Annotated in this window: 47 protein-coding genes; 29 read left to right on the top strand and 18 right to left on the bottom strand. The window is 51.3% G+C overall.

The window, feature by feature from the left end:
• Positions 1-67: 67 nt before the first annotated feature.
• The 9 genes from A8O25_RS01715 to A8O25_RS01670 form a co-directional block, all read right to left on the bottom strand.
• Positions 68-1666: an Ig-like domain-containing domain gene (locus tag A8O25_RS01715; protein ID WP_066829898.1), complete on the bottom strand. Its 1599-nt coding sequence runs from the start codon at positions 1664-1666 to the stop codon at positions 68-70.
• Between the two features lie 70 nt (positions 1667-1736).
• Positions 1737-2624 carry a class I SAM-dependent methyltransferase gene (locus A8O25_RS01710; protein WP_066829895.1) on the bottom strand — a complete coding sequence of 296 codons (888 nt, stop codon included), beginning with the start codon at positions 2622-2624 and terminating at the stop codon, positions 1737-1739.
• A gap of 1 nt (position 2625) precedes the next feature.
• Entirely contained in the window at positions 2626-4488 is a 1863-nt protein-coding gene (mnmG, locus tag A8O25_RS01705; RefSeq protein ID WP_066829893.1) for a tRNA uridine-5-carboxymethylaminomethyl(34) synthesis enzyme MnmG, read from the bottom strand.
• Between the two features lie 70 nt (positions 4489-4558).
• Positions 4559-4990 carry an rRNA maturation RNase YbeY gene (gene ybeY / locus A8O25_RS01700; RefSeq protein ID WP_066829890.1) on the bottom strand — a complete coding sequence of 144 codons (432 nt, stop codon included), beginning with the start codon at positions 4988-4990 and terminating at the stop codon, positions 4559-4561.
• Positions 4983-5390, bottom strand: coding sequence for an ATP-binding protein (locus tag A8O25_RS01695; RefSeq protein ID WP_066829887.1), 408 nt, complete (start codon positions 5388-5390; stop codon positions 4983-4985). Before A8O25_RS01695 ends, ybeY begins: the two co-directional genes overlap by 8 nt.
• A gap of 33 nt (positions 5391-5423) precedes the next feature.
• Complete coding sequence (locus tag A8O25_RS01690) at positions 5424-8741, bottom strand: DUF4175 family protein (RefSeq protein WP_066829884.1); 3318 nt, start codon at positions 8739-8741, stop codon at positions 5424-5426.
• A 923-nt stretch (positions 8742-9664) separates the two neighbouring features.
• A complete protein-coding gene (locus A8O25_RS01680) occupies positions 9665-10438 on the bottom strand; it encodes an exodeoxyribonuclease III (protein WP_066829879.1) in 774 nt (257 codons plus the stop codon).
• The gene (locus tag A8O25_RS01675) at positions 10435-10779 is read right to left on the bottom strand and encodes a hypothetical protein (RefSeq protein WP_066829942.1); all 345 of its coding nucleotides are present in this window, start codon (positions 10777-10779) and stop codon (positions 10435-10437) included. Before A8O25_RS01675 ends, A8O25_RS01680 begins: the two co-directional genes overlap by 4 nt.
• Before the next feature lie 284 nt (positions 10780-11063).
• Positions 11064-11411 (bottom strand): carboxymuconolactone decarboxylase family protein, encoded by a 348-nt coding sequence (locus A8O25_RS01670; RefSeq protein WP_066829877.1) that lies wholly within the window; start codon positions 11409-11411, stop codon positions 11064-11066.
• A gap of 78 nt (positions 11412-11489) precedes the next feature.
• Between A8O25_RS01670 and A8O25_RS01665 the strand changes: the two genes are divergently transcribed.
• Complete coding sequence (locus A8O25_RS01665) at positions 11490-12194, top strand: ComF family protein (protein WP_241498907.1); 705 nt, start codon at positions 11490-11492, stop codon at positions 12192-12194.
• Between the two features lie 86 nt (positions 12195-12280).
• On the opposite strand, the gene gldJ is transcribed toward A8O25_RS01665, so the two are convergent.
• Together gldJ and A8O25_RS01655 are read right to left on the bottom strand one after the other, a co-directional pair.
• Complete coding sequence (gene gldJ / locus A8O25_RS01660; protein WP_066829871.1) at positions 12281-13468, bottom strand: gliding motility lipoprotein GldJ; 1188 nt, start codon at positions 13466-13468, stop codon at positions 12281-12283.
• 75 nt (positions 13469-13543) lie between these two features.
• Complete coding sequence (locus A8O25_RS01655) at positions 13544-14611, bottom strand: PorP/SprF family type IX secretion system membrane protein (RefSeq protein WP_074987923.1); 1068 nt, start codon at positions 14609-14611, stop codon at positions 13544-13546.
• Positions 14612-14654: 43 nt separating this feature from the next.
• On the opposite strand from A8O25_RS01655, the gene A8O25_RS01650 reads away from it, so the two are divergent.
• Together A8O25_RS01650 and A8O25_RS01645 are read left to right on the top strand one after the other, a co-directional pair.
• Positions 14655-17675 carry an AsmA-like C-terminal region-containing protein gene (locus A8O25_RS01650; RefSeq protein ID WP_066829865.1) on the top strand — a complete coding sequence of 1007 codons (3021 nt, stop codon included), beginning with the start codon at positions 14655-14657 and terminating at the stop codon, positions 17673-17675.
• Positions 17676-17894: 219 nt separating this feature from the next.
• The gene (locus A8O25_RS01645) at positions 17895-18686 is read left to right on the top strand and encodes a DUF4382 domain-containing protein (RefSeq protein ID WP_066829862.1); all 792 of its coding nucleotides are present in this window, start codon (positions 17895-17897) and stop codon (positions 18684-18686) included.
• Positions 18687-19105: 419 nt separating this feature from the next.
• Here the strand turns inward: A8O25_RS01645 and A8O25_RS01640 are convergent, their stop codons facing one another.
• From A8O25_RS01640 to A8O25_RS01630, 3 genes are all read right to left on the bottom strand, one after another.
• Entirely contained in the window at positions 19106-19591 is a 486-nt protein-coding gene (locus A8O25_RS01640; RefSeq protein WP_066829859.1) for a DinB family protein, read from the bottom strand.
• Positions 19592-19690: 99 nt separating this feature from the next.
• On the bottom strand, positions 19691-22228 hold the full coding sequence (locus A8O25_RS01635; RefSeq protein ID WP_338152720.1) for an ABC transporter permease: 2538 nt from the start codon (positions 22226-22228) through the stop codon (positions 19691-19693).
• Between the two features lie 183 nt (positions 22229-22411).
• Entirely contained in the window at positions 22412-23098 is a 687-nt protein-coding gene (locus tag A8O25_RS01630; protein ID WP_066829856.1) for an ABC transporter ATP-binding protein, read from the bottom strand.
• A gap of 286 nt (positions 23099-23384) precedes the next feature.
• Here A8O25_RS01630 and A8O25_RS01625 point away from each other — a divergent pair, with 286 nt between their 5' ends.
• The 7 genes from A8O25_RS01625 to coaD all read left to right on the top strand — a co-directional run bounded on the left by A8O25_RS01625 (position 23385) and on the right by coaD (position 31184).
• Positions 23385-23933: a GDSL-type esterase/lipase family protein gene (locus A8O25_RS01625; RefSeq protein WP_082893382.1), complete on the top strand. Its 549-nt coding sequence runs from the start codon at positions 23385-23387 to the stop codon at positions 23931-23933.
• 198 nt (positions 23934-24131) lie between these two features.
• A complete protein-coding gene (locus A8O25_RS01620; RefSeq protein WP_066829854.1) occupies positions 24132-24713 on the top strand; it encodes a hypothetical protein in 582 nt (193 codons plus the stop codon).
• Between the two features lie 315 nt (positions 24714-25028).
• Complete coding sequence (locus A8O25_RS01615; protein ID WP_066829938.1) at positions 25029-26114, top strand: serine hydrolase domain-containing protein; 1086 nt, start codon at positions 25029-25031, stop codon at positions 26112-26114.
• Between the two features lie 350 nt (positions 26115-26464).
• A complete protein-coding gene (locus A8O25_RS01610; protein WP_066829851.1) occupies positions 26465-27361 on the top strand; it encodes a prephenate dehydratase in 897 nt (298 codons plus the stop codon).
• Positions 27358-28542, top strand: coding sequence for a pyridoxal phosphate-dependent aminotransferase (locus A8O25_RS01605; RefSeq protein WP_066829848.1), 1185 nt, complete (start codon positions 27358-27360; stop codon positions 28540-28542). The genes A8O25_RS01610 and A8O25_RS01605 overlap by 4 nt, the downstream gene beginning before the upstream one ends.
• Before the next feature lie 2 nt (positions 28543-28544).
• Positions 28545-29654: a chorismate mutase gene (locus tag A8O25_RS01600; RefSeq protein ID WP_066829844.1), complete on the top strand. Its 1110-nt coding sequence runs from the start codon at positions 28545-28547 to the stop codon at positions 29652-29654.
• 1053 nt (positions 29655-30707) lie between these two features.
• A complete protein-coding gene (coaD, locus tag A8O25_RS01595) occupies positions 30708-31184 on the top strand; it encodes a pantetheine-phosphate adenylyltransferase (protein WP_066829841.1) in 477 nt (158 codons plus the stop codon).
• On the opposite strand, the gene A8O25_RS01590 is transcribed toward coaD, so the two are convergent.
• Entirely contained in the window at positions 31141-31824 is a 684-nt protein-coding gene (locus A8O25_RS01590; protein ID WP_066829838.1) for an NUDIX hydrolase, read from the bottom strand. The genes coaD and A8O25_RS01590 overlap by 44 nt on opposite strands.
• 113 nt (positions 31825-31937) lie before the next feature.
• Between A8O25_RS01590 and pyrE the strand changes: the two genes are divergently transcribed.
• The 17 genes from pyrE to A8O25_RS01505 all read left to right on the top strand — a co-directional run bounded on the left by pyrE (position 31938) and on the right by A8O25_RS01505 (position 52475).
• Positions 31938-32576 (top strand): orotate phosphoribosyltransferase, encoded by a 639-nt coding sequence (gene pyrE / locus A8O25_RS01585; RefSeq protein WP_066829835.1) that lies wholly within the window; start codon positions 31938-31940, stop codon positions 32574-32576.
• Positions 32577-32912: 336 nt separating this feature from the next.
• The gene (locus A8O25_RS01580; RefSeq protein WP_066829832.1) at positions 32913-33410 is read left to right on the top strand and encodes a metallophosphoesterase family protein; all 498 of its coding nucleotides are present in this window, start codon (positions 32913-32915) and stop codon (positions 33408-33410) included.
• A 355-nt stretch (positions 33411-33765) separates the two neighbouring features.
• Positions 33766-34791: a low-specificity L-threonine aldolase gene (gene ltaE / locus A8O25_RS01575; protein ID WP_066829829.1), complete on the top strand. Its 1026-nt coding sequence runs from the start codon at positions 33766-33768 to the stop codon at positions 34789-34791.
• 305 nt (positions 34792-35096) lie between these two features.
• Complete coding sequence (gene asnB, locus A8O25_RS01570; RefSeq protein ID WP_066829827.1) at positions 35097-36791, top strand: asparagine synthase B; 1695 nt, start codon at positions 35097-35099, stop codon at positions 36789-36791.
• A 316-nt stretch (positions 36792-37107) separates the two neighbouring features.
• Positions 37108-38049, top strand: coding sequence for an aspartyl protease family protein (locus tag A8O25_RS01565; protein ID WP_153042546.1), 942 nt, complete (start codon positions 37108-37110; stop codon positions 38047-38049).
• Positions 38046-39512, top strand: coding sequence for a glycogen-binding domain-containing protein (locus A8O25_RS01560; RefSeq protein ID WP_066829823.1), 1467 nt, complete (start codon positions 38046-38048; stop codon positions 39510-39512). Before A8O25_RS01565 ends, A8O25_RS01560 begins: the two co-directional genes overlap by 4 nt.
• 308 nt (positions 39513-39820) lie before the next feature.
• The gene (locus tag A8O25_RS01555) at positions 39821-41443 is read left to right on the top strand and encodes a CTP synthase (RefSeq protein WP_066829819.1); all 1623 of its coding nucleotides are present in this window, start codon (positions 39821-39823) and stop codon (positions 41441-41443) included.
• A 16-nt stretch (positions 41444-41459) separates the two neighbouring features.
• Positions 41460-43295 carry a membrane protein insertase YidC gene (yidC, locus tag A8O25_RS01550; protein WP_066829816.1) on the top strand — a complete coding sequence of 612 codons (1836 nt, stop codon included), beginning with the start codon at positions 41460-41462 and terminating at the stop codon, positions 43293-43295.
• A 790-nt stretch (positions 43296-44085) separates the two neighbouring features.
• Positions 44086-44766, top strand: a complete 681-nt coding sequence (locus A8O25_RS01545; protein WP_066829807.1) for a metal-dependent hydrolase — start codon at positions 44086-44088, stop codon at positions 44764-44766.
• A gap of 8 nt (positions 44767-44774) precedes the next feature.
• On the top strand, positions 44775-45554 hold the full coding sequence (locus A8O25_RS01540) for a ParA family protein (protein WP_066829804.1): 780 nt from the start codon (positions 44775-44777) through the stop codon (positions 45552-45554).
• A gap of 20 nt (positions 45555-45574) precedes the next feature.
• A complete protein-coding gene (locus A8O25_RS01535) occupies positions 45575-46486 on the top strand; it encodes a ParB/RepB/Spo0J family partition protein (RefSeq protein ID WP_066829801.1) in 912 nt (303 codons plus the stop codon).
• Positions 46487-47134, top strand: coding sequence for a DUF5683 domain-containing protein (locus A8O25_RS01530; protein ID WP_066829798.1), 648 nt, complete (start codon positions 46487-46489; stop codon positions 47132-47134).
• A 1-nt stretch (position 47135) separates the two neighbouring features.
• Complete coding sequence (gene dapB, locus A8O25_RS01525; protein ID WP_066829795.1) at positions 47136-47852, top strand: 4-hydroxy-tetrahydrodipicolinate reductase; 717 nt, start codon at positions 47136-47138, stop codon at positions 47850-47852.
• A 10-nt stretch (positions 47853-47862) separates the two neighbouring features.
• The gene (gene lepB, locus A8O25_RS01520; protein ID WP_066829792.1) at positions 47863-48957 is read left to right on the top strand and encodes a signal peptidase I; all 1095 of its coding nucleotides are present in this window, start codon (positions 47863-47865) and stop codon (positions 48955-48957) included.
• 159 nt (positions 48958-49116) lie between these two features.
• Complete coding sequence (locus A8O25_RS01515; protein ID WP_066829789.1) at positions 49117-50946, top strand: glycoside hydrolase family 9 protein; 1830 nt, start codon at positions 49117-49119, stop codon at positions 50944-50946.
• A gap of 17 nt (positions 50947-50963) precedes the next feature.
• The gene (locus A8O25_RS23465) at positions 50964-51644 is read left to right on the top strand and encodes a polysaccharide deacetylase family protein (protein ID WP_206598637.1); all 681 of its coding nucleotides are present in this window, start codon (positions 50964-50966) and stop codon (positions 51642-51644) included.
• Between the two features lie 108 nt (positions 51645-51752).
• On the top strand, positions 51753-52475 hold the full coding sequence (locus A8O25_RS01505; protein WP_066829786.1) for a class I SAM-dependent methyltransferase: 723 nt from the start codon (positions 51753-51755) through the stop codon (positions 52473-52475).
• Positions 52476-52529: 54 nt separating this feature from the next.
• Here the strand turns inward: A8O25_RS01505 and ung are convergent, their stop codons facing one another.
• Positions 52530-53192 (bottom strand): uracil-DNA glycosylase, encoded by a 663-nt coding sequence (gene ung, locus A8O25_RS01500; protein ID WP_066829783.1) that lies wholly within the window; start codon positions 53190-53192, stop codon positions 52530-52532.
• A 108-nt stretch (positions 53193-53300) separates the two neighbouring features.
• On the opposite strand from ung, the gene apaG reads away from it, so the two are divergent.
• Positions 53301-53687: a Co2+/Mg2+ efflux protein ApaG gene (apaG, locus tag A8O25_RS01495; protein ID WP_066829780.1), complete on the top strand. Its 387-nt coding sequence runs from the start codon at positions 53301-53303 to the stop codon at positions 53685-53687.
• 27 nt (positions 53688-53714) lie between these two features.
• On the top strand, positions 53715-54101 hold the full coding sequence (locus tag A8O25_RS01490; RefSeq protein ID WP_066829777.1) for a hypothetical protein: 387 nt from the start codon (positions 53715-53717) through the stop codon (positions 54099-54101).
• Positions 54102-54583: 482 nt separating this feature from the next.
• On the opposite strand, the gene pth is transcribed toward A8O25_RS01490, so the two are convergent.
• Together pth and A8O25_RS01475 are read right to left on the bottom strand one after the other, a co-directional pair.
• Positions 54584-55144 carry an aminoacyl-tRNA hydrolase gene (gene pth / locus A8O25_RS01480; RefSeq protein WP_066829932.1) on the bottom strand — a complete coding sequence of 187 codons (561 nt, stop codon included), beginning with the start codon at positions 55142-55144 and terminating at the stop codon, positions 54584-54586.
• Between the two features lie 590 nt (positions 55145-55734).
• Positions 55735-56862 carry a trans-sulfuration enzyme family protein gene (locus A8O25_RS01475; RefSeq protein ID WP_066829772.1) on the bottom strand — a complete coding sequence of 376 codons (1128 nt, stop codon included), beginning with the start codon at positions 56860-56862 and terminating at the stop codon, positions 55735-55737.
• Positions 56863-57380 lie beyond the last annotated feature (518 nt).

Here is a 57380-nt window from a genome sequence, read left to right as displayed (position 1 = left end):
GGCTGTTTTTAGAAAAACAGCCCGAAAACAGGAATGTCAGAAAATGAAAGTTATTGGAAGGGTTGGGTTAAAACGTAAGCGGAGGGCTCATTTCAATTTCCCAATCTGCCCTGATCTCATAGATTTCCGGGTGAAGGATGACTGGTTCGGGTTGCCTTCTTTGGCTTAATAAGCCGTTATCCCATTTTCCGTTGCCATTGGTGTCAACCAGTACCCGTACCTGGTATTTAGCTGGCACCAGGTTTTCCCATAAAACAGTTTTTACGTTTCTGGCCTCCCTGACCACCTTGTTCTCCCGGAGCAGCTGAATGGTGTAGTTTTTTTCAGTGGTGCTGGTGACTACTTTTAAGCTACCGGTATTGGTCTTTTTGATCACTTGTAGCTTAGTGGTGGCACTGGCATACGGTGCCCCAATGAACGGTACTATTTTGGTGGTGTCAATGCTGAGGCTGATTTCACGGGTTGCCTGCAAGGGCAGTAGTAGAGTGGCCTCTGTCTGGTTTTTGTTCCACCTTAATTGTTTTGCGTCTGTAGTGGTTACTGTGGTGGTGGTGTCAAAGACGAGTGTTACGGCTCCCGCCGGATTAATAACTTTGGTAGGAAGCTCAAATCTCAGTTTTAACGTGTCTGTGGCCTTTACTGCGGTTCCGTTCAGCACTTCAAAGCTTTTGATGGTTCTGGGTGCTGCTTTCCCAGACAAACGGGTGGTGACTGTATCTGTTCTTTGAATAGAGGCGCTGTCTGTGGCCAGGAACAGCCATTTCTGCTCTTCTGCCACTACCGGGTAGACCCTCACGGTCTTCCCGTTTTCAGTCAAAGTCCATCTTGCCTCACTGGGGGTTGGCTCAATGCTGGTTATTTGTACGTAGGTGAGGCCTTCTGCATACTCTACTTCATACACATTGGTAAAACTTCTTTTGGTGATTACCCGGGGCGGTGTGATGTCTTGGGTATGCAAGATCATGTTGAGCTCATCTACGGCCGGTTGTACCACAATGGAGTCTGAGGCATATGCTATCAGTTCACTTTCATTGTCATACCTGAGGTTATTGTTGGTTTCTGACAGCGCATAGATGTAATAGTTGCCAACTTTTATGTTCCTGAAGCTGAAGGTACCTGTAGAATCTGCTGTGGTCACATACAGAGGCCGCCCGTTTCTGATCTGAGCGGTGTCCCTGGTTGGGTACAGCAGTACGTTCACGTCTTTTGGGACAGTGGCGCTATACAAGGCTTTTACCGTGCCGCTTACTCTCCCTGAATCTAGCTGGCTACCGGTACTAAAGGTAATGACCACGCTTTTTGCTAAATTTTTCTCTGTGACATCTGCTATGCTGTTTCTGAAGTTAAGGCTGTAGGTGGTGTTTTCCTCCCAGGGTTGCGTGAACTCCAGCTCCAGGGTGCCGTCTTTTATCTTCTCTTTGAAGGTGGCCTCTGTATAAGGGGCCACAATGAGCTGGCGGTAAAGATCAATGGTTTGTATGGCTTCATTGAAAGTTAAGACAATGGTTTTAGGCTTTACGTTGGTTTGGCCGTCTTTTGGGTTGGTGCTGAGTAATTTTGGAGCCGTGACATCTTTGGGTCCACCAGAGGGACTCCCAATGTTGGCGCACCCGGTTATCATGAGGAGTGAAACCCAATACACTGCGTTTTTGAGCTGTTTTTTCATTTTTGGCGGTAAAATGGAAATGACCTTATAGTAGCGCTATAAGGTCATTTTTATTTTGTGTGATCGTCTTTTATTTTTTCTGGGCAATAAAGATCTGGCTTGAATAGGAGTTTCCGTTTTTGGCCCCGTGCAGGTTAGACCTGAAACCGGTGAAGAAAGAATCCAGCATCTTGGTTTGCCCGTGCTTGTACTTCTCACTCAGGATGCTCACGTAGTAAGAATCCCACTTCATGGGGAGAACTTCCTTTAGATCCAGCTTGTGCTTTTTCAGAAGCTTCTGCATGCTGGCTTTGTTGAAGTGGTACAAATGCCGGGGAACATCATACGCTGCCCAATCTGCTCCATACTTTTTGGCGTCATATGAATCTGCATTAGGTACGGCAATGACTAAATGTCCCCCTTTTTTGGTTGCCCGCACCAATTCTTTGAGCGTTTCATTTAATGTGTGTACGTGCTCCAACACATGCCAAAGCGTAATCACCTCAAAAGTTTCCTCAGCCAGATTCTGCAGCGGGCCTTGAACCAAGGGTTTCCCAATTTTTTCTTCTGTCTGTTTTCTGGCCTGTTCATTTGGCTCTATGCCTTCTACCTCCCAACCCTGTTTTTGGCACGCCTGCAGGAAATACCCCACCCCGCAACCGTAGTCCAGGATTTTGCCTTTGTTGCCCAAACGGTTTACCAGATCTACTTTGGTTTTTACTGCCATGGACCTGACCAGTCGGTAGGTTTTGTTCAGTAGACCTTTGCTGGTATCTGAGTGTGAAATATAGGCTTCAGAGGCATAGTATGGACCAATGCTTCCTTCTTCTGGCCGCGGATTTGTGAACTTGAGCTGGCAGTTGGTACACTGCACAATGACAAAGCTCTCCTGGCTCACACTCTTGTCTTGTACTACTAGAAAATTCTTAAAATCTGTTTTTGAACAAATGGGGCAATGGTCTAGCCGTTCGTAGCTCATTCTATTTTCCTAAGTATACCATCAGGATGGAGATATCTGCGGGAGACACGCCACTGATGCGCGATGCTTGTCCTAAGGTTTCTGGCTGTACTTTCAGCAGTTTCTCACGGGCTTCGTTTGAAAGCGCGGTGATAGCTTTGTAGTCCAGCCGGTCTTTAATGCGGTAATTTTCCAGCTCCTCCATCTTAGAGGCCATCTGATTTTCTTTGTCAATATAGCTCGCATATTTCAAAAGAATAACCGCCTGCTCTAAACTTTCTGGCAAATACTTGCTCAGGTACAGGTTCAGGCTTTCTGAAGATTGCAGCAGATGCTCCAGATCAACGTTTGGCCGCTTTAACAGATTACCGGCTTTGGCTCTTTCACTTATGGGGGCAGAGTTCAGCGAAAGGAGCATGGCGTTCACTTCTTCTGGCTCTATTCCCTTTTGCTGCAGATACGTCAGTACTTCCTGGGTTTCCTGTTTCTTGCGGTTTACCTTTTGCAGCCGCTCCTCAGAGGCCAAGCCCAATTGGAAGCCTTTTTCTGTTAGCCTAAGGTCAGCGTTGTCCTGGCGTAACAAGATGCGGTGCTCTGCCCGTGAGGTAAACATGCGGTAAGGCTCATTAGTGCCTTTGTTTACTAGGTCATCAATCAAAACACCAATGTATGCCTCTGATCTTTTCAGAACAAACGGTTCTGCGTTATGCACCTTGTTATGGGCGTTAATTCCCGCCATAAGGCCTTGGCACGCCGCTTCTTCATAACCTGTAGTACCATTAATCTGCCCCGCAAAATAGAGGTTTTCCACCAGCTTTGTTTCCAGAGTCAGGTTTAACTGGGTGGGCGGGAAGAAGTCATATTCAATGGCGTAACCAGGTCTGAACATTTTAGCATTCTCAAACCCCTGGATTTCTCTCAGTGCTTTGAACTGCACATCTTCTGGCAAGGAGCTGGAGAAGCCATTCACATACACTTCAACTGTGTTCCATCCCTCTGGTTCTACAAAAATTTGGTGACGGTCGCGTTCCGCGAAGCGGTTGATCTTGTCTTCAATGGATGGGCAGTACCGCGGACCCAACCCCTGGATTCTACCCTGGAACATGGGTGATTGCTCAAAACCCGTTTTGAGAATCTCATGCACCTTTGTATTGGTATAGGTAATGTAGCAGCTTCTCTGGTTGCCCAGTGCCGGAGTATCTGTATAGGAGAATTTTGATGGGTTTTCATCTCCCTTCTGTTCTTCCATAACCTCATAGTTCAGGCTACGGCCGTCTACCCTGGGGGGAGTACCGGTTTTCATACGGCCTGCCTCAAACCCTAGCTGCACCAGTTGCTCAGTAATTCCTTTGGCTGCTTTTTCAGCGGCTCTACCGCCACCTAATTGCTTTTCACCAATATGGATAATGCCGTTCAAGAAGGTTCCGTTCGTTAACACAACGGCTTTGGCCCGTATCTCCAGACCCAAACTTGTCTTCACCCCTACTGCCCTGCCACCTTCTACTATTATCTCTGACACCATTTCCTGCCAGAAATCTACGTTAGGTGTCTGTTCCAGCGCCAGTCTCCATTCCTCTGCAAACCGCATGCGGTCACTTTGGGCCCGGGGGCTCCACATGGCGGGACCTTTAGACATATTAAGCATTCTGAACTGGATCATAGTCTTGTCTGTAATGATCCCGCTCATTCCACCCAAGGCATCTACTTCTCTTACAATTTGCCCTTTGGCTACGCCCCCCATAGCTGGGTTGCATGACATTTGGGCAATGGTGTTCATGTTCATGGTTACGAGTAATACTTTCGATCCCATGGTGGCGGCCGCATGTGCAGCTTCACATCCGGCATGTCCCGCCCCTACTACTATTACATCATAACTTGTGAACATGGTGTGGATTACTTTGATGTTTCACGTGAAACATTGTTGATAAGTGAGGTAAAACTATACAGTCTGGTGTTTACAACCTGCGTAGTTGTAAACACGCATCTTCTTTAGAACGCATTATAATTTGGTTTTCTTCGCCTTTATCTTCAAATCCAAGCAGATGAAGAAGGCCGTGGACCATAACCCGGTGAAGTTCTTCTTCTGGTGAAATGTGGAAAGAGGCAGCGTTGTCAACAATGCGGTCTATACTAATGAAAACATCACCTTCAATAACTCCCTCTACATCGGAATTATCAAAGGTGATGACATCAGTGAGTGTATCATGATCTAAGTATTCTACATTCATCTGATGAAGATATTCGTCAGAACAAAAAATGTAGTTCAAAGATTCTAACTCGAAGGAATAATTTTCTATTATTTCAAAAAGCCACTCTTTAACTCTTTGCTCGTTCTTTACCTCAAACTCTACGTCTTCAGCAAAAAACTCAATGGGCAACTCAGGCATTGGCAATATTGAAGGTTAACGATACGGTGCGGCCGTCATTGCTGAAAGAAACATCATCACAGAGGTTACGCATTAAGAAGATGCCTCTCCCGCCTGGGTTCTCCAGATTTTCTGGGGCGGTTGGATCAGACAATGATTCAGGGTCAAACCCGTTTCCTTCATCTTCTACTTCAAACCGCAGTTGGTTGGGCTCTACAAAAAGAGAAAGATAAACGTTTTTATCCTTATCAAACTTGTTACCATGTCTAATGGCGTTGTTGACAGATTCCGTAACAGCAACCATAATGTTGCCATAGATGTCGTCTTCAATCTGGAATTTCTCACGCGAGTTGTCAATGAAGCTCTCCACGATCCTGATATTCTCAATGATGGACGGAATCTGAATTTTTACTTGATTCATAATATGTTTACTATATCTGAAATGTCTGCAAATCTAATAACCTAATTGCTTAAAATAAGCATCTACTTGCTTTTTATAATAAGGAGTTAAAGCCGGTAGGTTCTGACGGAGCGATTCTGTCTGCTGTTTCTGCCGTTCCTGGTACTTCTGCAATGAAGGTGGAATGCGGGCAGGCAACTCCTTAGCCGTATTCGCTTCCCTTTTTTCATCCAGGTCCCGTTCATTGGCGGCTTTTTCAGCCTGCAGCAATCTAGTCAAAATCTCTTTCTGCCGCATCATTGTCTGCTCCGTGAGACGTTTATTAACGAGATCAGTTTCGGTTTGTTCCATGAGCTTGCCCAAATTGCTGAGATTCTCCCCTGCTTCTTTGCTGCCCGGCGCCGTAGAGGGCGGCGCCAGCTCTTTCATGGCATTGCGCAGCATTTCCTGCTGCGCCGCCAATTTGGCCAGCTGCTCAGACAGCGCTTTGCCGCTTTGCCCGCTTTTTTGCAACTGCTGTATCTGCTCATTCAGTTGCTGCTGCATCTGCCCCATCATACTTTGGCCTTTGCCGTTTTTGCCTTTGCCTTTCTTTTTGCCGGGTCCGCTCTGCTGCGCCGCCATCATAGCCTGTTGCATCTGCTTTTGCACATCACTGAGCATGAGGGCGAGGTTGTTCATAGACGTCATGGCTAACTGCTGGTGGGTTCCCGTTTTACCCAGATTACGGTCTTTGATGGACTCAGAGCTTTTGCGCATCTCCTCCTCCATGGCACCCACTTCTCTGGTCACAAAAGACTGTATCTGCATTACGCGTTTGGCCAGGGAAAGTAAACTGTCTTCAATGATTTTGGCATCATCAGACAGTTTAAGCTGCTGTTGCGCCATAGAAATGAAACGGGGGTCGCTCTGCTGCACGTTTCTAAAGTCTTTCATCAGCTTCTCCTGACCGAAGGATAGAGTTACCAGGTTCTCCAGAATGTCCCGCAGGTGGTCTAAGTTCTGTTGCATCTGCTGCATGTCTGCGCTGGCTTCTTGGCTCTGCATCTGCTGTGACATTTTCTGCATTTTCTGGGCGGCAGATTTCTGCTGTTGGCTGGCTTTCTGGTTCTGCCCTTTCTGCAGTGATTCCTGCGCCCCTTCCTGCTCCTGTTCTATCTGCTCTTGCAGCTGCTCAGTCTCTGGCATGTCTTCAGGGTGCTCCAACTGCTCGTTCAGTTTTTCAGCCTCTTTGAGGTCTTCCTGCATTTGCTTAAACTGCTCCTGTAGGTTCTTCTGCTCCTGTTGCAGGTTTTGGTCAGCCTTGTTTTTCTGGTCAGCCGTTTTCATGGCCAGGTCTTCCTGTTTCTTGGCCAGATCTTCTAGCTTCTGCATGGCGTTGTCCAGCTTCTGTTCTACCTGCAGCTGCTTGAACATTTCCAGCAGCCGGTCCAGCTCTTTCTGCAGGTTTTCCTCTTTGTTGTTGAGTTTGTCCAGCAACGGCTGAATTTGCGCGGGGTCTGGCTGTTTCTGCTGCAGGAGCTTCTCCAGTTCCTGGTACAGTTTTTTGGTTTCCTCATCCAGCAGCTGGTCCATCATCTTCTGGAGCTGGTCGCGTTTCTCGGCTAGTTTTTCGTTTTTAGGCGAAAACTGGTCCTGCTGCTGGTTCAGCTGCTCATTCATTTTCTTGAGCGCCTCCAGGTCTTCCTGCAGGGCTTTCTTCTTCTCAGCCAGTTCCTGCAGCGCCTTTTTGTCCTGGTAAGAAAGCTCCCGCTTGAGCTTGGTCTTCTCTTCGTTCTGTTCCAGTGATTTCTTGAGTTCCTCTGCCTTGTTGAGCGAAGACTTCATCTGTGACTGCACCTGCTGAGACGTCTGCTCAATTGATTTCTGCAGTTCAGCCGGGTCTGGGTATTTAAAGGTGAACGTAGACGTGCGGGCGCTCTTAGGTTGCGGCACCTGGTCATTGTCAGCCACCTGCACAAAATATTCAAGCTTGTCACCGGGTTGCAGGTTGAACTGCTTCAGGTTGAGCTGGTGGAAATAAGACTGGGTGGGCAGGGAGCCATTAAATGGAATTGAAACCGTTTTGTAGCCTGTGCTACCGTTATTGCCTTTGAGCACTCGGTAATGCAGCGCCAGACGGCTAAAACCGTAATCATCTGAAATGGTTCCCCCTACCACCAGGTAGGAATACATCACTGAATCCCGGAACTGCTCTAAGGTTATCTCAGGGGCCCGGTCTGGGATCACCATGATCTGGTAAGAGATCTGTTCTTTGTTGCTGGAGTACCGGTTGCGCAGGTGCATGCTGTAACGCTGGCTTTGCATGAACGTCTTGTTCACTACATATTCCTCGTCTTGCAATTGCGCTTTCACCTTTTGGGCGGGAGCCTCAAACTGTAACCAAAGCGAGTCTGCGTTCTCTGCCGCCAGATGCCATGTCACCTGGGTGCCTTCAGGCACGGTAAAATCGCCGGTGTTGGTCACGGTCTCTGCGGGTTTGCGCAGGTAAGCGGGGTATTTAAGCTCTGCCCGCAACTGCCGTAACGCCGGACGTGCCACCACCCGCAAATGGTTGGTTTTAGAATAAAAACCCGCTCCGGTTAACTGAAAGTCTACTGACTCCTGCACCTTCTGGAACTCATGCACATACGTGTTGCCCTTCTCCCTCTTCAGCGGGATTTCCCTCCCGTCAAGAACCAACGCTACTTCTTCGGGCACTGAATTGCCTTCAATAGATACTTTCAGTTGAAAATCCTCTCCTTTAAAAGCCTGCAGCAACTCATTTTGAATTTGAAACTTAAACGGTGCCTCTGGGGAGTAATGGGTCTTAAAGTTGATAATGCGTTCGGTGCCCTGCACAAACAGCGTGGGGTAAATGAACGCCAGCACCAGCACCAGGACCAAGGGCAGCAGCAGGTACTTGAAGTAAGATTTGTTCTGGGTAAGCTTTATCCTTTCAGGGAACTGGTAGGTGGCCAGTTCTTCTGAGCGCTGCTCTACGCTGGCCGCCACCAGCTCATTGGTCAGGGCCACGTTCTTAAGCTGGAGCAGGTTCAGGAGCCGGTCCTGGATCTCGGGGAAATATTGGGCCACCTGCCGGGCCGCCTGCTCATCTGAGAGCAGCTTTTTCAGGTTGGCCAACGCCAGTAGCGGTGTCCAGAGCCATCTTACCACCGCAAACGCGCTAATGGCCAGAAACGAAAACAAGAGAAATGCCCGCACCTCTGGCTGGAAATAAAAATAATACTCCAGCAGCGTGATAAGCAGGAAAGAAGACAGCACCAGCCCCGTTGCCAATAATGCTCCCTTTACCAGCAGGTTCAGATAAAACTTGCGCTTGAACGCCTGAAGCTGCTCTAATACAGTCTGTAATGATCCGGCAGCCCGCATACTTTGTAATTGATTAAAGAAAAGTAGCCCCTACAGCCTCTCAGATAAGATTCTGGAGCACTGTTTCACTATACCCATACGTATTTGATCTGTAGAGTATTAACTCTTAGGCTTACTAATTTATTGTTAATTCTCTGATTTGACCAAAGTGCCACCTGTTTTTGGCCTGTTTTCAGGAAAATAAGCCAAAAAACAGAAACAGAGAGGGAAAATAAGATTAGAAAAGAAGGCCCCGCAGCTACTCCCTCCCGTGCACCTGAAAGGATTTGATAGTTGAACAGGTAAAAGAAGAAAGCAAAGAGAAGTAAGGCGCCTTTCCTGCCACTGCTGTTCTTTGATTGGTACACTGGCTATAGCTTTTCTTGTCTCTGGCGCAAGTACCTGCCTTTGCGGATAGAAGATGTGTATAAGATAGATTCAAACTGCAGGTTCAAGTCTTGCACATGCAGACGCTGGCGCCAGACAGATAAATTCTTCTCAACAGGTTTGAAGCTAAGCGCAGAGACAGTAACCTTTAAAGTCTTCTTCAATAGTACTGATAACGCTTTATATCGAGCAGGAGTAGAGACCAGTAATTATTTATCTAACTTCTCCACAAGATTCTTCAGCCGTACAGGCATGTAGATATAAAGACAAAGAGTACATAGTTTGTCTTGCTGAAAAGAATCTTAGTAATGAACGGGAATAGTGTCCAATAAATTTGTTTCTAAAGTTTTCCACCTAAATTCTTATAAACTATCAGAGAAAATAAATTTTAAAGTAGTAGTAGACAAATGTTTATGTTCTGAAGTAAGTGTAGAATGGCTCAATTATAATTTGAACATCTGTTGATAGTAAAGTGAGGTATGAACAACAAAAAGCCGTGTTTTCAGCCTGTTTTTGAGAAAACAGGCCGAAAACACGGCTTTGGAAAATAAGATATCTTAGGCCTCTACCGGGTGCATCTCCAGCAGCACCGGGCAATGGTCAGAATGCTTGGCTTCGGGTAGAATAGCGGCCCGTTTCATGAGCGGCTTCAGGTGCTCAGAAACCAGCAGGTAATCAATGCGCCAGCCCAAGTTCTTCTCCCGTACATTAAAACGGTAGCTCCACCAGGTGTAATGATGAGGTTCTGGGTTGAAGTGCCGGAAGGAATCAATGTACCCGTCTTGCAAAAAGCCGCTGAACCAGTTGCGTTCCTCCGGCAGGAAACCAGAACTGTTGGCATTGGCCTTGGGGTTGTGGATATCTATGGCCTGGTGGCAGATGTTATAGTCACCGCAAATCACTAAACCTTCTACAGAGTTCTTCAATTCCCGAATGTACTGTTGAAAATCGCGCAGCCATTCCATCTTGAACGCCTGCCGATGCTCGCCACTGGAGCCAGAGGGCATGTACACGTTCAGCACAGAATACCCGTTGTAGTCGGCTCTGATTACCCTTCCCTCCTGGTCATACTGGTCAATGCCACAGCCAATGCAGACATTCTTAGGCTCTACCTTTGAAAGGATGGCCACGCCGCTGTAGCCTTTCTTGATGGCGGGGTGCAGGTACACGTGGTAGCCAAGTTCCTCAAAGGGGGCTTTGTCAAACTTGGTTACGTCTGCTTTGATTTCCTGCAGGCACAGCACGTCTGGGTTGGCAGCCCTTACCCAGTCAACAAACCCTTTTGTGACGGCCGCTCTTATGCCGTTAACATTATAACTGATGATTTTCATTTGTTCATTTGATCAAAATACTCCAGCGCGTGCCACTTGAGCATTCGCTCCTGCTCTTTTAAATTACAGGCCGGCAGCGGTTTCACAGACTTCCAGTGAGGCCATCCCTCCTGATCAAGTCCTTCCAGTTCATAATAGCCAGACAGGCTGAGCAATTTGCAGGTGGCAATGTGCATGAGATCCTGTTTCTGTTCTTTGGTGAACTCCTGCACCCCCTGCCCTAGCTCCTGCACGCCAATCAGAAATAAAATGGCATTCAAATCTGGCTTCTTCCCAAAAATGCTCTTTATCTCCTGCCGCAGCGCCGCCCACCGGACATCAAAATCTTCTTCGTTCTCCATGGGGGAAATGAATGTGTGGCTGTTAACATGACCAAAAGCAGTGAACTGCAACAGTTTGCTCTATATAGTGCCGGGTAACAGCCAGATAATCAATAGTTTAATTTGTTCTTCTGAATCAGGGAAAGATGATCTGCCTGAAAGCTCAGAAAGAGGTAAGACCTAAACCGTGGGTAAGATCCTCTTCTTTACAAAGCCGTTGCCTATTTCCCTTTCCTGATACTTCCGTTTTCGGGCTGTTTTGATAAAAACAGGCCTAAAACGGAAGTAAAGTGAGAACAACAGAGTTAGGCATTTTCGTTCTTTAACTCTTCCCAATATTCCACGGCTCTCCTGAAATGGGGGATCACAATAGAACCGCCAATCAGGTTGGCGATGGAGAAAATCTCATATACCTCTTCATCAGTGAGGCCGCACTCAAAGCATTTGCCCAAATGGTATTTGATGCAGTCATCGCAACGGAGCACCATGGAGCAGGCCAGGCCCAGCATTTCCTTGGTCTTCACATCTAAGGCGCCTTCAGCGTAGGCGTTGGTGTCCAGGTTGAAAAAGCGCTTGATTACTTTATTATCCGCGGCCATGATTTTTTCATTCATGCGGGTGCGGTAGTCGTTGAATTCTTTTACTAGGCTCATTGTTGTCACAAATTAGATAGGGCGATGTCTGCCTACTGTAAAGTTACACCAAAATCTGCACTTGTTTTTATGCAGCTGTTGACTTCAAGCTTTCGCACGTTATACCAGGATTTTCTGGCGTTGCTTTTCCCGGAGGAATGCCAGGCGTGTGCCGGCGAGCTGGCTATGGGCGAAGAAGTGATCTGTAGCCACTGCCGGATCAAGCTGCCGTACACCAATTTCCACCTCTGCCCTACTGACAATGCCGTGCACCAGGTTTTCTGGGGAAGGGTGCCTGTCCAACTGGCGGTGGCGTACCTGAAATTTCAGGAGAAAAGCCGGGTGCAGCGGCTATTGCACCAGCTCAAGTACCGTGGGCAGGAAGAAGTGGGGGAAGTTTTGGGAAGGTGGTTAGGAAAGAACATGCAGGAGCACGGGGCTTTCCAGCGCATTGAGGTGGTGGTTCCTATCCCGTTGCACAAGCAGAAACTGCAGCAGCGGGGCTATAACCAGGTGGCGGCCTTTGCCAAAGAAATTGCGCAGGCGCTAGAGGTGCCGGTAGCAGAGCAGGCTTTGCAAAAGAAAAGGAGCACCGGCACGCAAACCAAGAAAAACCGGTTATCCCGTTGGGAAGCCATGCGGGAGTTGTATGCCCTCCTGAACCCTGCTGCCATCAAGGGGAAACATGTATTGCTTGTAGATGATGTCATCACCACCGGAGCCACGCTTGAGGCTTGTGCCAATGTCTTGTTAAGCGGTGGGGCAAGTACGGTAAGTGTGGCGGCTATTGCGTATACTTTGTAGGTGTCCCTGTGATATCTGGGAACCTTAATAAATAAAAAAGGAGCCGTTTAACGGCTCCTTTTTCTATAACTAGTTGAAACTGTTCTTTATTTGTTTGAGCCGGTGTTGATCATGGCACAACGGAAACCAATGGTTGAAGTGGCAGAATCCTGTTCCATGAATCTACGCGTTCCGGGTGATAACCAGTAGGCTACGTCTTTCCAGGAACCGCCTTTGTACACGCGCACGGTGTTGGTGATCAATGACTGGAAGCCGGCCACGTCATAGTTAGAAGAATCATCCATTACCCCGTTGCGGCGTACCGGGTTCAAGTCTTCTACATCCTGGAAGGAAAGCGGGCGGTAAACATCTTGTACCCACTCGTTTACGTTACCAGCCATGTTGTATAGACCGAAATCATTGGGTGGGTATGCGTATACATACTCAGTGATCATGGCGCCATCATTCAAAGAACCGGCAATACCGGCGTAGTCACCACGGCCCCGTTTGAAGTTAGCCAGGAACTGACCCTGGTTTTTGCCATACGGGTTACGCACCTGGTGCCCATCCCATGGGTAGATACGCTTGTTCAACTGGTTTTCTTCTTCGTCTAGCTGAACACCAATCAACGCCTGGGCGGCATATTCCCATTCTGCTTCTGTTGGGAGGCGGTAGTTGGGCAGAACAGCACCAGACTCAATGGGAGGCGTAGCACCTTCAGCAAGGTCCCCGTCAAAATTAGCAGCCAGGCCTTTGTTCACCATGGCGGTACGCCAGATACAGTAGTCCTGGGCTTGCTGCCAGCTCACCCCTACCACCGGGTAAAACCGGAAGCCTGGGTAACGCAGGTAATAATTCACGTAAGGGTCATTGAATGACAACTCACGCTCCCAAACCGTTGTGTCTGGCAAAGCTCTGGTATATACCTCCTCAGAAGAGTCTTTACGTACATAGTGCAGGTATTCCAGCCAGTGAATATTGGCTACTTCAGCTTCATCCATGTAGAAAGAAGCCACGGTTACGGTACGCTCTATGTTATCACGGGTCATGGCTATATCTTCCTCAGAAGAGCCAAGGGTGGTTCTACCGCCTTCAATGAATACAAGACCTGGTCCTTCAGGAATATCACTGTAATCTGCTACGGCAAAGCCACCTTCTTCATCATCATACTCAATGCCGGTAGCAGTACTGGTTTTACCAGGTTTCCGGCTGGTAGGCCTGCTATCCTTAGAACAGGAGCTGAAAACAAGCGCCCCTGCTGCCATCACGTAAATTAGTTGTTTAGACAGTCTCATAAATGTTGGTAAGTACCAGGTAAAATTGTATTCTCTAAACTAGTTATGTCTATTAACACGCAATAATATAGAATTTTAGAAAGCCGGGCAAGCAATCCGATTGTAATTTTTGTCGGTGCCTGATCTTTTAAAGATTTTGAGATAATCTACCTTCTCAAAAGAAAGAGAAATCTCGTGCGTTGGACCTAAAGCAACAGGACTGGCAGACAGCGGGTGCCGGTAACTATACCCTATTTTGAATCCTTTATGCGAAACGCCCGCCAAACCAGAAATAGTACTGGCGGCGGGCAGATTTTTTTCACCAGGTAACATGCTATATCCCAAACCAATAGTAACGGGGGTGACAATACCATAAAATGTGGCATCAGCGCGTTTAAAGGCACGCTGTTGCGTATACGAGAAAGTAGGAATAAAGCTGACTTCTTTGAAAAAATTTCGTACAAAATACTGTTTAACATAAAACCTGTAGCCGGTGTGAGCCTGAAACACCGGGGGAATGGTATTATCAGAAGATTCGCCAAGAGCGGGGGAGTTTAAATGCTGGGCTGAGGCGCCCACCCAGAACTGTCTGGTGAACAGCAGGAAACCAGCGGCCACGGTACCGTAAGATGCCCGTTCAAACGAATTCCTTTCGGCGGTAGGTGAAGTTATAGAGCCGTCAGGGGCTAACTGGTCTTCAAAGACCAGTCGGGAGCTGGGGCTAAGGCTGCCATACGCCGCCTGCAGGCCCACACTCAGATCCAGGTGTTGCCTCAATTTGGTATGGTAGGCGTAAAGAGCGCCCGCCTGTAGCTTGGTGAACCCGCCCGCCGGGCTCCGGTCAGAGGCAAAAGTGAGGCCAACGGCATTCCGGTTCTCAGAAAAACGGTACTCCCCGCTCAGCACCTGGGTGCTGTACCCGCTGTTGGTCCCGGTCCATTGAGAGCTGTGGCCGGCAGTAACGCTGTAATCAGACAATAAACCGGTAAACGCGGGGTTTAGAAATAGACGGTGGGCATAAGGCTGGGACAGGGGCGTCTCCTGGGCCAGAGCAACGGAACTCTGGATGGCCAGAAAACAACCTATCTTTGCCGCTTGCAGTACTGTCTTTGCCTTTAGAGCACGGCACGTAAATTGCAGAAGCTTAAAAAAGCCTATATTCATTTTAAAATCAGTAAACTTACCTGCTCAGTAGACAGCAACAGATATGAAGAAAGTAGTCATTGGCATAGCCGTCTTTTTTGTAGTGCTCATTGCCGCCGCCGCGTTGGTTCCCATTCTTTTCAAAGATAAGATCAAAGATAGGCTGGATAAAGAAATAGCCAAGAACATCAACGCTCAGGTTCTATACGAAACTGATAACGTAAGTCTATCGCTTTTCCGCACATTTCCTGATCTGGGCCTTTCTATCAAAGAGCTGACCATTGTGGGCAAAGACTCCTTTCAGCGCGACACATTGGCGTACCTGCCTGATTTTGCCCTGGGTCTGGACCTCATGAGTGTGATCACCGGTGATGAGATGGTCATCAAATCAATTGAGATGCAGGACCCCCGCCTTAAACTGCTGGTGCTTAAAAGCGGAATGGCCAACTGGGATATTTTCATTCCAGACACGGCGGCCGCGGCCCAGACAGACACGGCAGATTTCAAGATGGGCATTGAGAAGTGGACCATTAACAACGGCCAGATCATTTACCAGGACCTGAGCATTCCGTTTGGCGTGGCGGCATACAACGTGCAGCACACCGGCAGCGGCGATCTGGCCAAAGACGTGTTTGACATGGAAACCCACACCCAGGCAGACCGCTTCACCATGACCTATGGCAATGTCAACTACATTGAAAACAAGAAACTGAACGCAGAGGTGACCCTGGCCATGGACATGGCCAACAGCGTGTATACCTTCAAAGACAACAATTTTAGACTGAATGATTTCGCCCTGGGCTTGGACGGCTCTATTGCCATGCCTACAGATGACATTAAGTTTGACTTAACCTTTAAAGCCTTGGAGACAGATTTTAAAAACCTGTTCTCCCTGGTGCCCGGTGTCTTCACAGACAAGTTCAAAGATGTTCAGACCGATGGAAAAGTTGCTTTCAACGGGTACGTGAAAGGTACTTTCAATGAAACCACCCTGCCCGGCTTTGGGGTGGATCTTACGGTGAACAACGGAACCTTCAAATACCCTGATTTACCGCAGGCGGCTAAGAATATAAACGTGGCCATGAGTGTGAAAAACGCAGACGGCAACCTGGACCATACCGTTGTCAACATCAAAAAGCTGCACCTTGAACTGGGGAAAAACCCCATTGACGGGCAAGTGCTGATTGACGGGCTGTCACCTATGAAAGTAGACGGAAACCTGCAGGCCAGGCTGGATCTTGCTGAAATGACCAAGGTTTTCCCCCTGGAAGGCACTACCCTGCGCGGTCTGCTGGATGTAGATGCCAAAGCCAATGGGGTCTACTTTGAGAACCACATGCCTGTCATGAGCGCCAAGCTGAACCTGACCAACGGCTACGTGAAGTCTTCCTCCTTCCCTGCCCCGCTGGAGCAAGTGACCGTGGCATCTACCGTCACCAACACCACTGGCAACGCCATGGACACTGATATTCAGGTCTCCCGCTTTAAGATGCTGCTGGACAAGGAGCCTTTAGAAGGTAGAGTTTCTATCAAGAACCTGAGCCAGCCCCAGTTTGATGCGGCCGTAACCGGGGTGCTTGATTTGACCAAGCTGACCAAGATATTCCCTATTGAAGGCACCACCCTGAGCGGCCGTATGGCCGGCAACGTGCAGGCCAAGGGCAAGATGACAGACGTAGAGGCAGGGCGCTACGGCAACGTTCAGTCCAGCGGGACCGTCACCATCAACCAGCTAGCCTACAAGAGCACAGATCTGCCGCAGGGCATGCGCATTAACAGCGCCACCGCTACCTTTAACAATGAGCAGGTGCGGCTGCAGCAGCTAAACGGGTTTCTGGGTAAAAGTGATGTGCAGATGAACGGTACGGTGTCTAACTACATGGGCTACCTCTTCTCAGAAAACCAGCCGCTGCGCGGAAACTTTACCTTGCAGTCCAGCAACTTCAATGTGAATGAATGGATGGTAGACGAACACACCGGCCAGGCAGTTCCCGCCTCCACTACCCAGGAGGCGCAGGGGGTTGTGCAGGTACCGGCTAATCTGGATATGTTGTTAAATGCCCAGATAGGGACGGTGGTGTATAACAACCTTAAACTGCAGAACCTCAACGGCAAGGTTAGTTTGAAAGATCAGATTGCCAAACTCGAAGATGTGTCTTTCAATACCCTGGGAGGCCAGTTTTCCACAACGGGCACGTATGATTCCAGGGATTTAATCCACCCTAAATTCGCTTTCGGGTTGAATATCAAGAACCTGGATTTTCAGCGTTCCTTCCAGGCCTTTAACACCATTCAGCAGGTGGCGCCCATAGCCAACCTCCTGAAAGGGCAGTTTTCCACCAACTTTAACCTGAGTGGTGAACTGGGCAGTGACATGATGCCGGTGATGAGCACCCTTTCTGGCAAAGGTCTGGTAGAAGTGGTAGAGGCGGTAGTGACCAACGTGAAGGCACTCTCCAAAATCAGCAGCCTCACCAATTTGTCTGAGGTGCAGAACTTCACCATCAAGAACAAAGGCTTTGCGGCTGAGATAGTGGCAGGTAACCTGGTAATGAAGCCGTTTGAGTTTGAAGTGAAAGACATTAAAATGACCGTGGGCGGTACCAGCAACCTGGGCGGGAAGCTTGACTATGTAGTAGCCATGGACGTACCCTCTGGCAAGGTGGGAAATGCCCTGGCGAGCAAGCTGACCAGCCTGTCTGGGGTGCAGAACCTGCAGGGGCTGGAGCGGGTGACACTGCAGTTAGGCGTTACGGGTCCATACAAAGACCCATCAGTGGCGCTGAAGGGCAGCAGCCTCAAAGCCGAAGCCTCTAATATTGTGAAGCAGGTAGTGACAAACAAGCTGGAGAACGTGCTGAAAGATAAACTGCCAGTAAAGAATGCCACCAACACAGACAGCCTGAAAGCCGAACTGGCCAGACAGCAGGAAGCCGCCAAACTCAAAGCCCAGCAGGAACTGGAGAAGAAGCGGCAGGAGGCTGAGGCAAAAGTGAAAAGCGAAGCGCAGAACCAGTTGAACAAACTCTTTAACCGGACAAAGAAACCAGCTGCGGCCACTCCGGCAGACACTACCAAAAAGTAAGAGGTATCCACCCTGTGCGCCTCCTGTTTCGGGGCTGTTTTTTGAAAAACAGCCCCAAAACAGGAGGCTTCTTTTTGGCAAGGATACGCCCTCATCCCTTTGGGGTGGGTCTGTGGAAAGCAATGGCCAGACCGGTTTCAACAGGTTTTAAACATTTTCTCCTGCATACGTATAAACCGTGCTGCGCCTGCAGTGATGTAATTAACCTATTTCAGAAGTATGAGAAAATTCTTTTTGTTTGGGATGCTGCTGTTCACCAGCCTTGGGTTCAGCTCCTGTTCAGAGGAAGATGAGGCCACGGGTGCCGCCCGTATGGAGGTAAGATTGACAGATGCCCCCGGCGACTATGAAGAAGTAAACGTAGACATCCGGTCTGTGCAGATTCACCGCGAAGCCAATGATGACGGCTCTGGCTGGACCACCTTAGACAACATCAAACCCGGCGTGTACAACCTCTTAGATTTTGCAAACGGCAAAGACACCCTGTTGGCGAGTGCCACCCTTCCGGCTGGCCGCATCTCCCAGATACGGCTGGTCCTGGGGAACAACAACACCTTGAAACTGAAAGGTGCGAACGCCCGCATTCCCCTCACCACCCCCAGCGGACAAACCTCTGGCGTTAAACTGCAGATCAACGCTGACCTGGAGGCTGATGTCACCTATGTGGTACTCTTAGACTTTGACGCCGCCAAATCTGTGGTGAAACGCGGCAACAGCGGTAACTACAACCTGAAACCTGTGATCAGAACCCTTACCCAGGCAGTGGCTGGCGGTATTAGAGGAACCGTAACCCCGGCAGCGGCCAGACCGGGTATTCTGGTGATCTCGGCGGCCAATGACACCATTGGCGGCTTCACAGATGAGACAGGCCGTTTCCTGATTAAAGGTGTGCCAGCAGGTACGTATAAAGTACAGTTCACCGCCACTGAGCCTTACCAGAACAAAGAAATACCAGACGTTACCGTTACCAATACCCAGATCACTGAACTCCCTCCGGTTGATTTGAACTAAGTACTTGGGCAGAAATTTTCCTGTCTGTCATCCTGAAGAGACCTAGGTGGCGAACTAGATAAGCGCTTATTGGCTGCTACGGCCGTTCGCTGCCTAGAGCCTTTCACGGCGACAAAATGTATGCCTTAAATTTGTCTGATAGGTGAACGGGCACTGTAAAAGTTATTGTTTATCTCCAGAAGGTCCTTGTCACAGAACAAGGGAAGCTGTCTCAGGTTAGCGCTTCAGATTTTGCAGGAGATATAAGAACTGTAAGAGCTCATCTCTGACTTTTTTGCAAAGTCAGAGATGAGCTCTACGTTTTAACAACAGTCTTTCTATAAAAAGAAAGGGAACCTCTGCAGAGGCTCCCTTTCTTTTTATAGAAGTTTGCGTTTTTGACCTGTTTTTCTGAAAACAGACCAAAAACGCTATGGAGTTTACAGTTCCATGTCCTGGCCGTACTGAATGCGCACGTAGGTCACATAGTCAGAGTTGACAGGCTCATGCCCTGCCAATCTCAGGCCACGGGCCACCTGGCCGCGGTGGTAGGTGGCGTGGTTGATGGCGTGGGTCAGAATGTCACGTACTTTGGTAGAATAGGCCTTGCCCTGCGTGTTGGTGTACTCAATGGTGCGGTTCAGTTCAGTCTCATCTGCATTGGAGTACAGTTCCACCAGCTTGGGTGATGTCTGCTCATGCAGTTTGTGCAATTCTTCCAGTGAGTGTACCTGCAATACGGTTACCGGGCTTTTAGTGCCGGTGATGCGGGCAATCCAGATAGCCTGGGCGTTCAGCAGGTGGCTGAACATGAGTTGTGAATATTCAGGCAGTTCACCTTCTACGCGGTCAAAGCTTTTCAGCACGCGCCAGTTGGCCCATACATTGTATTCGGCTAGGTTTTTAAGTACGTCGTTACCAGTCATGGTTATGGGTTTGGTATTATACATCATCGGCCTTGGCCGAACAAATTGGGCAAAAGTAGTAAACAGGCCGAAAACGCAACGTAGTTCCTAAAGGCATTCTTACGCCTCTGCCCGCAGAACCTCCAGCGGCGACCGGTTCACTACTCCCCGGCTGTTAAACAGGCCAATCACCACCGTTAACGTAGAGATGAGCCCAAAAAGCACCAGCACCGGCAACAGCTGCGGCGAGAATTCGGTTTCAAAGCTGAATCTGGCCAAGGCCCAACTCCCGGCCAGCGACAGGACAATGCCCGTACCGGCGGCCAGGGCCCCTAAGAAAAAGTACTCTAACGCGGTAATGGCGTAAATCTGTTTCCGGCTGGCACCCATGGTGCGCAGTAACACGCTTTCGCGCATGCGCTGGTATTTGCTGATGAGCACTGAGGAAATGAGCACCACCACGCCGGTCATAATACTGAACGCCCCCATAAACCGGATCACAAAACCTATTTTCTCCAACAGCTCGTCTATGACACTTAAAATCAGCTCCAGGTCAATGATGGAAATGTTGGGGAACTGCCGCACCACCTTCTGCTGAAACGCCGCCGAGGCCTGGGCCGTGGGCACTCTGGTGATCAAGACATGGAACTGCGGCGCCTCTTCCAGCACCCCGGTGGGGAAAACCACCAGAAAGTTGGTCTGGATGCGGTTCCAGTCTACCTTGCGCAGGCTGCCCACCACGGTGGGAATCAGGGCCCCCTGCACGTTGAAGATGATGGTATCCCCCACCTCAACTTTCAGGCGCTCTGCATAACTCTGGTCCAGTGACACAAAAACGGTATCATCAGGGGCGGCTACTTTCCCGCGCCAGGTGCCCTGGGTGATTTTTTCTGAGCTGGTGAGGCTGTCTCTGAACGTGACCCGCATCTCCCGCTGAAAGGCTCTGATGGAGACCTCTAACGTAGTGTCTGCTAACACTTTTTCGGCCGTAAGGCCATTGATTTCCTCAACCCGCATGGTCACAATGGGTACCTGCTGGATCACAGGCAGCCCCTGCGCCCTGGTAAGCCGGGTCACCGCTTCGCGCTGAGCCGGCTGAATGTCAAACAGCACCATGTTGGGCTGGTTCTCACTGGCAGACAAGGTGATGCGGTTCAGGAGAATGGACTGCACAAAATAAAGCGTGCAGATAAAGGCCGTGCCCAGGCCAATGGAGATGATCAGGATCAGGGTCTGGTTGTTAGGCCGGAATAGGTTGGACAGCCCCTGCCGCCAGAGGTAGCTCCAGGAGGTGGGGAAAAACCGGCGCACCAGCCACATCAACGCCCACGCAATACCCACCAGCACCAGAAACGCCACCAGCACACCCAGGGTGAAGTAGAAAGAGTCTTTCAGCTGCCGCGTCTGCAGGTAGGTAAACCCAAAGATGAACAGCAGAATAAGGGCGTACACCAGCCACTTGAGCGGGTCTTTGAGCAGACTGGTGTTTTCATAGGAGAGCCGGAGCGTGTTGAGCGGCGATATGTTTCTGATACTCACCAGCGGCAACAGAGCAAACAGCAGGGAAATGACCAGCCCAATGAGCACGCCCTGCCCTACCGCCAGCCAGGAGACCCCCACCGTCACCTCTACCGGCAGCAGGTCTTGCAGCACCTGCGGCAACAGCAACTGCACGGCCGTGCCGAGCGCAGCCCCCAGCACAGACCCCACCAAGCCTATGCCCAGGATCTGGATCACGTAGATCAGGAACGCCTGCCGCCCGCTCACGCCCATGCACCGCAAAATGGCAATAGAGGGCAACTTTTCCCGCATGTACACATGAATGGCGCTGGCCACGCCAATGCTCCCCAGTAACAGGGCTATAAACCCCACCAGGGCCAGAAAGCTGGTGAGGTCTTCAAACGAGCGGCCCAGGTTTTCGCGCTCAGAGTCGGCGGTCTCCAGGTTGACCAGCTCCTTCTCCAGGCGGGGCTCCAGTTTGTTGGCCAGGGCTTTTAAATCTACCTCCCGGTTGTATTTATAGTAGTACCGGTAATTGATGCGGCTCCCTTTCTGGTCCAGGCCGGTCTGGGCCAGAAACCGCAGCGGCACATACACGGCCGGGGCCACGGTGGCTGAAATCCCGGTCTGCCCAGGGGCTTTGTTCAAGATCCCGGCAATCTCGAATGACAGATTCCCCACCCGGAGGGAGTCTCCCACCTTGGCCCCGAACTGGAGCATAACCGTCTTGTCTACCAGCGCCTGCTGGCCATTTTGAAAGGAGGTGCCTGCCTCAGCGGGAGTGGTTTCCAGCTTTCCGTAATACGGATAGCCGCCTTGCAGCGCCCTTACCTGCACCAGGCGGGTGCCCTGGCTTCTGGGGAAGAATACCATAGAGGCGAAACTTCGCTCCTCTGACCGCAGATCACCCAGTGAGTCAAGCAACGGCTGCAGTTCAGGGCTTACCGGACGGTTGCTGGAAATGGTGACGTCTGCCCCAATCAGGCTCATGGCCTGCTGGTCAATGTCGCGCCGCAGGTTATGGCCAAAGGAAAAGATGGCCACCAGCGCAGCTATGCCCAGAATGATGCTGGAAATGAACAGGAAAAGCCGGGAACGGTTTCGGCGGCTGTCGCGCCAGGCCATTTTCACCAGCCACGGTAGGTTCAGGTTGTTCAAAATGGTTTTGGTTGAGGGTTGGAGGGTACAAGTCTCTTTGGTGATTTCTTTCTGTTTGCTGTTTTTCAGAAAACAGCCCCAAAACAGAAAGAGGAAGCAGGAAGGTGGTGGCTCCCATAGTGCTGGCTACTGCCTTGCCGGTGTTCCTACAGAGTCTATAGAAAACTGGCAGGCGGAACATTGCTACACGCCTGTGCGCTCATCTGACACCAGCTTTCCGCCTTTCACCCGCAGTATACGCTGGGTTTTAGAGGCCAGCTCCAGGTCATGGGTCACCAGCACCAGGGTGGTTCCGGCGTCCTGGTTCAGGCGGAACAGGAGGTTCACCACTTTCTCACTAGTTTCGGCATCCAGATTGCCCGTGGGTTCATCTGCGAACAGGATCTTAGGTTTGTTGGAGAAAGCCCGCGCCAGCGATACCCGCTGCTGCTCCCCCCCTGACAGCTGCGCCGGATAATGGTGCGCCCGGCTGGCCAGGCCTACTTTGTCCAACAGTTCCAGCGCCTGCGGCTGCACGTTCTTCTCACCCCGCAGTTCTAACGGTACCATCACATTTTCCAGGGCCGTGAGCGTGGGCAGCAGCTGGAAGTTCTGGAAGATAAACCCCACGTGCTGGTTGCGCACCTGGGCGCGCGCATCTTCGCTCAGCTCGTCCAGCCGGATGCCGTTCAACGCCACCGCCCCTGCGCTGGAGCGGTCAAGGCCGGCGCAGAGCCCCAGCAGGGTGGTCTTGCCGCTGCCAGACGGCCCCACAATGGCCACCGTTGAGCCCGCGTCAATGGAAAAGTTGATGTTCTCTAATACCGTAAGGGTGCGCTCTGCACTTTGGTAGGTCTTGCTCAGGTTTTGGATCTGCAGAATGGTGTTCACGCGTTCTTGGTTGGAAATGAAACCTCTGGCTCTTTGACGGGCAGAGGAAAGTGCCGTAAAATACGAAACAATGGCGGTACCGCCAGTTAAACCTTAAACGTACCAATTAAGTTATTAAGTACTTTCTTTGTAACCCAACCCTACCCATGATCTCTATGTATAACCGTTGTTTGTTCCTCTTTTGGCTGGTGGTCCCCTTTTTGTACGGCTGCTCTGACAAGGGCGCCTCTGACAGGAGCTCCACCCGGCAACGCAAACCGCCCAGAAACCCACTGCTCCGCAAAAGATGAAGAACATATTATTTTTCGGCAACAGCCTCACCGCCGGGTACGGGCTCAGCCCCTCAGAGTCTTTCCCGGCCCTGATCCAGAAGAAGATTGACTCGCTGCAGCTACCGTACAAGGCCATCAATGCCGGCCTGAGTGGGGAAACCTCAGCGGGAGGCAAGAACAGGATTGACTGGTTGCTGCGGCAGCCGGTGGATGTGTTTGTGCTGGAACTGGGGGCCAACGACGGCCTGCGCGGCATTCCGCCCGCCGAGACCAAAAAGAACCTGCAGGCCATTGTTGACAAAGTGAAAGCCAAATACCCCCAAGCCAAGTTGGTCATGGCGGGCATGGAAGTCCCATCCAGCATGGGTGGCCGCTACGCCAGCGAATTTAGGGTGATCTTTAGACAGCTGGCTACTGAGAACAACATGGCCCTGGTCCCTTTCCTGCTGGAAGGCGTGGGCGGGGAACGCCACCTCAACCAACAGGACGGTGTGCACCCTACCGCCGCCGGCCAAAAGATTCTGGCCGAAAACGTTTGGGCGGTCTTGAAAGACGTGCTGTAGTCTGTTTCCAGCATTTCCAGATGAGGCTTCCGTTTTGGGGCTGTTTTTCAGAAAACAGCCCCAAAACGGAAGCCTCTTTCTATGTGGTGACGGTTTGTTAGAAAGACGAATAAAGCGTATGTTTAACTACGGAGATAGGTGTGATACACATAGTAGGTGCGGTTATTGGGGAGTTGGCGGTAACTTTTATTAAAATGAATGAGAGACCCAAAAGAATATAAGGAACTACTGACCTTGTTCAAAGTAGGTTTGGCAAGTAGTCTTATTAGCAAAGAAGAAGTTACCAAGTGGGCCGATGAAATAATTACACAAGAAGCAGAACCAGATATATTCTTCATTGAATTGTCTCTCATAAAATCTAAAAGCGAAGGGGTTTCTTATTTAGGTAGCTTTTTAGATTCGGATTCCTTAGCTAACGGTAAGGCAATTCTTGGACTACTTTACAAGCGGCTTATAGAGGGACAAGAACTTGAGAGAATAGTTCGGACAATGTATAACCTTAAAGATGAGGTAGACTTTACAGAACTTGAAAAAGGGTACATCTACCAAATCGACGATGGATTCGACCTGGCCAATACAAAGGTATATGGAAGCTTGGACATTGTTAGAAATGAAACACTCGACTTCTTAGCACTATATGCAGATTATAGCATTGAAAATCATACAAGTTGGTCTGAACTAAATAAGCGAGTAGTTTCTGACTTGGAGGAAATGAACAGGACTGAAAGAGAAAAAAACTTAAAAGAACAGAAAAAGCCTTGGTGGAGGAAATTGTGGTAGCGTGTTAAAAAAGCAACCACCAACACTGCATAAACGTCAGCAGCGGCCGACGGCCTTCGCCGTCTTTTACACGAGGCCGTTAGTTACACGTCAATCAAGCTCAAGTAAAAGAGTACTGGTAAAGAGTGTCATCAGATAATCAAAAACGAGAAACAGAGAAGATTCCTCAACTTACCGGCCCTGCCTACAGGGAAGGGGTAAGTTATTTGCAATCTGCCCCTATACATCATAGCTTAGTTTCTTGGTATGAACAACAAGAAGGGCAGGTATAGGTTTTGGTTGGAGCCCTGAGTGTATTACCTTTCTGCCTCAGCCATGGAAACGACCCCTACTTCAGCAAATATTACATTCCCCAGTTCAGTTGCACACGCTCTGGATCATCTCCTGGTCCCGCTCTATCCGGCAAAAGAACCAGGACTTACAATTATTGCCCAGGCCGGAGGCAGGGATCTCTATAAAAAGTCTTTTGGGTGCGCCAATCCAGACACCGGGCAACAGCTCCACCCAGCAACCAATTTTAGAATGGCATCTCTTACCAAGCAGTTTACCGCTATGGCGGTTGCCATGCTTGAAAAAGAAGGGCTGTTCACATTTGATGACCCCATTGGTTTGTTTCTGACCCAGATGCAGCAATACCATGCTTCTGTAACCATACGGCACCTCTTAACCCACACTTCCGGCTTGCCAGATTATGAGGACGTAATTGCTGACAACCGCCCCCGGCAGGTAACCGACCAGGAGGTGTTGGAGATGACTGCCGCCCGGTCTCAGCGGTATTTTACATCTGGCCATGGTTTCAGATACAGCAACACCGGGTATGTTCTGCTGGGCTTGCTGGTGAAAAAAGTTTCAGACAAACCTATTAGGAATTACCTGAAGGAAAAGATTTTCCAGCCCCTTGGCATGCAGAACACCGTTTTCTACCAGCCCGGCTCACCCATACCACACCGCGCCATGGGGTATGCTCCAAACAGAGATAAATTTATTTTTTCTGACCAAAGTCCCTGCAGCGCCACCCAAGGAGACGGCTGCCTGTATACGTCTGTTCAGGAGTACCTGTGCTGGCACCACGCCCTGCACCACCATCCGGAATTCCTCCTGGCACCCCTGCTCCATAAAGTGCACACGGCGGTTCCAGATTTCCCTAACAGTTTCTACGGCATGGGGTGGTTCTTTACCCTCAGGAAAAACGGCAGCCTGGAGCTCTGCCACAGTGGCAATACCTGCGGTTTCAGCCATCTGGTGGTGAGTGTGCCTGAAAAGGAGGCCATCTTCCTGGCGTTCTCTAACCGCGCTGATAATGCTGACTTATATTCACCTCTCTTCACTACGGTGAGTTCTCACCCTTCCTTCCAACAGTCGTCAAAGCTAGTATGGGCGTTGCCTGAACTTACCAGATAATACTCTGTTTCCGTTTTAGCCCTGTTTTCTGAAAAATAGCCCATAAACAGAAATCAGCTCCATATTTCCCGATTATACACTAACTACTGTTTGCATATACTACTATTTTACCAACCTAACAACCGTTTTATTAAAAATATTTAAAAATATTTGCTACATTGTTTGGAAGTTGAAAGCACACCCTGTATGTTTGGGTATTCTTAAAAAGAAAAGAAAATGATTCAGCGCAATTCTTACTTTTTTGGTTTTTACTTTTTTGGACCTCATCCGGGGCTCAACAGGTAAGACTTTGCGTTAAATTAACAAAAGATAAACCTAAGAGCCCCGCCAAAAGCGGGGCTTTTTTCATTATGACCAGAACCATAAAAATCGCCATTCAGGGAGGTGCCGCCTCTTTCCATGAAACTGCCGCCAAAGAACTGTTCCCCCAGGAGCAGATCAGCACCATCTCCTGCGCCTCCTTTCCAGAGCTTTGCCACACGCTGCAGGCTGGCTTGGTAGATTACGCTGTCATGGCGGTGCAGAACTCTGTAGCAGGCCCTATTCTGCCCAATTACCGGTTGCTGGGCCAGTATGGCTTCTCTGTGCAGGCAGAGCGGTGGCTTCTCATTGACCAGACCCTGATGGCACTGCCAGGCCAGCGGTTAGCAGACATTCAGCAGATCTGGTCCCACCCCATTGCCCTGTTGCAGTGCAACGAGTACATTGCGCAGCACCCGGAGAAAACCACCAAAGAGACCTCAGACACCGCAGACACCGCGCGCATCATCAAAGAAGGCCTGATAAAAGGGGTAGCCGCCATTGCCAGCCGCAAAGCAGCTGAACTGTACGGCCTGGAGGTACTGCAAGAAAATGTGGCCAACCAACTGGACAATTACACCCGTTTCCTGGTCCTCACCCCCACTGCCGCGGCCAAACCCGCCAACAAAGCCACCTTGCTCCTTCCCTACCCCGTGGCAAAGTTCTCCCTGGAGGCGGTACTGGAGACAGTGCAAGACCTTGGTTTAGAGTTGACCATGCTGCAGGCGCTCCCATCAGTGAACCCGGGCCAGCCTGAATCCTGGGTGTTGGAGATAGAAGCCGCGCAGGCTAGCCAGATCACAGAGGCCCTGGCCGCCTTACAGATTACCTCCCCCAACCTGCAGGTAGTGGGCATTTACCCCAAGGCAGAGGCCCCGCTCCCGCAAGACAGGTTGAATGGCTGCATAGCTCAACAAGTACAATTAGAACCAGAATTAGTAGTATGATCATAGCAGGTGCCAACAGGCTGCAGCAGGTGCAGGAATACTACTTCTCCCGCAAATTGGCAGAAGTACGCGCCCTGAACGCCGCCGGAAAGAAAATCATTAACCTGGGGATTGGTGACCCGGACATGGCTCCCTCAGAAGAGACCATCAGCGCCCTGGTCCGGACCGCCATGAGTCCTGGCGTACACGGCTACCAGGCCTACAACTCTATTCTGGCCCTGCGGGAGGCCATTGGGCACTGGTACCAGCGCACCTACGGGGTAACCCTGAACCCGGAGCAGGAAGTGCTCCCGCTGATGGGTTCCAAAGAAGGGATCTTTCATCTCTCTATGGCGTTCCTGAACCCGGGAGACAAAGTTTTGGTGCCTAACCCCGGCTATCCGGCGTATGCGGCCACGGCCCGCCTGGTGGGTGCTGAACCTGTTTTCTATACATTGAAAGAAGAAAACAGCTGGCTCCCAGACGTGGCAGAACTGCAGGAACTGCTGGCGGGCGGCAACGTGAAACTGATGTGGATCAACTACCCGCACATGCCCACCGGGGCGGTAGCTACCGCCCAAGCCTTGCAGGCCTTGGTTGATCTGGCGCTGGAGCACAAGTTCCTGCTGGCCAATGACAACCCGTACAGCCTGGTGCTGCCCACCGGCAAGCCCTTAAGCCTCCTCTCCTTGCCCAACGCCAAGCAGTGCAGCCTGGAATTCAATTCCCTGAGTAAGTCACACAACATGGCGGGGTGGCGCGTGGGTATGGTCCTGGGCAGCCAAGACTACCTGCAGTGCCTGCTCAGGGTGAAGAGCAACCTGGACAGCGGCATGTTCCTGCCCGTGCAGCAGGCCGCCATTCATGCCCTGCAGAACTTCGACTCCTGGCACACAGAGCGCAATGAAGTCTACGCCCAACGCAGACAGAAGGTGTATGAACTGTTGAACATGCTGGGCTGTTCTTACCAGGAAGACACAGTGGGCATGTTTGTTTGGGCCAAAGTACCAGAAGCCATCACAGAGGTGGAGGCCTATTTAGATGAGATCCTGTACGAGGCCGGGGTGTTTTTAACTCCGGGCAAAATATTCGGGACCCAGGGAGAGCGCTATTTACGGGTATCACTCTGTTTACCGGAACAACTGTTAGAAGAAGCAATTAAACGAATCAGCAAACACATAACGGCTACCGCCGAAGTATAACCATGAGTACAAAACACCTTACCCTCGCTGCCAACTCCACGTTCAAAAGAGCCGATGGCAAACCGTTGATCATTGCCGGCCCGTGCAGCGCCGAAAGCGAAGAACAAATGCTGGAAACCGCTCGGGGACTTCAGCAGGTATCTGATGTCACTATTTTCCGGGCCGGTATCTGGAAACCCCGCACGCGGCCAGGTGCCTTTGAAGGCATTGGGAAAGTAGGCCTGAAATGGCTGAAAACCGTGAAGGAGGAAACCGGTCTGCTTACGGCCTGTGAGGTAGCCACCGCTGAGCATGTGAATGATGCCCTAAAGCAAGGGGTGGACATTCTGTGGGTAGGCGCCAGAACCACCGTGAACCCGTTCTCTGTACAGGAGATCGCTGATGCCCTGGAGGGCGTAGATGTACCCGTACTGGTGAAAAACCCGGTAAACCCAGACCTGCAGCTGTGGCTGGGGGCGCTGGAGCGTCTGAACCGGGCAGGGATCACTGATCTGGCCGCCATTCACCGCGGGTTCTCCTCCTTTGATTCCCGCCCGTACCGCAACCACCCCAAGTGGAACATGGCCTATGAGTTTAAGAAACTGTTGCCTGAGGTGCCGTTGATCTGTGACCCCAGCCATATTGCCGGTAAGCGTTCCCTTCTGCAGCAGATCAGCCAGGAGGCCCTGAACCTGCAGGTAGACGGCCTCATGATTGAAACCCACTGCAACCCAGATGTAGCCCTGAGTGATGCCGCCCAGCAGGTTACCCCAGAAGGCCTGAGACAACTGCTCGCCTCGCTGGTGGTAGAACCAGCCCTTACCAACGCCACCGCAAATGAAGAGGAACTGAGCGAGCTGCGGAACCTGATTGACTACCTGGACAATGAGCTGATCAACATTCTGTCACGCCGTTCACAGGTGGCCAAGCAGATTGGTATCATCAAAAAGGAAAGCAAGATGAACCTGTTGCAGACCGGCCGTTGGGAGCAGGTGATGGAGCAGCGCCTCAAAGCCGCCCAGCGTGAAGGCCTGGAGGAGGTCTTCATCAAAGCTATATTTCAGGAGATTCACCAGAACTCACTGCACGTACAGGCCGCCTCTGTTGAGACAAAAATAGCTGAGCAGGCTTAATACAGATATACAGGCATTCTTTTGCCCAACCGCCTTTTAGAGTAAAATTTTCTTCGTTGAACAGACTAAAGCCCCGGCTACTATGGCCGGGGTTTTGTTATTTTCCTGTACCAGATACTCAATTTTTAAAGCAGCTATGGCCAGTGTGACGTAGCTACAGACGCAACATATAAAGCTTTTCCTCCCTTGCCCCATCCTGCCTACCGGCACTTAGAACATGCCTAATTTTGTCTTTTGCGTTTCATCACGGCATCACAAGAACCTGACTTTGCCTTTTTTCCCACCGAACCGCTACATAGCCCTTCAAATGGCTTTGCCAGATCCTTTTGCTCCCCTTTTTTCAGCCAGCAAGAACATTATCTGAACAAACCCTAAAACCAGAGAATGTTGTACTTGAGCAATTAAAATCATTAGGCCGGAACCCAACAAAAATTACAAACACCACTGCCACAGAAAGCTGAACACTTGCCACTGCCCTTAAACAAGCCATTTCTCCCGCCTGATGTACTATTGATGTACTGGTAATCCTGCCCCTGATGTAGTAAAGTAGTATCTGTAAGATAGAGTTTGTCTGTATAAACAGAGTTCTTTGTTTGGCAAGCAAGGCTGGCCACCCCTGTCTCTATTCTTTGCGCATCTTACTAGGCAGCCCACCTCTCGTCTATGACAAGATTGTACCCGGCAACAGGTATATCAAAGGCCCAGGTTCGGTTTCAAGTACTATCTAAGGTGGTCCCCCACCTGCTGGGCGAACGCCTGCAGCTTTGTGTGAGGGGAGATGGCTGAAGGGTTCACCATTAAATCTGGAGATTTGACACGGAGGCAAGCCCCGCAGAAGTATTTTAAAAATAAATAAGGATTTGTAGAATAGGAGTAATTCTAAAAACTCGGCTCCTTCTGGGGGTCGAGTTTTTTTATTTCTGTTTTTGCCTGTTTTTCTAAAAACAGGCCAAAAACAGAAATAAAATTTTAGACGAGGAAAAGGAGGCGGTAAAAAAAAATGGCCATCTTCACAGCCTGAACGTACAGCACCATCTGGCTAACTACTCGCCCATGAAACGTATCGCCATCTTCCCCGGCTCTTTTGACCCCTTCACCAACGGCCACTTTGATGTGGTGCAACGGGGGGCCGAGCTCTTTGACAACATTATCATTGCCCTTGGGAACAACAGCAGCAAAAACCGTTATTTCCCGGTAGAAGACATGGTGGCTATCATTGAGGATCTGTTCAAAGACAATTCCAGGATCAGCGTACAAGCCTACAAAGGCCTCACCGCCGACTTTGCCAAAGAGGTAGGGGCGCGCTTTTTACTGCGGGGGCTCCGCAATACCACAGACTTTGAGTATGAGAATACCATTGCGCAGGCAAACCGGCACGTAAACCCAGACCTGGAAACGGTTTTCCTGATCACTTCCCCTAAACTGGCGGCAATCAACTCCTCCATTATCAGAGAGATTCACCGCTTTGGGGGCAATGTGCAGGATTTTATTCCTTTCCGGCTTTCCGCGTTGCCCGCAAAAAATCTCTGATGACAAACTGTATGGAGGCGTAAGACTTAGGCAGCACCTCCAGCACTTCATCTGGGGTCATGAAACGCACCTCCTCAATAAACTCCTCCGCCTGGGGCTTCATGAGCGTATCGTCCAGGCACTGCATGGTGTACCAGTTGGTTTTCTTCAGGATCTTCTTGCCTTTGTAGGCATAAGAGTGCCACGTGTTGGGCAGTTCACCGGTAATGGCCACTTTGATGTTGCACTCCTCCTCTACCTCCCGCAGCGCGGCCAATTGCACCTCCTCGCCTTTGTTCAACTTCCCTTTAGGCAGGTCCCAGGTGCCCAGCCGGTGAATCATAAGGATTTTACCGTCTTTGATCACCAGTCCGCCGGCGGCTTTAATGATCTTAAACTGGTCTTTGAGGTGCTCAATCAGTTTTTTCTTGCGGTCTGTGACCAGGGTGAGGGAGTCCAGCTTCTTGAGCTTTTTCACTTCCATGAGCCGTACCAGGCGGTCTACCAGCGCGGCATCAGCATCACGCAGCAGCACATCACCCACCAGATCTTTGGAGGTAAACTGATCGTCTTTATCCAGCACCAGGTCATACTTGTGCTTAAAGATCTTTTCACTGCTTTTCTTGATAATCAGTGGGATGTCATTGATAAAGACATTCATGCAGGGTAAATGCTAAAGTACGTAGCCTATAGGCTACAAAGAAAGTAAGAATTTTTTCACAGCACAAGGCAAGTCTGGCCGGAAAGATTAAAGTGTTTTGAGTATTTTCGCCCATGCCACAGACAGAAACCGCCGCCCAGATAGCGGCTTACCTGCTGGAGACGCAAGCGGTACGCCTGCGCCCAGAACAACCGTTCAAGTGGAGTTCCGGCTGGAACTCGCCCATTTACTGTGACAACCGCGTCACGCTCTCTTTTCCGCATATAAGGTCTTACATTAAAAAAGCCCTTGCACAGGCCATTCAGGCCCAGTATCCAGAGGTGCAGGCTATAGCCGGGGTAGCCACCGCCGGCATTGCGCAGGGTGCCCTGGTGGCTGACCTGCTGGAACTGCCGTATTTATACGTGCGTCCTGAGCCAAAGAGCCATGGAATGGGCAACCAAATTGAAGGAAAACTGGAAGCAGGCCAAAAAGTGGTGCTGGTTGAGGACCTGATCTCTACCGGCGGAAGCTCTTTGAAAGCCGCCAAAGCCGTTGCGGCCGCCGGCGGCCAGGTGATAGGCATGGCCGCCATTTTCACCTATGGTTTTCCGCAGGCAGACCAGAATTTTGCAGAGGCGCAGATCCCGCTGCTGTGCCTGAGCAACTACAGCTCTCTCCTTGAAACCGCCGCCGCCCGGCATTACATCTCGCCAGACGCCATTGAGACCCTGCGCCAGTGGCGCCAGGCCCCAGAGGTGTGGGGAATTTAAATTAATTCAGAACTAGGAATGGGGAATCAAGAATTAAGTAAGGAGACAGAAATTAGCATATATTCTTTCTCTTTGCCATCCTGACAGGATCTCGGTTGCGAACGGTAGCAGCTTGCTAATTATCGCTTTTGAGTTCTCCTCCAGGATATTTCTAAGATGGCAAAATGTATAATTAAATTTGTCTACGTACTTATATCTCACTTTCTGTTTTGGGGCTGTTTTTCTGAAAACAGCCCCAAAACAGAAAGTCCTCCATCTATTGAGTCAACTCTACATAGAAGTACCTAATTAGGGTAATCATTTTTCTTAATTCCCCATTCTCAATTCCAAATCCAAATGAAGATTGGCCTTCTCTCAGACACGCACAGCTATGTAGATGACCGTATTCTGGCGCACCTGGAGGGCTGTGATGAGATTTGGCATGCCGGCGATTTTGGTGCGGTAAAAGTCTCTGAGCGGCTGTCACAGGTGGCTCCCCTGCGGGGGGTGTACGGCAATATTGACGCCGCTGACATACGGCACCTGTACCCAAAGAACCTGAGGTTTGACTGCAACGGCCTGGAGGTTCTCATGACCCATATTGGCGGCTACCCCGGTAAATATGCCCCAGAGGTGCGGGCCATGATCAAAGAGAACCCGCCGGGGTTGTTTATCTGCGGGCATTCGCACATCTTAAAGGTCATGACAGACCCTAAACACGGCAATTTGCTGCACCTGAACCCCGGCGCCGCCGGATGGCACGGTTTCCATAAGATCAGGACAATGCTCAAGTTTGCCGTTGAGGGCGGTAGAGTAACCCGGCTACAAGCCATTGAGCTTGGTAACCGGGCATAAAAAAAAGTGTAACCGCTGTGGTTACACTTTCCATGTATCTTTCTGTTCAGGAGTAAGCGCGTGCAGTTTGCCGAAAGGCAGTAGGCGAACGAAAAAACGCGGGATTACTCAGCAGAAGCCGCAGCCGTGGCTGGAGCGCTTGTGAAACGGGCTTTCAGCTCTTCCACATCAACATTCTTGATCACTGGAGTAGACAACAACTGCTTAATCACACGCACTTTGTTGTTCTGTCTTGCCTTATTCTTGCGGTCTTTTCTTTTTAATCTGGTAACTGCCATCGGTCAATATTTAAAATTGAATCGCAAAAGTAAGTTTTTATTTTTACAATCTCAACCCTTACCAGAATAAAAATCACATGAACTTGATTGATCTCCGGAGTGATACGGTCACCAAACCTTCGCCTGCTATGCTGGAAGCCATGTTCAAGGCGCCCGTGGGCGATGATGTGTACAGTGAAGACCCAACGGTACTGGAGCTGCAGGCGTACGGGGCCAGCCTCTTCGGGATGGAAGCGGGCCTCTTCTGCCCTTCTGGCACCATGACCAACCAGATTGCCATAAAACTGCACACCCAGCCGCTCACAGAGGTCATTTGCGAACGCACCAGCCACGTCTATTTATACGAGGTGGGCGGTATTGCCTTTAACTCAGCGGCGTCAGTGCATCTGATTGAGGGGGTGCGGGGTAAGATAACGGCAGAACAGGTGGCCGCCGCCATTAACCCAGACAATATACACTATCCGGTCACGCGGCTGGTCTCCTTAGAGAATACCGCCAACAAAGGCGGCGGCTCGTTCTACACCCTACCAGAGATTGCGGCCATTTCAGAGGTGTGCAAACAGCACGGGCTGGCGCTGCACCTGGACGGCGCCCGGGTGTTCAATGCCCTGACCGCCTCCGGCGATGCTCCAGAAACCTACAGCCGCTACTTTGACACCATCTCGGTCTGCCTCTCCAAAGGGCTGGGCGCCCCCGTGGGTTCTCTGCTCCTGGGCCCCAAGCCTCTGATAGAGCAGGCCAAACGGGTACGCAAGGCCTTGGGGGGCGGTTGGCGGCAGGCAGGCTACCTGGCGGCAGCCGGACTCTACGCCCTTCAACACAACATTGACCGCCTGCAGGAAGACCATGACCGGGCCGCCCAGCTAGGTGCCGCGCTGCAGGCGGCACCCTATGTGACAGAGGTGATGCCGGTAGAAACCAACATTATTATTTTCACCCTGGCTCCAGAGGTCAACAATGACCGCTACTTAGAGTTTCTGAAGGAAAACGGCATCTTAGCCTCCTCCTTCGGGCCTAAGCAGATCAGAATGGTAACCCATTTAGACCTTACCCAGGAAATGGTGGCCAGGCTTATACAGGTGGTTACCAGTTTTAAAGCTTAGCCTACTGTTACTTTCTGTTTTGGGCTGTTTTCAGAAAAACAGCCCCAAAACAGAAAGACAATAAACATCTACAGCACCTATAAGTTGCACCTGTCCCCCTCCTTTCAACTTTTCCAATACCACCTTTTTCCCTACTCGCTCGCCTACGTCTGTATCACCCTTTGTTCAACGTATCAGAACAGAACCAACCCTATCCCGTATCATTAAATTATTTGCAACATATTTTTAATATGTTTGTGAAATTCACTTTGTTTGTAAACATTTTATACGATATTTGTTAAACGAACCTTAAAAATGTAAGTACTGTGTGTGGAATTGTTTGTGCTTTTGATTTAAAAGAGTCTCCTGAGGCGTTGCGTCCCCAGGTATTGGAAATGGCAAAGTGCATTCGGCACCGGGGGCCAGACTGGAGCGGCGTGTACAGTAACGCAAAAGCCATCCTGGCCCACGAGCGCCTGGCTATTGTAGACCCTATCTCCGGGAAGCAGCCGTTGTTCAGTGAAGACGGCAGCCTGGTGCTGGCCGCCAACGGCGAAATATACAATCACCTGGCGTTGCGCCACCAACTGACCAACGCCTATAACTTCCAGACCAAGTCTGACTGCGAGGTGATCCTGGCGCTTTACAAAGAAAAAGGGGCCAAATTCTTAGACGAGCTGAACGGCATCTTCGGGTTTGCGCTGTATGATATTGAAAACAACGAGTACCTCATTGCCCGTGACCACATGGGCATCATCCCGCTGTACATTGGCTGGGACCAGAACGGCACCTTCTTTGTGGCGTCAGAACTCAAAGCCCTGGAGGGCCGCTGCACCAAAATTGAGCTGTTCCCGCCGGGCCACTATCTTTCCAGCAAAGAAGAGGGCTTCCAGAAATGGTATGACCGTGACTGGATGGAATACAAGAATGTGGCAGAGAATGAAACCAACATCCAGGAGCTCCGGGAGGCGTTAGAGGCGGCCGTGCACCGGCAATTGATGAGTGATGTGCCGTATGGCGTGCTGCTCTCCGGCGGGCTGGACTCCTCTATCACGTCAGCCGTTGCCAAGAAATACGCAGAGAGACGCATAGAGAGCAATGACGAGGAAGCCGCCTGGTGGCCTCAGCTTCATTCGTTTGCCGTAGGCCTGGAAGGTTCCCCAGATTTAGCGGCGGCCCAGAAAGTGGCTGACTTCATTGGCACGGTGCACCATGAGATCAAATTCACCATTCAGGAGGGGATTGACGCCATCAAAGATGTCATCTACCACCTGGAAACCTATGATGTGACCACCGTGCGGGCGTCAACGCCCATGTACCTCATGGCACGGGCCATCAAGGCCATGGGCATCAAGATGGTGCTCTCCGGCGAAGGTTCAGATGAGATTTTTGGCGGCTACCTCTACTTCCACAAGGCCCCCAGCGCCCAGGCCCTTCATGAGGAGACGGTGCGGAAACTGGACAAACTGCACATGTATGACTGCCTTCGGGCCAACAAATCACTGGCCGCCTGGGGCATTGAGGGCCGCGTACCGTTCCTGGACAAGGAGTTCATGGATGTGGCCATGCGCATCAACCCCCAGGACAAAATGATCAACGGTGAGCGCATGGAAAAATGGATACTGAGAAAGGCCTTTGAAGATTATCTGCCCGCCAGCGTGGCGTGGCGCCAAAAGGAGCAGTTCTCAGACGGCGTGGGCTACAGCTGGATTGACACCCTCAAAGAGATGGTGAACGAGAAGGTGAGTGATGAGCAGTTGGCCAATGCCCGGTTCCGGTTCCCCATCCAGACCCCGGCCAGCAAGGAGGAGTATTACTACAGAAGTATCTTCGCCAGGCATTTCCCCAGTGACGCGGCGGCACTATCTGTACCGTCAGTGCCGTCTGTGGCGTGCAGCACCCCGGTGGCCCTGGAGTGGGATGCCTCTTTCAAAAACCTCAATGACCCTTCTGGCAGAGCCGTGGCCAACGTGCACGCAGATGCCTACCAGAAAAAGGAAGTGGCGGCCCTGGCCGAATAAATTCCCATCATTGCCTAACAAGCCCCACCTGCCTGAGCAGGTGGGGCTTTTGCTTTTCAGTCTGCTGCGTACTTCCCGCAAATGCGTTTTAGGGCTGTTTTTGGGAAAACAGCCCTAAAACGCATTTCACCATTCTATAGGAGGGGAAACACCTCTGCTGCTTCACCTCAGAAACAGGTATTTCTTTTTTGCCTCACTACCGTTACCTTTAGATGTAAAACGAAAGATTATAAGGCGGTTCGTGGGCAAAATATCACCCCGGTCTTGGTTTCTCCTAGTACTGCTGCTGCTGGCAACAAAGGCGGCCGGTGCCGCTGTGCCTCCCCCTGACACTACCTTTTCCGCCCCGGCGGCACGGTATTCAGGTGAACCTGTACTGGACATGGAGGCGTTGCTGGAGCCTTTTATGGAGTCAGATTCCTCTTCGGCGGTGATTCCCTTTACCCGGGCAGGCAACCTGATTCTGATCAAGGCCACCGCAGACACCACCGTGGGCAACTTTATCTTAGACACCGGGGCCCCCCATCTGGTTTTGAACATCACCTATTTCAGGCAGTACCCCATCTCCCGCTCCAGCCAGGCAGAGCAGACCAGCGTCACGGGCACCTCCCAGGCAGTGGCCAGCACCTGGGTGAAAAAATTTACCATGGGTCCGTTCAAGTACCTGCGCTCCAAGGCCCACCTCACAAACCTGGGGCACCTGGAGAATGCCAAAGGGGTTAAAATACTGGGGCTGCTGGGCATGGAACTATTCAAGCGGTTTGAAATGATTATTGATTATGAAAACAACCTGCTGTACCTGCAACTGATCAGTAAAAAAGAAGCAAAGACCTTTAAAAGCGCCCACCTCTCAGACACGGCCGCTTTTCACGAGGTTCCCATTTACTTCAAAGACAACAAAATAGTCACCAGCACAGAGGTGGCCGGCAAAAAAATTGAGTTCATTATTGACAGCGGCGCAGAGACCAACCTGCTGGACAGCAGGCTGCCAGACAAGATTCTGGAAAGCGTAGCCATCTCCCGCAGGGTCATGCTAACGGGAACCGGGAACAAAAAAGTGGAGGCGCTGTTTGGCTCTTTAGACAATCTGGTGATTGGGAACCGTAGCTTTGGGGCCATGGATGTGTTGATCACCAATTTTGAGAAGACCTGCTTCACCTATAACGGGTGCGTGAACGGGGTGCTTGGCTACAGTTTCCTGGCAGAACGCAAAGTGGGCTTTAATTTTGTGACGAATAAAATGTACCTATTCAAATGAGCAGCAGGTGGCAAACATACAAACGGCAGTTCTGCCGGGGCGGCTTCTTCTGGCTGCTCCTGGTGGTAATGCCCTTGGCGGCCCTTGCGCAGAACCCGGAGAAGAAATACACGGTGAAGCAGGGCAAAATGTACATTGAGCTGAGCAAGCAGATCAGAACCACCGCGCTAGACAGCTTTATCACCCAGTTTGACCTGAAAGAGCTTGGCCTTAAAACTTTACTCAGAGAAAACAGGGCTGACTCCCTGCGCGCGGCCGGTTGGCACCTGGAGGCCAATGATCCAAACCGTGTGCTCCTCAGCAAGCCCATGTCTGGTGCCGGCAGCATCAATAGCTCGCTAGACCGCATGAACCTTTCCCAGGACCTCAAGGCCATAGCGGCCCTTTTTCCGGCGGTACGGTCAGATATCAGGTACGGGTACAACCGGTTTAAAGGCAAAGACCCCTTTCCGGCCACCAACTCCACGGTCACCTTCTTCCTGCGCAACTTCACAAAGGCCAGAAAAGTGACCTTGGCCGGCAGCTTCAACAACTGGGCGCCAGAGGCCCTGCCCATGACCAAAACCGACAGCGGCTGGATTGCCCCGGTTTCCCTTAAAAGCGGCAAATACTGGTATAAGTTTGTGGTAGACGGGAATTGGCTCATTGATCCAGACAACCAGCTCCGGGAGAATGACGGGCGCGGCAACACCAACTCTGTCTTCTACAAAACCAACTGGCTGTTCAGGCTGCCCTCGTTCCCCAATGCCAGACGGGTCTACCTGGCCGGGAGCTTCAATGACTGGCGTGAGCGGGAACTGCTGCTTGTCAAGACCCCCCACGGTTGGGAGCTGCCCCTTTACTTAGCCGAAGGCACCCACACCTACCGCTTTATTGTAGACGGCAGCTGGTATGAAGACCCCTCCAACCCGAACAAATACCCCAATGAGTTTGGGCAGTACAACTCCGTCATTCGGCTGGGCAAGCCGCACCTGTTCAAGCTGCATGGCTACCCCAGCGCCCGGCAAGTGGTGCTCACCGGCTCCTTTAACGGCTGGCGCGAAGATGAGCTCTTCCTCAGCAAAACCGCAACCGGCTGGGAGATCCCCTACACCCTGGGCCCCGGCAATTACGCCTATAAATTCAAGGTAGACGGCAAAATGATTGCAGACCCAGCCAACCCCAACCGGGGGGGCGAGCGCGGAAACTCTTACCTGATCATTCAGCCCAACTACACGTTCCGGCTCAAAGGCTACCCCAATGCCAAAAAAGTGACCCTGGCCGGCGACTTCAACAACTGGGACCCAGAGTCTTTTGTGATGCGGCGCGAAGACAACGAGTGGGTGTTCCAGGTGCACCTCTCCCCCGGCAAAACCCGCTACAAGTTTGTGGTGAACGGTAACTGGATCTTAGACCCCGCGAACAAGCTGTGGGAGCAGAATGAGCATAACACCGGCAACTCCATTCTCTGGATAGAGCAATAGCCCTGCCTGGCGGGCTCTTCGTTTTTTCTGTTTTGGGGCTGTTTTCTAAAAAACAGCCCCAAAACAGAAAAATCCAACCGGCCTTGTGAAAGCGGCAGAGTTGGTACCAGGGGGCCACAACCATAATAGGGTGACCTGCGGAAATAAAGGAAACCTGTACTTTCTGTTTTCGGGCTACTTTCAGAAAAACAGCTCAGAAACAGCCCTATACGGGCTCCGCTGCTTTATTTCCTGTTGGTTCCCAAACATTTTGCCTGCCGTTCTAATTATTTACAGTAACTTTGCAGTCCATAAGACAAACACTACTTATGGCTTCTGCTAAATATATTTTTGTTACGGGGGGTGTGACTTCCTCTCTCGGGAAAGGCATCATCTCTGCTTCCTTGGCTAAACTTCTGCAAGCGAGAGGTTTCTCTGTAACCATCCAAAAATTTGACCCCTACATTAACATTGACCCCGGCACGCTCAACCCCTATGAGCACGGCGAATGCTATGTAACCGATGACGGTGCTGAAACAGATCTGGACCTGGGGCACTATGAGCGTTTCCTGAACGCCCCCACCTCGCAGGCCAACAACGTCACCACCGGCCGCATTTACCACAACGTCATTACCCAGGAGCGCCAGGGCGCCTACCTGGGAAAAACCGTGCAGGTGGTACCCCACATCACAGACGAGATCAAACGCCGCATGCTGCTTCTTGGCCAGAGTGGTGAGTTTGACGTGGTCATCACAGAGATTGGCGGGTGCGTAGGTGATATTGAATCCCTTCCGTTCATTGAAGCCGTACGGCAGTTGCGCTGGGAGCTCAACCCCAGTGACAGCGTGGTCATTCACCTGACCTTGCTCCCGTACCTGAAAGCCGCCGGTGAATTGAAAACCAAACCCACCCAGCACTCTGTAAAGGCGCTGTCTGAGTCTGGCGTGAACCCAGACATTCTGGTTTGCCGCTCTGAGCACTCCATTCCCGCTGAAATGCGCCGCAAGATCGCCTTGTTCTGCAACGTGGCACCCAACGCGGTCATTGAGTCGCTAGACGCTGAAACCATCTATGATGTGCCGCTTCTCATGAAAAAAGAGAAGCTGGACGAGCGCGTGATCAAGAAACTGAAACTGACCAGCCGCCAGGAGATCAACCTGGACAGCTGGAAAGAGTTTCTGGGCCGCCTCAAAAACCCAACCGAGGAGGTGAACATTGCCCTGGTGGGGAAATACGTGGAACTGCCAGACGCCTACAAATCAATTATTGAGTCTTTTATCCACGCCGGCGCCTTCAATGAGTGCAAGGTGCACCTCAAGTTCATCCAGTCTGAGTTCATCACGCATGAAAACGTGCACATGCACTTGGAGAGCATGGACGGCGTGCTGGTAGCCCCCGGCTTTGGGGAGCGCGGCTTTGAAGGAAAACTGGAGGCTATCCGGTTTGTGCGCGAGGCGGGAATTCCGTTCTTTGGGATCTGCCTGGGCATGCAGACGGCAGCCGTAGAGTTTGCCCGCAACGTGCTCGGCTACCCTGACGCCAGCTCTACAGAGATGAACCCTGAAACCACCCATGCCGTGATTGACATGATGGAAGAGCAGAAGCAAATCACCCAGAAAGGCGGCACCATGCGCCTGGGGGCCTATGCCTGTGACCTGAAGCGGGGTTCTAAAGCCTACCAGGCTTACGGCAAAGGGCACATCACTGAGCGCCACCGCCACCGGTACGAGTTCAACAACCAGTTTCTGCAGGCGTTTGAAGAAGCAGGCATGGTGGCCTCTGGCGTGAACCCAGACACCGGGCTGGTGGAGGTGATTGAGCTGCAGAACCACCCCTGGTTTGTGGGCGCGCAGTTCCACCCAGAGCTGAAAAGCACCGTGCTTAACCCGCACCCGCTGTTTGTGCGGTTTGTGAAAGCCGCCATCACCTACACAAAAAATAAAAACAAATAACCACTTAGAAGTCAATATGGATAAAAATCAAGCAATAGGCTTGGGCCTGATTGCCGTGCTGATACTGATGTACAGCATTTTCTTCATGGACGGACCAGCCCCTCAAGCGGCTGAGCCAGTTATCACAACCACTACCGGAGCGGCGGCCGGTAAAGATTCTACGGCAGCTGCCACTCCCCTCAATGATTCTATCGCCACGGCGCAACGTGCCTCCCAACTGGGGGAGTTCGCCTCTTTGGCCACCGGCACCAACCAGCAGGTGGTGCTGGAGAACGAAGTGGTGCGGGTAACCCTGGGCAGCCAGGGCGGCAAGGTAGAAGAGGTTCTACTCAAAGACTACAAAACCTGGGACCAGAAGCCGCTTATCCTGTTTGACACCGAGAGCAGCCAGCAGGTTTTCTCATTTCAGACGGCCTCTGGCAAAACAGTCCGTCTGTCTGACCTGAACTTCCAACCTTCTGGGGTTGCCTCAGCCACCGTTGACAATGCCCCGGCTAAAAAGGTGACCTTTACCGCCCAGGTGGCCCCCGGCCAGGTAATTGAGCAGGTGTATGTTCTACGGGACCTGTCTTATGAGGTAGACTATCAGCTAAACTTCAGGGGCATGGACCAACTGGTGGCCCAGAAGCCCATCACCCTTACCTGGACAGATGAGCTGAAGCGCCTGGAGCAGGACATCAAGCAGAACCGCAACCATTCTACCGTCAACTACCTGACTGTGGAGGGGGATTTTGACAAGCTTTCTGCCAGCGCCACTGACCCTGAGATTGAGAAACTGGAGGAGCCCGTGAAATGGGTAGCCAACAAGCAGAACTTCTTCACCGCCGCCATCATTGCCCAGAACCGCTTTGAGAACGTGGAAGTGGAAAGCTCTTTCCGTCCGGAAGACACCCTCCAGGTGAAAACGCTCAAGTCTAAACTTGACATTCCTATCCAGGATGCGTTAAGCGGCAAAGCCAACTTCACCTACTTCTTCGGCCCCAATGACTATGACGTGCTGAAGAATGTGACTGATGACTTTGACCGGAACCTGGAACTGGGCTGGGGTATCTTCGCGTACGTGAACAAGCTGCTCATCATTCCGGCCTTTGACTTCCTGGAAGACTTCATTGGCAACTACGGTATCATTATTATTTTACTGGTGCTGTACATTAAGCTGATCCTGAGCCCGCTGACCTACAAGTCATACGTTTCTATGGCCAAGATGAAGGTGCTGAAGCCTGAGATTGACGCCATTAAAGAGAAGAACGAGGGGGATATGCAAAAGACGCAGGCCGAAACCATGGCCCTGTACAGCAAGATGGGCGTAAACCCCATGAGCGGCTGTATTCCTATGCTGCTCCAGATCCCTATCCTGTTTGCCATGTTCAACTTCTTCCCCAACTCTATTGAGTTGCGGCAGGAGCCGTTCCTGTGGGCCCATGACCTGAGTACGTATGACGTGTTTGCCAAGCTGCCGTTCACCATTCCGTTCTATGGCAACCACGTGAGCATGTTTACCCTCCTGATGACGGCCTCCACCATTCTGTACACATGGTCCAACAACCAGGTGAGCACCGTGCAAGGGCCCATGAAGTTCTACTCCTACCTCATGCCGGTGATCTTCATGTTTGTGTTGAACAGCTTCCCGGCCGGTCTGAGTTTCTATTACTTTGTCTCCAACATTGTCACCTTTGGCCAGCAGGCCCTGATCAGATACTTTGTAGATGACCAGAAGATCCGGAAGAACCTGGACGATTACCATGAGAAAAACAAAGGCAAAGAGCCGAAGGGAGGTTTCCAAAAACGCTTACAGGATGCCATGAAGGCCGCCGCAGAGCAGGAATCTAAACGTAAGAAAGGCGGCAAATAAGCGTGCCACTTTAAAACAGCAAAACCCGGCCTTACAGCCGGGTTTTGCTGTTTCAGGCCCTTCCTGCTCTTTTGTGATTGCAGGGAGGAGGAGTGATCCTTCACGCCACCCCAAGGCATGCACCGGCAAGAAGTGCAAGAACCTCTGAGTGGCGTTTCTGGGCTAGTTTTTTGATATCAGCCCCAAACCACGATCTTGGGACCGGCTAAGCCTCCTGCGCGGGGCGGCCATTTTAGATCAGTCTTGTGCGCGGCCAAACAAAATCACAGGAACCTGACTTTACCCTTTTCTCCCGCTATGGCGGGGCTCAGCCTTTCAAACCCCGCTTCGCCAGAAACTTACGCTGCCCGTTTAGCCTGCGCTGAGAAGCCTGTATTAAAGCAACGGGCTGAATTGCCAGAGCCCTTCCCTGTTTTCGGCCTGTTTTTGTGAAAACACGCCAAAAACAGGATCTAGAACCACCGTCGCCAGCACCACTTCCGTGCTAAAGTTAAGGGTTGGGAAGACTTTTTTAGTGGGTTAGGCGTTCTTATCCAGGAGCTGGGCCAAGGGCGCTCAGCGTACTGACAGCAGCCATTCTCCCCCCTGGAAAGCAGGGGAAGGGGTGCTGGCCCGGGGGCTGGCGAACCGGTTCGCTTCTTCTGGCCCGGCAAATATCTTCGCCAAAAAATGGGGATAAATACCTGCAAAGTGTTGATAATTGGCGCTGAAAAGTGTATGTAAAAAGCGTTATCTTTGTGCAAGCTTGAACTGTAAAGTGCAGGCAAAAAGTCAATTCAGCACGAAGATTATGGAAATTACATATTACGGTCAATCCTGCTTTCTGTGCGATCTGGGCGGCACCAGGGTGCTGTTTGATCCCTTCATCACCCCTAACCCTCTGGCGTCTGAGGTGGATCTGGATCAGATTGAGTGCGACTACATCCTGCTGTCACACGGCCACGCAGACCATGTGGCAGATGCCGAGTATCTGTTGAAGAAAACCGGGGCTACGCTGGTGGCTAATTTTGAGATTGTGAGCTGGTACCAGAACAAGGGCATAGAGAAGGTACACCCCATGAACACCGGCGGCAAGGTACACCTGCCCTTCGGGACGGTGAAGATGGTGAACGCCGTTCACTCCAGCTCCCTGCCAGACGGTTCTTACGCCGGTACTGCCGGCGGGTACGTGGTAGAAAGCGCAGAGAAGACCTTCTACTTTGCCGGTGACACCGCCCTTACCCTAGACATGAAACTGATTGGCGACCGGTACCACGTGAACTTTGCCTTTCTGCCCATAGGCGACAACTTCACCATGGATGTAGAAGACGCCCTGGTGGCGGCCAATTACGTGAACACAAAAAAGATCATAGGGATGCATTATGACACCTTCCCTTATATAGAGATTGATCATATTGAAGCGCTGGAGCTTGCAAGGCGCCAGCAGAAGGAGTTGATTTTGATGGAGATTGGTCAAACTATTGAACTGTAACCTGTAGAATGGGAAAAATTATTGCCGTTGCCAACCAGAAAGGCGGCGTGGGCAAAACCACGTCAGCGATCAACCTGGCAGCCAGCTTAGCCGCTTTAGAATTTAAAACCCTGCTGGTAGATGCTGACCCGCAGGCAAATGCCACCTCCGGCATCGGGTTTGACCCGAAAGATATTGAGAACAGCATCTATGAGTGCATGGTAGACGGGACCAGCGTGCAGGAGATCATTCTCACCTCCCCTATTGATTACCTGGACCTGATCCCGTCACACATTGATCTGGTGGGCGCTGAGGTTGAGATGATCAACCTGCCCAACCGGGAGGAGAAAATGAAATCAGTGCTGGTGCCGCTCAAGGAGAAGTATGATTTCATCATCATTGACTGCTCCCCTTCGCTGGGTCTGATCACAGTGAACTCACTTACGGCCGCAGACTCTGTTATCATACCGGTGCAGTGTGAATACTTCGCCCTGGAAGGGCTGGGCAAGCTTCTCAATACCATTAAGATCATTCAGTCACGCCTGAACCCTGACCTGGAGATTGAAGGGCTGCTACTGACCATGTATGACGTGCGCCTGCGCCTGTCTAACCAGGTGGTGGAAGAAGTGAAAACCCACTTCCAGCAGATGGTGTTTGACACCATTATACCCCGTAACGTGAAGTTGAGTGAGTCCCCCAGCTTTGGGGTGCCGGCCATTCTGCATGACGCAGAGAGCAAGGGAGCCATTAGCTACCTGAACCTGGCCCGTGAGATTGTAGAGAAAAACGGGGTGGCCGTTGCCCAATAATTTTAGAAAGAGAAAAGTACATGTCTGATAATTCAGCCAAAAAGAAAGCCGGCGGATTGGGAAGGGGCTTGAACGCCCTGATCTCTGGCGGCTATGAACAACGAAAGTCTGATTCTTCTACCCTTCATGAGGTCAATACTATCGCAGAGATAAAATTAACCCAGATTGAGACCAACCCCTTTCAGCCGCGTACCCATTTTGATCAGGTGGCGCTGGAGGAACTGGCCGAGTCTATAAGAATTCAAGGCATCATTCAGCCTATCACGGTAAGGCAGCTCAACGCAGAGGCATACCAGCTGATCTCCGGGGAACGCCGTTTTCAAGCCGCTAAACTGGCCGGTCTGGAGTCTATTCCCGCCTACATCAGAAAAGCTGATGACCAGCAGATGCTGGAGATGGCCCTGATTGAGAACATTCAGCGGGAAAACCTCAATGCCATTGAAATTGCCCTCAGCTACCAGCGCCTGCTCTCAGAGTGTAACCTCAAGCAGGAGGAGCTGGGTGACCGGGTAGGCAAAAAGCGCACCACAGTCACCAACTACCTGCGCCTGCTAAAACTGCCGCCAGACATACAGATAGGGATCAGGGATAACATGATCTCTATGGGGCACGCCCGCGCCGTGATCAACATTGATGATGTGGAGAAGCAGCTGGAGGTGTACCGCAAAATTGTGAACGAGGAGCTCTCAGTGCGCAAGGTGGAGGAGCTGGTTCGCAAGATCAACCAGGAAAACAAAAAGCCAGACCCGCAGACCAAATTAGACCTGCATCCGTTTGAGAATGAAGTGAAGCGGGTAGAAACAAGGCTATCATCCTATTTCGGAACCCGTATTCAAGTGAAAGCCTCTGCAGAGGGCAAAGGGGAAATCAAGATCCCGTTTGTGTCTGTAGATGAGTTGAACCGGATTCTGGAAATTTTAAATTACTCATAAATGCGGCATTGGGCGGCACTTTTCTCCTTCGTACTAGTTCTTCTTGGAACGGCCTACCACGCCCAGGCGCAAGTGGTAACCGCCGGACCAGATTCTGTAGTGGTGGCCACTCCCGCCACGGTGGCCATAGATACCACCCAGAAAAAAGGCTTTAAGAATTGGAGTAGGCCAGCCAAGGCAGCATTCTATTCTCTGGTGGTTCCGGGATTAGGGCAGGCGTACAACAAGAGCTACTGGAAAATTCCTCTGATCTATGCTACTGGGGCTGTCATTGGGTATTTCATCTATGATAACAACAGGCAGTACCAGGGCTTTTCCAAAGCAATCAGAGTGCGGTTTGACGGTGACCCCAATACCATAGACCAATACGCCAACCAGGGACTGTACGCCCAGGGGCTGCCCAACGACCAGGGTGACAGGAATCTCCAGCGAAGCCGCGACTTTTTCAGGAAATACCGGGACCTTGACATCATTCTGGGGGTGCTGGCCTGGGGCCTGAACGTGATGGAGGCCCACGTACACGCACACTTGAAGGGCTTTGACGTGGGAGACGACCTTTCTTTCCGGCTTACCCCGGGAATGCAGCAAGTGGCCCACTCCTCTTCTTATGCGGCTGGCCTTACCTTACAAATTAACTTGAACAGATAACATGCGCATCCTTCTGATTGGCTACGGTAAAATGGGGAAAACAATTGAGCGTCTGGCCAAGGCCAAAGGGCATGAGATTGTAGGCACCCTGACCATAGAAGACGCAGACCGGTTACAGGAATTCACGGCAGAACAGGTAGATGTGGCCATTGAGTTCACCAGCCCGGCCGCCGCCGTACCCAATATTCTCACCTGCTTTGAAAAAGGAATTCCCGTAGTGGTGGGTACAACGGGCTGGCTGGAGCAGTTGCCCCTGGTGACTGAGCAATGTGCGGCCGCCCAAGGCTCACTTTTTTTCGCTTCTAATTTCAGCATTGGGGTGAACCTCTTCTTCCATTTTAATGAATATGTGGCGAAAAAAATGCAGCGGTACCCCGAGTATGCGGTGCAGGTGAAAGAGATTCACCACATTCACAAGCTAGACAAGCCCAGCGGCACCGCCTTGACCATTGCTGATGGCATTATGGCGCATTACCCTCAGAAACAAGGCTGGGTGAACAACGCTACCCACAACCCTGAAATGCTGGGGATTGAATCTGAGCGGGAGGGTGAAGTTGTTGGGACGCATATTGTGCAATACACCTCAGAAAACGATACCTTTGAGCTACACCATATAGCCCATAGCAGAGAAGGTTTTGCCGCCGGCGCCATTTTGGCCGCTGAATGGCTCCCGGGCCGCCAGGGCATCTTTGGAATGCCTGACCTGCTGGAACTTTAAAAAAGATCACATGAGCATCCGTTTTTGGACGAAAGAGAATAAACAGCCTAAACAGAAAAAAGGCTTTTTGCGGGAATGGGGAGACGCCATTCTGTTTGCCGTTGTAGCGGCCACCCTGATCAGGTGGGCTACCTTTGAGGCCTACACCATTCCCACTCCCTCTATGGAGAAGTCACTGCTGGTGGGAGACTACCTGTTTGTGAGCAAGCTGCACTACGGCCCCAGAACCCCAAAAACACCGCTGCAGGTACCGCTCACCCACCAAACCATCTGGGGCACCAATATCCCGTCTTATTCAGATGCCATCCAGCTGCCGTCTTACCGTTTGCCAGGCTTTTCTGAGGTGAAGAACAATGACGTGGTCGTGTTCAACTTCCCGCCAGAAGAGCAGCACCCGGTAGACCTCCGTACCAACTACATCAAGCGCTGTATTGCCATTGCCGGTGACAAAATCCAGATGAAAGACCTGCAGGTGTACATCAATGACAAGCTGGTCCCTGAGCCGGAGAAAGTACAGTATTCGTATTTCCTGCTCACCAAGACGCCCCTGAACCCCAACTTCTTTAAAGAAAACAACATTACTGATATTCAGGAACTGTACGGCGGGGCCGGCTACGTGGTGAACACTTCCCCAGAGACTGCCCAGCAGCTCAAAGGCTTTGAGTTCATCAGCAATGTGATTATCAGGAAAGACAGTGTGGCGCAGCCAGACGTGTTCCCGTTCAAGCCCAGCATGTACCCCTACAACAAAGACAACTTCGGTCCTTTTGTGGTACCCAAAGAAGGCATGACAGTCCAGATCAACGCCCAAACCATTCCGTTGTATGAAATGGTGATCAGGAAGTATGAAGGCAATGAAAACGTGGTAGTCACAGACAGCAGCATCACCATTGCTGGCAAAGCCATTACCCAGTACACGTTCAAGCAGAATTATTACTGGATGATGGGTGACAACCGCCATGACTCCCTAGACTCCCGCTACTGGGGTTTTGTGCCTGAAGACCATGTGGTAGGCAAGGCCGTTCTGGTCTGGATGTCAGCAGACCCTAATGCCGGGTTCTTTGATAAGATTCGCTGGAGCAGAATTTTCATGGGTATCAAATAATATCCCTGTTTTGGAGCCGTTTTTGTAAAAACAGGCCAAAAACAGAAACTACCCAATTACTACTAAAGCAGAGCGCCAGCCCCAAGCTGGCGTTTTGCATATTCTTCTTTCCGTGAAACGGAAGAAAAGTTAAATTAGCCCCGCTAGAAACCTTTTTCCATGCGTAGAATTGTCCCGCTTCTCCTATTGCTTGTTTTCCTGAACGGCTCCCTGGCACTTGGCCAATCGGCTCCTCTAAAGAGCTGGGTCAGGATCAACCAGATGGGGTATTTGCCTACCTCCACCAAAATAGCCGTACTGGCCAGCAAAGAACCGCTCAAAGGCAACAACTTTACTGTGCATGACGTGATCACGGGCAAGGAAGTCTTCAAAGGGAAGCAGTCTAAAGATTTTGGCCCGTATGCCGCCTTTACCAATACCTACCGCCTGGATTTCTCCAAATTCAGGAAGACCGGCAATTTCTTCATTAAAGCCGGCGGGGCTATTTCCCCTAAATTCAGGGTAAGCCCAGACGTGTATGATAACACCGCAGACTATGTGCTGCACTACATGCGGCAGCAGCGTTGCGGTTTCAACCCTTTCTTCAGAGACTCCTGCCATACCAAAGACGGCTTTGTGGTGTTTCACCCAGACCCGAAGGTGGACTCCACCTTCATTGATGCCCGTGGCGGCTGGCATGACGCCTCAGATTACCTGCAGTATGTGACCACCTCGGCCAATGCCGTATTCCAGATGTTGTTTGCCTACCAGCAGAACCCCAAGGCCTTTGGGGACAACTATTTTGACAACGGCCTGCCCGGCAGCAACGGGGTGCCAGACATTTTAGATGAGGCAAAGTGGGGACTGGACTGGCTCCTGAAAATGTACCCCAAGCCTGACCTCATGTTCAACCAGATTGCAGATGACCGCGACCACACCGGCTACCGGCTGCCTATCTATGACCGGGTGAATTATGGCAAAGGCGCCGGCAACGGCCGGCCGGTGTACGTAGTTTCTGACAAACCGCAGGGGGCGTTCCAGTACAAAAACCGTTCTACCGGGGTGGCCTCCACGGCCGGCAAATTTTCCTCAGCTTTCAGCATGGGCGCCCAGCTCCTGGCCGATTACTACCCTGAGTACGCTCAGCTGCTCCAGACCAAAGCCAGGCAGGCGTATGAGTTTGGTTTGGCCAGACCCGGCGTGAGCCAGACCGCCCCCGGCAGAGCCCCCTATTTTTATGAGGAAGACAACTGGGTAGATGACATGGAACTGGCCGCCGTACAACTGTACCACCAGACCGGTGCCACCGAATTTCTGGAGAAAGCCGCCGAGTTTGGCAGACAGGAGCCGCAGACCCCCTGGCTGGGCAAAGACACCGCCCGCCATTACCAATGGTACCCGTTCATCAACCTGGGCCATTTCTACCTGGGCGCCTCTAAAGACGAAGCCATACGGCAGGAGTTCATCAGCAACCTGAGCAACGGGCTGGAGGCGGTTTTCAGGCGCAGCAGAAAAAATGCCTTTAACATGGGGGTACCGTTTATCTGGTGCTCTAACAATCTGGTGGCGGGCCTGGTAACCCAGGCGGTGTTGTACCGCCAACTTACTGGTGACCGCCGGTATGTGGAGATGGAGGCGGCACTGCGGGATTGGCTGTTTGGGATGAACCCTTGGGGCACCAGCATGGTGGTAGGGTTGCCCCAGAGTGGTGAGTTCCCCAACTCCCCCCACTCCTCCCTCTCCCTGCTCATGGGCTATAAGCTGGCGGGAGGCCTGGTAGACGGTCCTGTGTACAACAGCATCTTCAAGAACCTGAAAGGGCTGAAACTAGATGCCGAAGACGAGTTTGCCGCCTATCAGTCTAATCTGGCGGTGTACCATGATGACCACGGCGACTATTCAACCAATGAACCCACCATGGATGGCACCGCCAGCCTCAGCTTTCTGCTCTCCTCACTCCAGATGGAAGGCAAAGAGAAAGGCAAAGTCAGGAAAATAAAAAAAAAGTAACCCGGTACCAGGGGGCCATAGTCAGGGGGGACACCGCGCAAAAACAGCTGGCGCTGGTCTTCACCGGCCATGAGTTTGCAGATGGTTACCCGGTCATCAGAAAAACCCTGAGAAAGCACCACGTACCGGCGGCCTTCTTTCTTACCGGAGACTTTTACCGCAACCCCGGTTTTGCACCCGTTATTAAAGGCCTGAAAAAAGACGGGCACTACCTGGGGGCCCACTCAGACCGGCACCTGCTGTACGCAGATTGGGGCAAGCGGGACTCCCTGCTGGTTTCCAGGCGCCAGTTCATGGTAGATCTTAGGGCCAATTATGCAGAAATGGCGCGCTTTGGGGTCGCCAAAGAAGAAGCCCCTTTCTTTCTGCCCCCCTATGAGTGGTACAACCAGCAGATTGCTAACTGGACCACAGAGGCAGGCTTCACCCTTATCAACTACACCTCCGGCACCCTTTCGCACGCAGACTACACCTACCCCAGCCTGGGCAGGCAATACCGCTCCAGCCAAACCATTCTGGATTCTATCTGGGAGCGGGAAGAAAAAGATCCACACGGCCTCAACGGCTTTCTGCTGCTGATGCACCTGGGTACTGATCCGGCCAGGACAGATAAACTGTACCACCAGCTGGACTTTCTGCTGCAGGAGCTCAAAAGGCGCGGCTACCAACTGGTCCCGCTGCGCGAACTCCTTCCCTAGCCAACGCTTGTTTAGAGCTGTTTTTTGAAAAAGAAGCCAGAAACACCCTTTTCTTCCGGCAAAGAAACCTTTACCTTTTCGGCCTAAAAGAACCAACCACTCACACCTATGGCAGCCCCTTTTACGGCCAAGTCAACCGTGCAAGAAATAGAACAGCGTTTTGATCAGGAGATAGAACGTTTCTCCAACCTAGAGACCGGGCAGCTGTCTACCATAGACGCCCCCTTGTGTCTGGAGCTGATAACCTCGGCGGCCCAATATGCTACACCGCATGCCCGGCACCTGCTGGATATTGGCTGTGGCGCCGGTAATTTCACCTTGAAAATGCTATCTAAACTCCCGCACCTGAACTGCACGCTGGTTGACCTGAGCCGGCCCATGGTGCAGAGGGCGCAGCAACGGGTGCAAGCAGAAACCAGGGGTGAAGTAAAGGCCCTACAGGGAGATATCAGGGAAGTGCCGCTTACTGAAAAGCCGTTTGATGTGATTCTGGCCGGTGCGGTGCTGCACCACCTGCGGGAAGAAGAAGACTGGGAATTTGTGTTCCGGAAACTGTACCACAGCCTGAAAGACGGCGGCTCCTTCTGGATCTCTGACCTGGTGGTGCAGGCCACTCCCCAGATTGACCAGCTCATGTGGCAACGCTACGGTGACTATCTTACCAGCGTGGGCGGCCTGGACTACAGAAACCACGTGCTGGCCTATATTGAAAAGGAAGACTCGCCCCGTTCTGTTACTTTTCAACTGGACCTCTTACGTAAGGTGGGATTCAAACAAGTGGAGCTCCTGCACAAGAACTCCTGCTTTGCCGCCTTTGGCGGAATAAAATAACAGTTTCTGTTTTGGGCTGTTTTTCAGAAAACAGCCCCAAAACAGAAACCCAGGCTACCAGTCAATCTCGGGCTGGCCGTGCCCTCTTAAATAGGCGTTGGCCTTGCTAAAATGCCGGGTGCCAAAGAACCCTTTGTCTGCCGCAAACGGTGAGGGGTGGGCCGCTTTCAGCACCAGATGCTTCTGGCTGTCAATCATCTGGCCTTTCTTCTGGGCATAAGCCCCCCACAGCAGGAACACCACGTTTTCCTTCAGGTCAGACACCTTCTTGATCACAGCATCAGTAAACTCTTCCCAGCCTTTCTTCTGGTGGCTACCCGCCTGGTGGGCCCGTACGGTAAGGGTGGCATTCAGCAACAGCACCCCCTGCTCTGCCCATCGCTCCAGATTTCCGCTGCGCGGAATGGGTTTCCCTAAATCTGCCTCTATCTCTTTGAATATGTTAAGCAAAGAGGGAGGCGTTCTGATTCCTTCACTCACCGAGAATGCCAGCCCGTTGGCCTGCCCTTTGCCGTGGTACGGGTCCTGGCCCAGAATGACCACCCGCACTTGGTCAAACGGGCATTCCTCAAAGGCATGGAAAATGTTTTTACCAGCCGGATAAACTTCTGTAGTGGCATATTCTGACTTTACAAACTGGATGAGCTCCTGAAAATAAGGCTTCTCAAATTCGTCTTGCAGGACCTGTTGCCAGCTGCTTTCAATTTTTACCTGCATAGAGAGGTGACATGTTAATGGTTTTCTGTGTAATTTTAAGCAAGAATCCGGCTGGCTAAACTTATTTACCAGATAGGCTGTTCTTCTTTATACCAAATAAAGGCACGCATGGATACGAAAACAACCCAAGGAGTAACCGTTCACGTTACCACGAACTACCTCCCTGACTACTCCAGTCCGGCCCAGCAGCACTTTGTGTTCGCCTATAAGATATCAATAGAGAACAACAGCGAATTTACGGTAAAGTTGTTACGCCGCCACTGGCACATCTATGATTCTAACAATGAAGTGCGCGAAGTGGAGGGCGAAGGCGTGGTAGGGCAGCAACCGGTGCTGGAACCCGGCGAGAGCCACCAGTATGTGTCTGGCTGCAACCTTAAGACCAGCATTGGTAAAATGGCGGGCACGTTTCTCATGGAGCGCCTGGTAGACGGGCGTCAGTTCTACGTGTCCATTCCGGAGTTCACCTTAATTGTTCCTTACAAGCTTAACTAATCACTGCTCTTGTTGCAACAGGCCGCTATGGTTTACAGGTACGCCTCGTTCTGGTGGCGTTCAGGGAATGCACATGGCCTGCACTCCCCTTTTGTATTCAATCTCTACTGCTTTATCATTCACCACAACGGCCATTTTCTGGCCTATGACAAGGTAGAGGCCCTCAGAGAAAAGCTGCTGCAAGACCAGACAGAGCTGGCCGTCACTGACTTTGGGGCCGGCTCCCATACCCAAAACACCAGAAAACGCAAAGTGGCAGACATTGCCCGCACCGCGGCCAAACCGGCCCGTCTGGGGCAGTTGCTGTTCAGGCTGGCCAACCATTTTCAACCCGCCACTGTTCTGGAACTGGGCACCTCCCTTGGCCTCACCACCGGCTATCTGGGTCTGGCCAGGGAAAAGGCAAACCTCTAGAAGGACGTTTGGCTATGCGGTAGCCAGGAAATACCTCACTCTGGCAGCACTTGTAAAATTAGTTTCTCTGCTGGGGCAAACCCTTTGTATGGTTTCCCCACCTATTAGAAGTCAAGCCGCTTGCTTGGGTGCTTCTCTTTTCATCTCATCAATATGTAAGGAATAAATAGAAAACCCACCCGTGAAATGTAATACGCGCATAGTTCCAATTTCCTGTTCATCTTTCACCAGTAGGGGGGCGCGCATAGCTAAGGCAGGAGTGTCATCTTTAAAACGGGTTGAATTCTTATCTTCTGTCTTGCTCAACGGAGGTAAAGGAACAGCCAGGTCCTGAGAAGCGGCTTTGTATCTGGCTAGGGTTTCCCTTTGTAGTACACATGCCAGTCGTTCAGCAGAACGTAAAGACCCGGGATAGAAAGTCAGACCAGCCCCAAAAACTTGGAAACTTTTTTCAGACCCATCTTTTTGGGGGCCTCAACACCTTACTTGTTGAAGAAATTCATGGTGCGCTCCAGGCCTATGGCCCCAAACGAAATGCACATGTCGCCGGCTTTCTCAATGTAGGTGCCCAGGTCAATCTGCTCATCTTCTGAGAACGGGCTCAGCACATAATCTACCTGGCGGCCTTTGGAGAACTGCGCGTCTACCCCAAACCGAAGTCGCGGGTATTCATTCGTTCCCAGCGTCTCTTCAATGTGCTTTAGCCCGTTATGGCCGCCCGCGCTGCCTTTGGCCCGCATTCTGAGTTTGCCAAACGGAAGCGCCAGGTCATCTGTGATCACCAGCATCTGCGAGGCCGGGATCTTGAGTACGCTCAGCCAGTGCGCCACCGCCTTGCCGCTCAGGTTCATGTAGGTAGTGGGTTTGACCAGTGTAAAGTGTTTGCCCTTGGTCTTGAATTCAGTCACAAACGAATGGCGGCCGGTGTCAAAAGAGACCCCGTGCTTGCTCGCCAGGTGGTCCAGCACCATGAACCCAATGTTGTGGCGGGTGTTTGCATATTCAGGGCCAATGTTGCCAAGGCCCACCAGTAAGTATTTCATATCAACAGGAGTGTCATCTGCCGGGGCGGGTTGCCCTTTCCCAGTAAACCAGCTCATTAAACGGTGAAGCATGGTGCAAAGGTAAGCGTCTTTCTGTTTTAGGGCTACTTTTCTCAAAACAGCCCCAAACTGAAGATAATCTAAAGGTGGGAAACCAGAGCAGGGGGTGTGAGTTGTTGGTCAGGTCAGAGCTGGTATCCAGTTGAATTGCAGGCAAAACAGAGCAGATGAAGGTTCTACCTAAGCAGTTTCTGAGCAGTTTGGAAGCGCGCCGGTGCGAGGGGAAAAGGGATACAGGGGCTTTATATTTTCACCTGCATCACAAAAGGCGAATTCAAACAGACGTTTGAGAAAAAGGTGCAATGTTTATTCCTGGCCCACTCCAAATTCAAGACTCAGAACTTAAGACTCAGAACTCTTTCAGGGCGTGCCCCTGGCGGGTCGGGCTATCCGCTGCAAGTCCTCGGGCTCGTGCCTCGCCCTGTGGGCTTTCCGCTGCTATCCCTCACGCGTATCCTGGGCCAGCGGTAAACGGCTATTCCTCTTTCTGTTTTCGCTGTTTTCAGAAAAACAGCCCGAAAACAGAAAGGCTACACCGCCGCCAGTCCTTGCTCCAGATCGGCAATAATCTCGGCTGCGTCTTCAATGCCCACCGACAGCCTGATGAGCCCCCCGGTTATGCCCATCTTCTCCTGCAGCTCCCGGGTCAGCCCGCGGTGCGACGTACCCAATGGGTAGGAGAGAGAGGTGGTGACCCCCGCCAATGACGGTGCAAAGGGTATCTGCTGCAAGGCTCTCATGAACCGGTTCACGGCCTCTTGGTCATCTGCCATTCTAAAGGACAGCATGCCCCCAAAAAGGCCGTTGCCCTGTGTTTGGGCCAGTTCATGCTGCGGGTGTGAGGCCAGGCCGGGGTAGAAAACAGCCTGTACTTTGGGGTGCTGCGCCAGCCACTGGGCCACGGCCAGGGCGCTGGCCGCATGGGCACGCATGCGCAGCTTGAGGGTTTTGAGGCTTCGGGCGGCCAGCCAGCTGTCAAACGGACTCAGGTTCAGGCCCCAGGTGCGCATGATCTGGGCGGCGCGTTTGGCCTCTGCTTCAGATTGGGCAATGACCACGCCCGCGGTCACGTCACTGTGGCCGGCAAGGTATTTGGTCACGCTGTGGATCACCAGGTCAGCCCCCAGCGCCAGCGGCCGGGTAAGGATAGGCGAGGCGAAAGTGTTGTCTACTACCAGTTTGATCCCTTTGCCGTGGCAGGTTTCGGCCAGCCGGGCCAGGTCAGTGACCACCATCATGGGGTTGCTGATGGTTTCGGCCAGCAGCAGTTTGGTGTTGGGCTGCACATACCCCTCCAGCGCATAGATTTCGGCCGAAGGCACGTAGGTTACCTCCAGCCCCAGCCGGGTAAGCTCCTGCGACAGCAGCGACGACGAGCCCCCGTAAATCTCCTCAGCGCACAGCACGTGGTCACCGGCCTTGGCGTACACCAGCACCGCCGTCAAAATCGCTGACATGCCTGAGGAGGTGATGACCGCCCCCTGCCCCTGCTCCAGCCGGTTGATCTCCTGCGCCAGCTCCTCATTGTTGGGGTTGCCGTAACGGGTGTACATATAGCTCTGGCCGGGCTCCTCAAAGTAGGCTTCCAGCGCGTTCAGGTCGTCAAAGGTGAAAACCGAGGTTTGGTAGATAGGGGTGGTTTTAGGGTTTATAGACACGGCTTGTGAATTCAGAATTAGGAATTAAGAATGTGAAAGGTATTGCCCGTGATAGCGGTCTTTCAGTAGGAGCGTAAGTTACGTAGCTGTGGCATTTTTACATTGGGCTTTTTCTTCTTTCTCATCATTTTTCTATTATTCTTGAACATAAAAATTTTTGATTCCTTTATCCTTTCTTACAGTCAATTTTATCTTTCGTGTTCTATTCTCTCTTTTGTCATCCTGAAAGGACCCTGTGGGCGGACTGTAATGAATTTGACTTCAAGTAAATTTGAATACCAGCCTATGCTGCCATTTTTCCGGCGGGAATGAAGGGAATTAATGTAGAGAACTGATGGCTATAGGAATGCTGTTCGATCCTTTCAGGATGACAAAAGAGAGAAAAAGAATGGGAAGCTAAGATGATAGAAGGGAGCGGCAAAGACTGTTCAATGGAAGAAAGATTTACAGATTCTATGGGATAAGTGTTATTGTTTTCCTTTCCGTTTTTGGCCTACTTTTCCCAAAACACATCCCAA

Source organism: Rufibacter ruber, assembly GCF_001647275.1.
GTDB lineage: Bacteria > Bacteroidota > Bacteroidia > Cytophagales > Hymenobacteraceae > Nibribacter > Nibribacter ruber_C.
Note: the sequence above shows the minus strand (reverse complement) of the source record. Positions and strands in the feature narration are given on the sequence as shown.

What these genes read in the sequence shown, in the direction of transcription:
- pyrE (WP_066829835.1), top strand. Translation starts at nt 31,938, where the DNA reads ATGCCACAGACAGAAACCGCCGCCCAGATAGCGGCTTACCTGCTGGAG.
- apaG (WP_066829780.1), top strand. Translation starts at nt 53,301, where the DNA reads ATGGATACGAAAACAACCCAAGGAGTAACCGTTCACGTTACCACGAAC.
- A8O25_RS01505 (WP_066829786.1), top strand. Translation starts at nt 51,753, where the DNA reads ATGGCAGCCCCTTTTACGGCCAAGTCAACCGTGCAAGAAATAGAACAG.
- A8O25_RS01675 (WP_066829942.1), bottom strand. Translation starts at nt 10,779, where the DNA reads ATGGAGAACGAAGAAGATTTTGATGTCCGGTGGGCGGCGCTGCGGCAG.
- ybeY (WP_066829890.1), bottom strand. Translation starts at nt 4,990, where the DNA reads ATGCCTGAGTTGCCCATTGAGTTTTTTGCTGAAGACGTAGAGTTTGAG.
- dapB (WP_066829795.1), top strand. Translation starts at nt 47,136, where the DNA reads ATGCGCATCCTTCTGATTGGCTACGGTAAAATGGGGAAAACAATTGAG.
- A8O25_RS01515 (WP_066829789.1), top strand. Translation starts at nt 49,117, where the DNA reads ATGCGTAGAATTGTCCCGCTTCTCCTATTGCTTGTTTTCCTGAACGGC.
- A8O25_RS01545 (WP_066829807.1), top strand. Translation starts at nt 44,086, where the DNA reads ATGGAAATTACATATTACGGTCAATCCTGCTTTCTGTGCGATCTGGGC.
- pth (WP_066829932.1), bottom strand. Translation starts at nt 55,144, where the DNA reads ATGAAATACTTACTGGTGGGCCTTGGCAACATTGGCCCTGAATATGCA.
- A8O25_RS01540 (WP_066829804.1), top strand. Translation starts at nt 44,775, where the DNA reads ATGGGAAAAATTATTGCCGTTGCCAACCAGAAAGGCGGCGTGGGCAAA.
- ung (WP_066829783.1), bottom strand. Translation starts at nt 53,192, where the DNA reads ATGCAGGTAAAAATTGAAAGCAGCTGGCAACAGGTCCTGCAAGACGAA.
- yidC (WP_066829816.1), top strand. Translation starts at nt 41,460, where the DNA reads ATGGATAAAAATCAAGCAATAGGCTTGGGCCTGATTGCCGTGCTGATA.
- A8O25_RS01645 (WP_066829862.1), top strand. Translation starts at nt 17,895, where the DNA reads ATGAGAAAATTCTTTTTGTTTGGGATGCTGCTGTTCACCAGCCTTGGG.
- A8O25_RS01680 (WP_066829879.1), bottom strand. Translation starts at nt 10,438, where the DNA reads ATGAAAATCATCAGTTATAATGTTAACGGCATAAGAGCGGCCGTCACA.
- A8O25_RS01615 (WP_066829938.1), top strand. Translation starts at nt 25,029, where the DNA reads ATGGAAACGACCCCTACTTCAGCAAATATTACATTCCCCAGTTCAGTT.
- A8O25_RS01655 (WP_074987923.1), bottom strand. Translation starts at nt 14,611, where the DNA reads ATGAATATAGGCTTTTTTAAGCTTCTGCAATTTACGTGCCGTGCTCTA.
- gldJ (WP_066829871.1), bottom strand. Translation starts at nt 13,468, where the DNA reads ATGAGACTGTCTAAACAACTAATTTACGTGATGGCAGCAGGGGCGCTT.
- A8O25_RS01670 (WP_066829877.1), bottom strand. Translation starts at nt 11,411, where the DNA reads ATGAGCCTAGTAAAAGAATTCAACGACTACCGCACCCGCATGAATGAA.
- A8O25_RS01590 (WP_066829838.1), bottom strand. Translation starts at nt 31,824, where the DNA reads ATGAATGTCTTTATCAATGACATCCCACTGATTATCAAGAAAAGCAGT.
- A8O25_RS01640 (WP_066829859.1), bottom strand. Translation starts at nt 19,591, where the DNA reads ATGACTGGTAACGACGTACTTAAAAACCTAGCCGAATACAATGTATGG.
- A8O25_RS01555 (WP_066829819.1), top strand. Translation starts at nt 39,821, where the DNA reads ATGGCTTCTGCTAAATATATTTTTGTTACGGGGGGTGTGACTTCCTCT.
- A8O25_RS01535 (WP_066829801.1), top strand. Translation starts at nt 45,575, where the DNA reads ATGTCTGATAATTCAGCCAAAAAGAAAGCCGGCGGATTGGGAAGGGGC.
- A8O25_RS01710 (WP_066829895.1), bottom strand. Translation starts at nt 2,624, where the DNA reads ATGAGCTACGAACGGCTAGACCATTGCCCCATTTGTTCAAAAACAGAT.
- ltaE (WP_066829829.1), top strand. Translation starts at nt 33,766, where the DNA reads ATGAACTTGATTGATCTCCGGAGTGATACGGTCACCAAACCTTCGCCT.
- A8O25_RS01690 (WP_066829884.1), bottom strand. Translation starts at nt 8,741, where the DNA reads ATGCGGGCTGCCGGATCATTACAGACTGTATTAGAGCAGCTTCAGGCG.
- lepB (WP_066829792.1), top strand. Translation starts at nt 47,863, where the DNA reads ATGAGCATCCGTTTTTGGACGAAAGAGAATAAACAGCCTAAACAGAAA.
- coaD (WP_066829841.1), top strand. Translation starts at nt 30,708, where the DNA reads ATGAAACGTATCGCCATCTTCCCCGGCTCTTTTGACCCCTTCACCAAC.
- A8O25_RS01605 (WP_066829848.1), top strand. Translation starts at nt 27,358, where the DNA reads ATGATCATAGCAGGTGCCAACAGGCTGCAGCAGGTGCAGGAATACTAC.
- A8O25_RS01560 (WP_066829823.1), top strand. Translation starts at nt 38,046, where the DNA reads ATGAGCAGCAGGTGGCAAACATACAAACGGCAGTTCTGCCGGGGCGGC.
- A8O25_RS01610 (WP_066829851.1), top strand. Translation starts at nt 26,465, where the DNA reads ATGACCAGAACCATAAAAATCGCCATTCAGGGAGGTGCCGCCTCTTTC.
- A8O25_RS01625 (WP_082893382.1), top strand. Translation starts at nt 23,385, where the DNA reads ATGAAGAACATATTATTTTTCGGCAACAGCCTCACCGCCGGGTACGGG.
- A8O25_RS01715 (WP_066829898.1), bottom strand. Translation starts at nt 1,666, where the DNA reads ATGAAAAAACAGCTCAAAAACGCAGTGTATTGGGTTTCACTCCTCATG.
- A8O25_RS01600 (WP_066829844.1), top strand. Translation starts at nt 28,545, where the DNA reads ATGAGTACAAAACACCTTACCCTCGCTGCCAACTCCACGTTCAAAAGA.
- A8O25_RS01695 (WP_066829887.1), bottom strand. Translation starts at nt 5,390, where the DNA reads ATGAATCAAGTAAAAATTCAGATTCCGTCCATCATTGAGAATATCAGG.
- A8O25_RS01620 (WP_066829854.1), top strand. Translation starts at nt 24,132, where the DNA reads ATGAGAGACCCAAAAGAATATAAGGAACTACTGACCTTGTTCAAAGTA.
- A8O25_RS01650 (WP_066829865.1), top strand. Translation starts at nt 14,655, where the DNA reads ATGAAGAAAGTAGTCATTGGCATAGCCGTCTTTTTTGTAGTGCTCATT.
- A8O25_RS01580 (WP_066829832.1), top strand. Translation starts at nt 32,913, where the DNA reads ATGAAGATTGGCCTTCTCTCAGACACGCACAGCTATGTAGATGACCGT.
- A8O25_RS01530 (WP_066829798.1), top strand. Translation starts at nt 46,487, where the DNA reads ATGCGGCATTGGGCGGCACTTTTCTCCTTCGTACTAGTTCTTCTTGGA.
- mnmG (WP_066829893.1), bottom strand. Translation starts at nt 4,488, where the DNA reads ATGTTCACAAGTTATGATGTAATAGTAGTAGGGGCGGGACATGCCGGA.
- A8O25_RS01490 (WP_066829777.1), top strand. Translation starts at nt 53,715, where the DNA reads ATGGTTTACAGGTACGCCTCGTTCTGGTGGCGTTCAGGGAATGCACAT.